The organism is Pantoea sp. JV6 (genome assembly GCF_025910055.1).
Classification (GTDB): Bacteria; Pseudomonadota; Gammaproteobacteria; order Enterobacterales; family Enterobacteriaceae; genus Pantoea; species Pantoea agglomerans.
This window is the reverse complement of record NZ_JAPCIM010000018.1, coordinates 115,113-172,783: the sequence shown is the minus strand read 5'-3', so window position 1 is coordinate 172,783 and position 57,671 is coordinate 115,113. Positions and strand designations below refer to the sequence as shown.

The 57,671-nt window shown below is 56.2% G+C and carries 42 protein-coding genes, 1 tRNA gene, 1 other RNA gene and 2 pseudogenes (2 of these 46 cut by a window edge); 28 read left to right on the top strand and 18 right to left on the bottom strand.

All coding sequences use genetic code 11. The features are described from left to right. The 3 genes from yidC to OK412_RS17575 all read left to right on the top strand — a co-directional run. Positions 1 to 1,426, top strand: the 3' portion of a protein-coding gene (gene yidC, locus OK412_RS17585) for a membrane protein insertase YidC (RefSeq protein ID WP_010258933.1). Its footprint begins 221 nt before the window's first position; 1,426 of the gene's 1,647 nt are visible here — the last part of the coding sequence; the start codon falls outside the window, past its left edge; it ends in the stop codon at positions 1,424 to 1,426. A gap of 92 nt (positions 1,427 to 1,518) precedes the next feature. After that, positions 1,519 to 2,883 carry a tRNA uridine-5-carboxymethylaminomethyl(34) synthesis GTPase MnmE gene (mnmE, locus tag OK412_RS17580; protein ID WP_010258935.1) on the top strand — a complete coding sequence of 455 codons (1,365 nt, stop codon included), beginning with the start codon at positions 1,519 to 1,521 and terminating at the stop codon, positions 2,881 to 2,883. A gap of 265 nt (positions 2,884 to 3,148) precedes the next feature. Beyond that, a complete protein-coding gene (locus OK412_RS17575; RefSeq protein WP_010258936.1) occupies positions 3,149 to 3,739 on the top strand; it encodes a malonic semialdehyde reductase in 591 nt (196 codons plus the stop codon). A gap of 68 nt (positions 3,740 to 3,807) precedes the next feature. On the opposite strand, the gene OK412_RS17570 is transcribed toward OK412_RS17575, so the two are convergent. Together OK412_RS17570 and OK412_RS17565 are read right to left on the bottom strand one after the other, a co-directional pair. After that, on the bottom strand, positions 3,808 to 4,275 hold the full coding sequence (locus OK412_RS17570) for a helix-turn-helix domain-containing protein (protein WP_033759357.1): 468 nt from the start codon (positions 4,273 to 4,275) through the stop codon (positions 3,808 to 3,810). A gap of 123 nt (positions 4,276 to 4,398) precedes the next feature. Next, entirely contained in the window at positions 4,399 to 4,773 is a 375-nt protein-coding gene (locus OK412_RS17565) for a DUF4440 domain-containing protein (protein ID WP_264353398.1), read from the bottom strand. Between the two features lie 220 nt (positions 4,774 to 4,993). Here OK412_RS17565 and OK412_RS17560 point away from each other — a divergent pair. Next, positions 4,994 to 5,743 (top strand): annotated as a pseudogene (locus tag OK412_RS17560) (4'-phosphopantetheinyl transferase family protein). 36 nt (positions 5,744 to 5,779) lie between these two features. Here the strand turns inward: OK412_RS17560 and OK412_RS17555 are convergent. After that, on the bottom strand, positions 5,780 to 7,093 hold the full coding sequence (locus tag OK412_RS17555; RefSeq protein WP_010258938.1) for an NCS2 family permease: 1,314 nt from the start codon (positions 7,091 to 7,093) through the stop codon (positions 5,780 to 5,782). 152 nt (positions 7,094 to 7,245) lie between these two features. On the opposite strand from OK412_RS17555, the gene yieH reads away from it, so the two are divergent. Beyond that, positions 7,246 to 7,905, top strand: coding sequence for a 6-phosphogluconate phosphatase (gene yieH / locus OK412_RS17550; RefSeq protein ID WP_010258939.1), 660 nt, complete (start codon positions 7,246 to 7,248; stop codon positions 7,903 to 7,905). 11 nt (positions 7,906 to 7,916) lie between these two features. Next, positions 7,917 to 8,849: a GlxA family transcriptional regulator gene (locus tag OK412_RS17545; protein WP_264353397.1), complete on the top strand. Its 933-nt coding sequence runs from the start codon at positions 7,917 to 7,919 to the stop codon at positions 8,847 to 8,849. Here the strand turns inward: OK412_RS17545 and OK412_RS17540 are convergent. Continuing rightward, positions 8,834 to 9,829, bottom strand: a complete 996-nt coding sequence (locus OK412_RS17540) for an acyltransferase (protein WP_264353396.1) — start codon at positions 9,827 to 9,829, stop codon at positions 8,834 to 8,836. The genes OK412_RS17545 and OK412_RS17540 overlap by 16 nt on opposite strands. Before the next feature lie 221 nt (positions 9,830 to 10,050). On the opposite strand from OK412_RS17540, the gene glyQ reads away from it, so the two are divergent. The 5 genes from glyQ (at position 10,051) to OK412_RS17515 (ending at position 25,847) form a co-directional block, all read left to right on the top strand. Next, the gene (gene glyQ / locus OK412_RS17535; protein ID WP_010258942.1) at positions 10,051 to 10,962 is read left to right on the top strand and encodes a glycine--tRNA ligase subunit alpha; all 912 of its coding nucleotides are present in this window, start codon (positions 10,051 to 10,053) and stop codon (positions 10,960 to 10,962) included. A 9-nt stretch (positions 10,963 to 10,971) separates the two neighbouring features. Then, the gene (gene glyS / locus OK412_RS17530; protein WP_010258943.1) at positions 10,972 to 13,041 is read left to right on the top strand and encodes a glycine--tRNA ligase subunit beta; all 2,070 of its coding nucleotides are present in this window, start codon (positions 10,972 to 10,974) and stop codon (positions 13,039 to 13,041) included. A gap of 377 nt (positions 13,042 to 13,418) precedes the next feature. Continuing rightward, entirely contained in the window at positions 13,419 to 15,149 is a 1,731-nt protein-coding gene (locus OK412_RS17525) for a ShlB/FhaC/HecB family hemolysin secretion/activation protein (protein ID WP_264353395.1), read from the top strand. A gap of 58 nt (positions 15,150 to 15,207) precedes the next feature. After that, a complete protein-coding gene (locus OK412_RS17520; protein ID WP_264353394.1) occupies positions 15,208 to 25,485 on the top strand; it encodes a hemagglutinin repeat-containing protein in 10,278 nt (3,425 codons plus the stop codon). Next, on the top strand, positions 25,482 to 25,847 hold the full coding sequence (locus OK412_RS17515) for a hypothetical protein (protein ID WP_182505102.1): 366 nt from the start codon (positions 25,482 to 25,484) through the stop codon (positions 25,845 to 25,847). Before OK412_RS17520 ends, OK412_RS17515 begins: the two co-directional genes overlap by 4 nt. A 49-nt stretch (positions 25,848 to 25,896) precedes the next feature. Here the strand turns inward: OK412_RS17515 and OK412_RS23480 are convergent. Next, positions 25,897 to 25,977 (bottom strand): annotated as a pseudogene (locus tag OK412_RS23480) (type I toxin-antitoxin system SymE family toxin); the annotation flags it as partial. Here OK412_RS23480 and OK412_RS17510 point away from each other — a divergent pair. The 6 genes from OK412_RS17510 to OK412_RS17485 all read left to right on the top strand — a co-directional run bounded on the left by OK412_RS17510 (position 25,940) and on the right by OK412_RS17485 (position 30,966). Further along, positions 25,940 to 26,191, top strand: a complete 252-nt coding sequence (locus tag OK412_RS17510) for a hypothetical protein (RefSeq protein WP_182505103.1) — start codon at positions 25,940 to 25,942, stop codon at positions 26,189 to 26,191. The pseudogene OK412_RS23480 and the gene OK412_RS17510 sit on opposite strands and share 38 nt — an antisense overlap. Before the next feature lie 301 nt (positions 26,192 to 26,492). Continuing rightward, entirely contained in the window at positions 26,493 to 27,536 is a 1,044-nt protein-coding gene (locus OK412_RS17505; RefSeq protein WP_413629124.1) for a VENN motif pre-toxin domain-containing protein, read from the top strand. Between the two features lie 9 nt (positions 27,537 to 27,545). Continuing rightward, the gene (locus OK412_RS17500; RefSeq protein WP_033759390.1) at positions 27,546 to 27,743 is read left to right on the top strand and encodes a hypothetical protein; all 198 of its coding nucleotides are present in this window, start codon (positions 27,546 to 27,548) and stop codon (positions 27,741 to 27,743) included. Positions 27,744 to 28,518: 775 nt separating this feature from the next. Continuing rightward, the gene (locus OK412_RS17495) at positions 28,519 to 29,781 is read left to right on the top strand and encodes a glycosyltransferase family 9 protein (RefSeq protein ID WP_071998008.1); all 1,263 of its coding nucleotides are present in this window, start codon (positions 28,519 to 28,521) and stop codon (positions 29,779 to 29,781) included. A 592-nt stretch (positions 29,782 to 30,373) separates the two neighbouring features. After that, on the top strand, positions 30,374 to 30,652 hold the full coding sequence (locus OK412_RS17490; RefSeq protein WP_033773230.1) for a type II toxin-antitoxin system ParD family antitoxin: 279 nt from the start codon (positions 30,374 to 30,376) through the stop codon (positions 30,650 to 30,652). Next, positions 30,652 to 30,966 carry a type II toxin-antitoxin system RelE/ParE family toxin gene (locus OK412_RS17485; RefSeq protein ID WP_033773231.1) on the top strand — a complete coding sequence of 105 codons (315 nt, stop codon included), beginning with the start codon at positions 30,652 to 30,654 and terminating at the stop codon, positions 30,964 to 30,966. Before OK412_RS17490 ends, OK412_RS17485 begins: the two co-directional genes overlap by 1 nt. Positions 30,967 to 31,068: 102 nt before the next feature. Here OK412_RS17485 and OK412_RS17480 read toward each other — a convergent pair whose 3' ends face one another. The 5 genes from OK412_RS17480 to fdnG are packed head-to-tail and all read right to left on the bottom strand — an operon-like array spanning position 31,069 to position 37,228. Then, on the bottom strand, positions 31,069 to 31,680 hold the full coding sequence (locus OK412_RS17480) for a glutathione S-transferase (protein WP_010257484.1): 612 nt from the start codon (positions 31,678 to 31,680) through the stop codon (positions 31,069 to 31,071). 21 nt (positions 31,681 to 31,701) lie between these two features. After that, the gene (gene fdhE, locus OK412_RS17475; RefSeq protein ID WP_052270951.1) at positions 31,702 to 32,625 is read right to left on the bottom strand and encodes a formate dehydrogenase accessory protein FdhE; all 924 of its coding nucleotides are present in this window, start codon (positions 32,623 to 32,625) and stop codon (positions 31,702 to 31,704) included. Further along, positions 32,625 to 33,266, bottom strand: a complete 642-nt coding sequence (gene fdoI / locus OK412_RS17470) for a formate dehydrogenase cytochrome b556 subunit (protein WP_010257478.1) — start codon at positions 33,264 to 33,266, stop codon at positions 32,625 to 32,627. Before fdoI ends, fdhE begins: the two co-directional genes overlap by 1 nt. Beyond that, positions 33,266 to 34,165, bottom strand: a complete 900-nt coding sequence (fdxH, locus tag OK412_RS17465; RefSeq protein WP_010257476.1) for a formate dehydrogenase subunit beta — start codon at positions 34,163 to 34,165, stop codon at positions 33,266 to 33,268. The genes fdoI and fdxH overlap by 1 nt, the downstream gene beginning before the upstream one ends. Positions 34,166 to 34,177: 12 nt before the next feature. Next, positions 34,178 to 37,228 carry a formate dehydrogenase-N subunit alpha gene (gene fdnG / locus OK412_RS17460; protein WP_245115755.1) on the bottom strand — a complete coding sequence of 1,017 codons (3,051 nt, stop codon included), beginning with the start codon at positions 37,226 to 37,228 and terminating at the stop codon, positions 34,178 to 34,180. A gap of 404 nt (positions 37,229 to 37,632) precedes the next feature. Between fdnG and fdhD the strand changes: the two genes are divergently transcribed. Beyond that, positions 37,633 to 38,457, top strand: a complete 825-nt coding sequence (gene fdhD / locus OK412_RS17455) for a formate dehydrogenase accessory sulfurtransferase FdhD (protein WP_033785824.1) — start codon at positions 37,633 to 37,635, stop codon at positions 38,455 to 38,457. On the opposite strand, the gene OK412_RS17450 is transcribed toward fdhD, so the two are convergent. Further along, on the bottom strand, positions 38,454 to 39,230 hold the full coding sequence (locus tag OK412_RS17450; protein ID WP_022624828.1) for a DeoR/GlpR family DNA-binding transcription regulator: 777 nt from the start codon (positions 39,228 to 39,230) through the stop codon (positions 38,454 to 38,456). The two genes, fdhD and OK412_RS17450, sit on opposite strands and share 4 nt — an antisense overlap. Positions 39,231 to 39,437: 207 nt before the next feature. Between OK412_RS17450 and OK412_RS17445 the strand changes: the two genes are divergently transcribed. The 3 genes from OK412_RS17445 to OK412_RS17435 all read left to right on the top strand — a co-directional run bounded on the left by OK412_RS17445 (position 39,438) and on the right by OK412_RS17435 (position 42,859). After that, positions 39,438 to 40,778, top strand: coding sequence for an aspartate aminotransferase family protein (locus tag OK412_RS17445; protein WP_089415130.1), 1,341 nt, complete (start codon positions 39,438 to 39,440; stop codon positions 40,776 to 40,778). Positions 40,779 to 41,060: 282 nt separating this feature from the next. Continuing rightward, on the top strand, positions 41,061 to 41,678 hold the full coding sequence (sodA, locus tag OK412_RS17440; RefSeq protein WP_008926407.1) for a superoxide dismutase [Mn]: 618 nt from the start codon (positions 41,061 to 41,063) through the stop codon (positions 41,676 to 41,678). A gap of 212 nt (positions 41,679 to 41,890) precedes the next feature. Continuing rightward, the gene (locus OK412_RS17435; protein WP_022624830.1) at positions 41,891 to 42,859 is read left to right on the top strand and encodes a VirK/YbjX family protein; all 969 of its coding nucleotides are present in this window, start codon (positions 41,891 to 41,893) and stop codon (positions 42,857 to 42,859) included. An 8-nt stretch (positions 42,860 to 42,867) separates the two neighbouring features. On the opposite strand, the gene OK412_RS17430 is transcribed toward OK412_RS17435, so the two are convergent. From OK412_RS17430 to OK412_RS17405, 6 genes are all read right to left on the bottom strand, one after another. Beyond that, the gene (locus tag OK412_RS17430) at positions 42,868 to 43,230 is read right to left on the bottom strand and encodes a YibL family ribosome-associated protein (RefSeq protein WP_003848030.1); all 363 of its coding nucleotides are present in this window, start codon (positions 43,228 to 43,230) and stop codon (positions 42,868 to 42,870) included. A 103-nt stretch (positions 43,231 to 43,333) separates the two neighbouring features. Continuing rightward, positions 43,334 to 43,879, bottom strand: coding sequence for a mannitol operon repressor MtlR (gene mtlR, locus OK412_RS17425; RefSeq protein WP_171820345.1), 546 nt, complete (start codon positions 43,877 to 43,879; stop codon positions 43,334 to 43,336). A gap of 64 nt (positions 43,880 to 43,943) precedes the next feature. Further along, the gene (gene mtlD, locus OK412_RS17420; protein WP_264353393.1) at positions 43,944 to 45,092 is read right to left on the bottom strand and encodes a mannitol-1-phosphate 5-dehydrogenase; all 1,149 of its coding nucleotides are present in this window, start codon (positions 45,090 to 45,092) and stop codon (positions 43,944 to 43,946) included. Between the two features lie 96 nt (positions 45,093 to 45,188). After that, positions 45,189 to 47,123 (bottom strand): PTS mannitol transporter subunit IICBA, encoded by a 1,935-nt coding sequence (locus OK412_RS17415; RefSeq protein WP_010671638.1) that lies wholly within the window; start codon positions 47,121 to 47,123, stop codon positions 45,189 to 45,191. Positions 47,124 to 47,555: 432 nt separating this feature from the next. Next, complete coding sequence (locus OK412_RS17410; protein WP_264353392.1) at positions 47,556 to 48,272, bottom strand: DUF3053 domain-containing protein; 717 nt, start codon at positions 48,270 to 48,272, stop codon at positions 47,556 to 47,558. Positions 48,273 to 48,509: 237 nt separating this feature from the next. Continuing rightward, positions 48,510 to 50,108: a gamma-glutamyltransferase family protein gene (locus OK412_RS17405; RefSeq protein ID WP_010671640.1), complete on the bottom strand. Its 1,599-nt coding sequence runs from the start codon at positions 50,106 to 50,108 to the stop codon at positions 48,510 to 48,512. A 734-nt stretch (positions 50,109 to 50,842) separates the two neighbouring features. On the opposite strand from OK412_RS17405, the gene OK412_RS17400 reads away from it, so the two are divergent. Next, positions 50,843 to 51,139, top strand: a complete 297-nt coding sequence (locus OK412_RS17400) for an HTH-type transcriptional regulator (protein WP_010257438.1) — start codon at positions 50,843 to 50,845, stop codon at positions 51,137 to 51,139. A 41-nt stretch (positions 51,140 to 51,180) separates the two neighbouring features. Here the strand turns inward: OK412_RS17400 and OK412_RS17395 are convergent, their stop codons facing one another. Continuing rightward, on the bottom strand, positions 51,181 to 51,774 hold the full coding sequence (locus OK412_RS17395; protein ID WP_010257434.1) for an HD domain-containing protein: 594 nt from the start codon (positions 51,772 to 51,774) through the stop codon (positions 51,181 to 51,183). A gap of 62 nt (positions 51,775 to 51,836) precedes the next feature. Here OK412_RS17395 and OK412_RS17390 point away from each other — a divergent pair, with 62 nt between their 5' ends. From OK412_RS17390 to dppA, 6 genes are all read left to right on the top strand, one after another. After that, entirely contained in the window at positions 51,837 to 52,301 is a 465-nt protein-coding gene (locus OK412_RS17390) for a MarR family winged helix-turn-helix transcriptional regulator (RefSeq protein ID WP_010671641.1), read from the top strand. A 95-nt stretch (positions 52,302 to 52,396) separates the two neighbouring features. Next, on the top strand, positions 52,397 to 52,825 hold the full coding sequence (locus OK412_RS17385) for an organic hydroperoxide resistance protein (RefSeq protein WP_010257431.1): 429 nt from the start codon (positions 52,397 to 52,399) through the stop codon (positions 52,823 to 52,825). A gap of 321 nt (positions 52,826 to 53,146) precedes the next feature. Continuing rightward, positions 53,147 to 54,838, top strand: coding sequence for a kdo(2)-lipid A phosphoethanolamine 7''-transferase (eptB, locus tag OK412_RS17380; protein ID WP_010257429.1), 1,692 nt, complete (start codon positions 53,147 to 53,149; stop codon positions 54,836 to 54,838). Positions 54,839 to 54,963: 125 nt separating this feature from the next. Beyond that, a tRNA-Pro gene (locus OK412_RS17375) sits at positions 54,964 to 55,040 on the top strand. A gap of 33 nt (positions 55,041 to 55,073) precedes the next feature. Continuing rightward, a non-coding RNA gene (locus tag OK412_RS17370) (RtT sRNA) lies at positions 55,074 to 55,203 on the top strand. A 987-nt stretch (positions 55,204 to 56,190) separates the two neighbouring features. Next, on the top strand, positions 56,191 to 57,671 hold the 5' portion of the coding sequence (gene dppA / locus OK412_RS17365; RefSeq protein WP_010671642.1) for a dipeptide ABC transporter periplasmic-binding protein DppA. 130 nt of this gene lie beyond the right edge of the window; the window shows 1,481 of its 1,611 coding nt (coding positions 1-1,481); it begins with the start codon at positions 56,191 to 56,193; its stop codon lies off the right edge, out of view.

Genomic DNA, 57,671 nt, shown 5'->3' with positions numbered 1-57,671 from the left:
CCGAGGCGGTGATGTTGAACAAGCACAGCTGCTGACTTTCCCGGACAAACTGGGTTCTAACCAGCCGTTCCAGCTGCTTGAAACAACGCCAGCGTTCCTTTATCAGGCTCAGAGTGGTTTGACCGGTCGTAATGGCCCGGATAACCCGAACAACGGCGCGCGTCCGCTGTTCAACGCTGCGCAGGATCACTTCGAGATGGCTGATGGCCAGTCCGAACTGCGTGTGCCGATGACCTACACCGCTGAAAATGGCGTGGTTTACACCAAAACCTTCATCTTCAAGCGTGGCGAATATGCCGTTAATGTCGATTATCATGTCAACAACACCACCCAGCAGCCGCTGGAAGTGTCGCTGTTTGGCCAGCTGAAGCAGACCATCGATCTGCCTAAGCATCGTGATACCGGCAGCAACAACTTTGCTCTGCACACCTTCCGTGGCGCGGCCTACTCCACCAGCGAGTCGAAATATGAGAAGTATAAATTCGACACCATCGCGGATAACGAGAACCTGAACGCCACCACCAGCAATGGCTGGGTTGCGATGCTGCAGCAGTACTTTGCAACAGCATGGGTTCCGCGTACTGAAGGCACCAACACCCTTTACACCAGCAACCTGGGTAATGGCGTGGCGGCGATTGGCTATAAATCTGCACCGGTCACCATTGCCGCGGGCGCACAGCAGAATCTGGGTGCAACGCTGTGGGTCGGCCCGGAAATTCAGGACAAGATGGCAGCGATTGCGCCGCACCTTGATTTGACCGTGGATTACGGCTGGTTGTGGTTTATCTCTCAGCCGCTGTTCAAACTGCTGAAATTTATCCACAGCTTCATCGGTAACTGGGGCTTCTCCATTATCGTGATCACCTTCATCGTGCGCGGCATTATGTACCCGCTGACCAAAGCGCAGTACACCTCGATGGCGAAGATGCGTATGCTGCAGCCGAAAATTCAGGCGATGCGTGAGCGTCTGGGTGATGACAAGCAGAAGCAGAGCCAGGAAATGATGGCGCTGTATAAAGCAGAGAAAGTGAATCCGCTGGGTGGCTGTCTGCCGCTGGTGATTCAGATGCCAATCTTCCTGGCGCTCTACTACATGCTGTCAGGCTCGGTTGAACTGCGTCATGCGCCATTTATTCTGTGGATCCATGACCTGTCAGCGCAGGACCCGTACTACATCCTGCCGATTCTGATGGGCATCACCATGTTCTTCATTCAGAAGATGTCACCGACCACCGTGACCGATCCGATGCAGCAGAAGATCATGACGTACATGCCGGTGATTTTCACCGTGTTCTTCCTGTGGTTCCCGTCAGGTCTGGTGCTGTACTACATCGTCAGCAACCTGGTCACCATTCTCCAGCAGCAGCTGATTTATCGCGGCCTGGAAAAACGTGGTCTGCATAGCCGCGACAAGAAGAAAGCGTAAGCGATCCAGAGCGGGAGCAATCCCGCCCTAAAATAGTCTATTCTCAGGCGGTCAAAGCGACCGCCTGTGTTTTTTGTAGCGAGAGAAAATTTATGAGCCACAGCGATACCATTGTTGCCCAGGCGACGCCGCCCGGACGCGGCGGCGTAGGCATTCTGCGCGTCTCTGGCGCCCAGGCGGCAGAGGTCGCCCGCCAGCTGCTGGGCAAACTGCCTAAGCCGCGTTACGCCGATTATCTGCCGTTCACCGATAGCGATGGCCGCGTGCTGGATCAGGGCATTGCGCTGTGGTTTCCCGGTCCTAACTCCTTTACCGGTGAAGATGTGCTGGAGCTGCAGGGCCACGGCGGCCCGGTGATCCTCGATCTGCTGCTGAAGCGCATCGTGGCGCTGCCGGGCGTGCGTATCGCTCAGCCGGGTGAGTTTTCAGAGCGTGCGTTTCTGAATGACAAGCTCGATCTGGCGCAGGCCGAAGCGATTGCCGACCTGATTGATGCCAGTTCGGAGCAGGCGGCGCGTTCGGCCGTGAACTCCCTGCAGGGCGTCTTCTCCACCCGTATCAATCATCTTGTGGAAGCACTCACTCACCTGCGGATCTATGTCGAAGCCGCTATCGACTTCCCGGATGAGGAGATCGATTTCCTCTCTGACGGCAGAATCGAAGCGCAGCTGAATACGGTGATCGGCGACCTGGATGCCGTCCGTGCCGAAGCGCGTCAGGGCAGCCTGCTGCGTGAAGGGATGAAAGTGGTGATTGCGGGCCGGCCTAATGCGGGCAAATCGAGCCTGCTGAATGCGCTGGCGGGCCGTGACGCCGCCATCGTCACGGATATCGCAGGCACCACCCGTGACGTACTGCGTGAGCATATTCATATTGATGGCATGCCGCTGCATATCATCGACACCGCCGGTCTGCGTGAAGCCAGCGACGAAGTGGAGCGCATCGGGATTGAGCGCGCCTGGCAGGAGATCGAACAGGCTGACCGCGTGCTGTTTATGGTGGACGGCACGACGACCGACGCCACCGAAGCGGCGGCTATCTGGCCCGATTTCGTCTCTCGTCTGCCGCCCGAACTGCCGATTACCGTGGTCCGCAACAAGGCGGATGTCACCGGGGAGTCTCTCGGTCTGACAGAAGTAAATGGTCACTCACTGATTCGCCTGTCGGCACGCACCAGCGCGGGCGTGGACGAGCTGCGCGATCACCTGAAGCAGAGCATGGGCTTCGCCGGCAATATGGAAGGCGGCTTCCTGGCGCGTCGCCGTCATCTGCAGGCGCTGGAGCTGGCGGCAACGCACTTACAGCAGGGTAAAGCGCAGCTGCTCGGTGCCTGGGCCGGTGAGTTACTGGCGGAAGAGTTGCGTCTTGCCCAGCAGGCGTTAAGCGAGATCACCGGCGAGTTCACTTCTGACGATTTGCTGGGTCGCATCTTCTCCAGCTTCTGTATCGGTAAATAACCTTGCTGGCCTGATAGCGACCTGCTGTCAGGCCAGATTTCCTGCCACGCTGCCTCCCTGTTATTCCCGCCTCTGCGTTGATTCTTGCTGATATGTTATTTTGCGGCGGCACGGCATTGCCGTATAACGGTTGAAGCGCCGATCTGACGTGCGGCGACGGATTGCGGTGAATAATCCCCGCCTTATCCCGCCGCGTCGGACCGGACGCAAACCCACTACGTGAACACCGTTGGGCGAACTTTTTCGCCTGAAACAGGAGAGTTGCATGAGTACACCGCTCGACACTGCCGCACTGGACACGCTGTTTAATGACGCCCGCACCCATAGTTACTGGCAGGCTAAGCCCGTCGATAACGCCCTGCTGGAGCAGCTCTATGCTTTAACGGCGCTGGGCCCGACCTCGGCGAACTGCTCGCCTGCGCGATTTGTTTTCGTGACCTCGGCGGAAGGCAAAGAGAAGCTGAAACCGGCACTCTCTTCCGGCAATCTGGAAAAAACCATGAGCGCGCCGGTCACGGTGATTGTGGCCTGGGACCGCGAGTTCTATGAGCAGCTGCCCGCCCTGTTCCCGCATGCTGATGCGCGCAGCTGGTTTACCGGCAGCCCGGAAGCGGCAAAAGAGACCGCTTTCCGTAACAGCAGCCTGCAGGCGGGCTACCTGATTCTGGCGGCGCGTTCGCTGGGTCTGGATGCCGGTCCGATGTCCGGGTTTGATCCGGCCAAAGTCAATGACGCCTTTTTCCCCGACGGTCAGTATCAGGTTAACCTGCTGATTAACCTCGGCTATGGTGACGCGTCAAAACTGCATCCGCGCCTGCCGCGACTGAGCTTTGAGCAGGCGAGTCGTTTCGCCTGATGCTGCCCGCGTCGCGAGTCGAATCGCGACGCGGATGACCTTAAACAGCGTGTCACCCTCCGAACCGTTCAGCGGCGCAGCATTTTTTGCAGGCGCTTTTGCTGCCAGCGCTGCGTCAGGCCATGAAAAACAAAGGTCCTCAATGCCCGGACAAACAGCACCGCTCCCCAGATCGCTGCGACCCAGAGCGACCAGTGATCATCCGGTGCCGTCACATGATTAAGCACAAACAGCAGTCCGCAAACCACTACTGCGGTAATCAGTGAACGGTAAAAGCGCGCCTCACCGAGGAGCCTGCTGCGTGCATCAACAATCCGCTGATCCAGCGCCTGATCCTCCCCGTTCTGTGGACCGGTCAGATCAGCAACGTTCACTTCAAAGACGGCAGCCAGTGCACTCAGTGTTTCCAGCCCCGGTCGCTCGCCATTTTCAATCCGCTGCACGGTGCGGGTGCTCAGTCCCGCCATTTCTGCCAGTTGTTCCTGTGACCACGCCCGGGCCAGTCGATGTTCTTTGAATCTGTTGATGCTGCTCATTCGTATTCTCCGTAGTAACAGACAGGAAGGAAAAGTGTGCGGCGAAACGTCCGGCAGTAACACGATCCTGACCCGACAGCAGCCTGACACTCGCATGACAGCAGTGTCACAGCCTGCTCGTTGTCAGTAATGAGGCTCGCGGATAAAACCCGGTTCCGCTGCAGGCGTCCCCTGATGAAACACCATTCGCCAGTTCTGCTCCTCGCGCAGCCAGTGTGAGGCGCGCAGTGCGGCCCGACTGCCATCGGCATCACAGCTCTGGTAGTGCAGTATCAGACTCCTCTCGCCCGTGCTCACCAGCTGAAAGTTACTACTAAGCATATCGGGCATCGCATCTTCTTTTATCAGCGCCGCGATGGTCTGCGCGCGAGTCACAAAGCGTCCTGAACGGGTTATCTCACAAAAGTCAGGATGGAGTATCTGCTCCAGCCACGCCAGTTCCCGTCGCCTGGCACTGTGCAGGCTGCGCTCTCGTTTCACCATTTCGTCCAGCAACATGGCTGACCCTCCTGTTATTCTGTGCTGACAGGCAGCGGCAATAATTCCTTTAAGCTGTTGAAGATGGGCATCGTGACGCTTCTGTCCGGTTAGCTCTCCCTCGCGACTCTGCTCATCCTAATCCGAATTTACCCCAATCTATGCGTTGCCAGGTGCATTAAGGTAAGAAAATTCCTACAATGCTTCTGATGATTATCTGACCATTTTCACGGAGCGACAGATGGCTGGTCATTTTGTACGCTGGACGGGCGATCCCGGCTTCCCGGCTAATGATTTACGCATTCCCCAGGCTATCACCGACACGGCACAGCAGTTTGCTGACAAACGCCGTGGGCGATTTCTTGCCGCCCGTACCCTGCTGGCACAACTGATGCTACGGGTTTATGGCATTGGTGAGCTGCCGCGCCTGCTTATCCAGAGCAACGGACGCCCCGTTTTTGCTGACAGCGATCTGCCCGATTTCAGCATCGCCTATGCGGGCAATACGGTGGGTGTGCTGCTGGCCGAAGAGGGCGGACGTGCCGGTCTGGATATGGAGATTGTGCATGCCAGAAGCCGTTAGACTCAGGAGCAGCTGATTCAGGGATTAACCTCGGGCGAGATCGCCTGGATCAATGCCCAGCAGGATGCCATGGAGGCGGTGACGCAGATCTGGACATTACGCCAGAGCATTCTCAAGCTGACGGGAGAGGGCGATCGGGGACTGGATTCGCTGCGCCTGTTGCCCGGTGCGGGTCGGCTGCGATCTTCACTCTATCCCGATATTCAGGTGGTGTGCGATGCGGAGCCCATGCTGGTCTGGTCGTGTGCGCTGTCGTCTGCGACTCAGCGTCTGCATCTGTGGGAGATGGATAACGCCTTTCAGTGGCACGCATTACGCGAAATAGAGATGGGTAAGCCCAACATCGGGCCTCATGCTCTGCGGCTGACCAGCCTGCCCAGCGAGCGCAGCCTGCATCCTGAAATGTAAAAAGCCGCAACCCGGAGGTTGCGGCCCTGAATGCGCTTAGTGCGCGTCTACAAAGACAATCTTCAGCACAAACAGCAGAGCAACAATCACTACGCAGGGGCTGATTTCACGCCAGCGGCCAGTACCCAGCTTCATGACGCAGTAAGCGATGAATCCCAGCGCAATGCCTTCGGTGATGGAAAAGCTGAAGGGCATCATGGCGGCGGTCACAAACGCCGGAACGGCTTCGGTCAGATCATCCCAGCGTACGCGCGACAGGCTGGCGGTCATTAACACCCCAACGTAAATCAGCGCGCCCGCAGCGGCGTAGGATGGCACCATCGCGGCCAGCGGTGACAGGAAGGTCACCAGCAGGAACAGCAGGCCGGTGACCACGGCCATCAGGCCGGTACGGCCACCAATCGCCACGCCCGAGGTGCTTTCGATATAGGCGGTCACGGATGAGGTGCCTGCCAGCGCGCCACTCACTGAACTGATGCTGTCGACATAGAGCGCCTGCTGCATGCGCGGGAAAGTGCCGGTTTCATCGGTCAGTCCCGCTTTGTCGGTGACGCCGATCAGCGTGCCGGAGGAGTCGAACAGATTGACCAGCATAAAGGAGAAGATTACGCCTGCCATGCCGATGTTGAAGGCGCCTTTGATATCCACCTGGCCAACCACAGAAGTAATGGAAGGCGGCGCAGAAAACAGGCCGACAAACTTCACGTCGCCCAGCATCCAGCCGATAGCGGTGGTAACCACCATCGAGATCAGCACTGCCGCGTGGATATTGCGTGATGCCAGAATAGCGATGATAAAGAAGCCCAGCGCGCCCAGCAGTACGCTGTGCGAGGTCAGGTTCCCCACGGCCACCAGGGTATCGGGATTCGGCACGATAATACCGGCATTCTTCAGCCCCATCATGGCGATAAACAGGCCGATACCGGCGGTAATGCCGACGCGCAGGCTCAGCGGGATATTGGCAATCATCCAGTAGCGAACCCGCAGCAGCGTCAGGATCAGCAGGCCGACCGCACCCCAGAAGATCGCGCCCATACCCACCTGCCACGAATAGCCCATCGCACCGACCACCACAAAGGCGAAAAAGGCGTTCAGCCCCATTGCGGGCGCCAGCGCCACCGGCAGATTGGCAAACAGTCCCATCAGAATGCTGCCGAAAGCGGCAATCAGACAGGTGGTCACAAACACCGCCTGGGTATCCATGCCGGCGACGCCGAGGATCTGCGGATTGACGAAGACGATGTAGACCATCGTCAGAAAGGTGGTGATACCCGCGATCACTTCGGTGCGCACCGTGGTGCCATGTTCCTGCAGCCTGAAGATGCGCTGCAAAACGCCTTGCTTGCTCATGCCATCCATCCAGAAGAAAAAATCATCGGCGCGTATCCTGGCGATTTTACCGGGGCAATACAATGATTTTTCGCAACCGATTGCCAGTCTCGCAATCTGCGCTGAGTGCGGTAGAGTGTGGAGCACACCCCTGAATCGAAGGATAGAGTCTGATGTCAGTAGAATGCGTCTTTTTTGATTGCGATGGCACGCTGGTGGACAGTGAGTTGCTCTGTACCCAGGCCTACGTCAACACCTTTGCCCGTTACGGCCTGGAACTGTCGCTGCAGCAGATGTTTGAAAAGTATAAGGGCGTCAAACTCTACGACATTATTCGTGACGTCGGCGACGCGCATCAGGTGACGCTGCCGATGGAAGAGGTGGAGACTGCTTATCGCGCAGAGGTCGCGCGGCTGTTTGATCAGCAACTGCAGCCCATCCCGGGCGCGAAAGCGCTGGTTGAGCAGATCAAGGTGCCGATGTGCGTGGTTTCAAACGGGACGGTAAAAAAGATGCAGCACTCGCTGGGCTTAACCGGCATGCTGCCGCTGTTTGCGGAGCACCTCTACAGCGGCTATGACATTCTGCACTGGAAGCCCGATCCGGAACTGATGTACCACGCTGCGGAACAGATGCAGGTGCCGATTGAGCGCTGCATTCTGGTGGATGACTCCGAAGCGGGCGCCCGCGCCGGTATCGCCGCCGGCATTCCGGTCTACTACTACTGCGCTGACCCGCACAACCCTGAACTGGATCATCCGCTGGTGACGCGCTTCGACGATATGGCGCAACTGCCTGCGCTGTGGCGCGCCCGTGGCTGGGATCTGGTATAGCCCGGGCCAGCATGACACACACCGTCTGGTTTTTAACCCTGCCCGGCGTGATGGCGCTGGATCTCACCGGCCCGGCCGAGACGCTGAAGCTGGCGGGCGAGCACTTTATGCTGCGCTACATCGGCCCGCAGCCGGAGGTGGTCTGCTCCACCGGCATGACCATTGGCGGCATCGAACCGTTACCGGAACAGTTGCCCGCCGGGAGTCTGCTGGTGGTGCCTGGCGTCTATGACTCGCAGGTCTGTTACGCCACGCCGCAGGCCGGAGAGGCTCGCGACTGGCTGATGCGCCAGCACGGCGCGCTGCGCGCGCAGACCTTTATGCTGGTCTGCGTCTGCTCGGGTGCGCTGCTGGCGGCGCAGGCAGGCATGCTGGATGACGTGCTCTGCACCACCCATCATGATGTGATTGCCCGCCTGAAAGCCGCAGCCCCGCGCGCACGGGTGCAGGAGAACCGGGTGTTTGTCGGGCATGAGAATATCTGGACCAGCGCAGGCATCACGGCGGGAATCGATCTGGCGCTGCATCTGATTAATCAGCTCTGTGATACGCAAACCGCGCTGGCGGTAGCGCGGGAGATGGTGGTCTGGTTCCGCCGTGCCGGTGACGATCCGCAACTTTCGCCGTGGCTGCGTTACCGCAACCACATGCATCCGGCCATTCACCGGGCGCAGGATCTGATGACTGCCCATCCGGAGCACGGCTGGACCCTGACCGAGCTGGCTGGACGCACGCATGTCAGCAGCCGCCATCTGGCGCGGCTGTTTCGCCAGCATCTGGGGATTAGCGTGCGTGAATACCATGAGCAGCTGCGGGTTGGCGTGGCACGCCAGCGTCAGCAGCAGGGTGAATCTGCCGAAAAAGCGGCGCTGGCGGCGGGGTTTTCATCGGCGCGCCAGCTACGGCGCGCCCGCCAGCGTGACGCCGATCAGCTGACAAAGTGACGGGTATCGACGCGTTTCAGTGCCATACCCAGCAGCAGGCTGCCGCCCAGCGTCAGCCCGAATACCCAGGGCAGGTCGAGCCACGGACGCGACATATCATCGTAATGATGCGTTCGCAGGTAGTGAATGAACAGCGCATGAAAGCCGTAGATCGGCAGTGAATAGCGCGCAATCACCGTTAAACCGGGCAGCGTGCGCTGGTTCAGGCTGTTTTTAAACACGATGAGCAGGCTGATCGCGGCAATAAACACCAGCGGTCCGCAGTAGAGATACCAGGTGTCATTAAACGCCCCGTTGACGATCAGCGCCTGTTTTGTCCCCAATGTAATGCCAATCACACAGGTGATAAACAGCCCGGCAGCCAGCGGCGTCAGACCACGCCGGGTCGTCTCCATGGTGCCGATAGCCCGTCCCAGCAGCGCATAGAGCAGGTAGTAGATACTGTCACCGCTGACATAGAGATTAACCGGCAGAAAGTGAAACGGCCCCAGCGACTGGCTGACCGTATTGGGATTGGCGAGCACCGCCAGCACCAGCACCAGCAGTACCACGTAGCGCGCCTGCACGGTTTTTACCTGGATCAGGGGCGACAGCAGATAGATGCCGATCAGCGCAAAGAAGAACCACAGGTGATAAAACACCGGCTTCTGCAGCATCTTCAGGATTGATCGCCCTTCGCTGATGGGGGTCAGCCAGGTAATATAGGCCAGCGATACTGCGCTGTAGAACAGCAGACAGAGCACCAGCCGGAGCATATGGCGCGGCTGGGCGCTGCGTTCGCCAAAAAACAGATAGCCGGAGATCATAAAGAACAGCGGAACACAGACGCGTGATGCTGAGTTCAGCAGATTAGCCGCATCCCAGGTGATGCCAGTCACCGCCATCGGCCCGGTGATATACCAGGTGGTGGTGTGAATCACGATCACCATCAGGCAGGCAACCGCGCGTAAATTATCGATCCAGTAAATCTTATGCGGCATGGCATCCTCTTGCGCATCGCGTCCGTGCGCAAAAGGGTAGCCAAATGCGACCGGAGCAACAACTGCTGCCAGCAGGATTCGGAGCCATCTGTATGCCAGCGCCCTGAATCACCGCGAAAACGCGCCGGTAGCGCCTGGGATTTACGGCTGCACATCGCGCGGTCAAAGGGTATACTGTCGGCCTCTTTTTTTAATCTAACCGAAGCGCGTGCACACTCAACATGCAAAAGTTTGATACCAAAACCTTTCAGGGGCTGATCCTGACCTTGCAGGATTACTGGGCGCGTCAGGGCTGCACCATTGTCCAACCGCTGGACATGGAAGTGGGCGCTGGCACTTCACACCCGATGACCTGCCTGCGCGCACTCGGCCCGGAGCCGATCGCCGCCGCTTACGTGCAGCCATCACGCCGTCCTACCGATGGCCGCTACGGTGAAAACCCGAACCGCCTGCAACACTATTACCAGTTCCAGGTGATCATCAAACCCTCACCGGACAACATTCAGGAGCTCTATCTTGGCTCGCTGAAAGAGCTGGGTATGGACCCGACGGTGCATGACATTCGCTTCGTGGAAGATAACTGGGAAAACCCGACGCTGGGTGCCTGGGGACTCGGCTGGGAAGTGTGGCTCAACGGCATGGAAGTGACGCAGTTCACCTACTTCCAGCAGGTTGGCGGCATGGAGTGTAAGCCGGTGACCGGCGAGATCACCTACGGTCTGGAGCGTCTGGCGATGTACATCCAGGGCGTCGACAGCGTTTACGATCTGGTGTGGAGCGACGGTCCGCTGGGCAAAACCACCTACGGCGACGTGTTCCATCAGAACGAAGTGGAGCAATCCACCTATAACTTCGAATACGCCGACGTTGATTTCCTCTTTACCTGCTTCGAGCAGTATGAGAAAGAGGCGCAGCATCTGCTGGCGCTGGAAAAACCGCTGCCACTGCCCGCCTACGAACGCATTCTTAAAGCGGCACACAGCTTCAACTTGCTGGATGCCCGCAAAGCGATCTCGGTAACAGAGCGTCAGCGCTATATTCTGCGCATTCGTACCCTGACCAAAGCCGTGGCTGAAGCTTACTACGCCTCTCGCGAGGCAATGGGCTTCCCGATGTGCAATAACAAAAAGTAAGAGGCAGCCATGACTGAACAAACCTTCCTGGTGGAGATCGGCACCGAAGAGCTGCCACCAAAAGCCCTGCGCAGCCTGGCAGAAGCCTTTGCCGCGCAGGTAACGGCTGAACTGGATGCCGCTAACCTGAGCCACGGCGAGGTCAGCTGGTTTGCTGCGCCGCGTCGTCTGGCGCTGAAAGTCGCCAACCTGAGCGCCTCACAACCCGATCGGGAAGTAGAGAAGCGCGGACCGGCGATCTCTGCTGCGTTTGACGCTGACGGCAACGCGACCAAAGCCGCTGAAGGCTGGGCGCGTGGCAACGGCATTACCGTCGATCAGGCTGAACGTCTCGCCACCGATAAAGGCGAATGGCTGGTTTATCGCGCTCAGGTCAAAGGCGAAGCGGCTCAGGCGCTGCTGCCCGCAATGATCGCTACCGCGCTCAGCAAGCTGCCGGTGCCAAAACTGATGCGCTGGGGCAACAGCGATGTGCAGTTCGTTCGTCCGGTTCACACCGTGACGATGCTGCTGGGCGATGAGCTGATCCCAGGCACCATTCTGGGCATTAAGTCAGATCGGGTTATTCGTGGTCACCGCTTTATGGGTGAAAGCGAAATCACGCTCGACAACGCCGATCAGTACCCTGATGTGCTGGAAAAACGCGGCCAGGTCATTGCCGACTATCAGGTCCGCAAAGCGATGATTAAAGCCGATGCTGAAGCAGCAGCACGCCGTTTAGGCGGCAACGCTGATATCAGCGACAGCCTGCTGGAAGAGGTAACATCGCTGGTGGAGTGGCCGGTGGTCCTGACCGCGACCTTTGAAGAGAAATTCCTCAAGGTGCCTGCGGAAGCGCTGGTCTACACCATGAAAGGCGATCAGAAGTATTTCCCGGTGTATGACAATGACGGCAACCTGATGCCGAACTTCATTTTCGTCACCAACATCGAATCCAGCGATCCGCGCCAGATTATCTCCGGCAACGAAAAAGTGGTACGTCCACGCCTGGCCGATGCGGAGTTCTTCTTTAATACCGACCGCAAAAAGCGTCTGGAAGATCACCTGCCGCGTCTGGAGACGGTGCTGTTCCAGAAAGAGCTGGGCACGCTGCGCGATAAAACCGATCGCATTCAGGCCCTGGCGGGCTGGATTGCCGGTGAAATTGGCGCAGATGTGAATCACGCCACCCGCGCGGGCCTGCTGTCGAAGTGTGACCTGATGACCAACATGGTCTTCGAGTTCACCGACACCCAGGGCGTGATGGGCATGCACTACGCGCGTCACGACGGCGAAGCCGAAGATGTGGCGGTGGCGCTGAATGAGCAGTATCAGCCGCGCTTTGCCGGTGACGATCTGCCGTCCAGCCCTGTCGCCTGTGCACTGGCGATTGCCGATAAAATGGATACGCTGGCCGGTATTTTCGGCATTGGTCAGCATCCAAAAGGTGACAAAGATCCGTTCGCACTGCGTCGTGCGGCGCTGGGCGTGCTGCGTATCATCGTTGAGAAGAACCTGCCGCTCGACCTGCAGACTCTGACCGAAGAAGCGGTGCGCTTGTATGGCAGCAAGCTGAGCAACGCCCGCGTGGTGGATGATGTGATCGACTTTATGCTGGGTCGCTTCCGCGCATGGTATCAGGAAGAGGGTCACAGCATCGACACGCTGCAGGCGGTTCTGGCGCGTCGTCCGACCCGTCCGGCTGACTTTGATGCACGCATGAAAGCGGTGTCGCACTTCCGTACGCTGGAAGCAGCCGCAGCACTGGCGGCGGCGAACAAGCGCGTCTCTAACATTCTGGCAAAATCGACTGAAACGCTGAATGAGAGCGTGCAGGCGTCGCTGCTGAAAGAGAATGAAGAGATCCAGCTGGCGACCTTTGTCACTGCGCTGAGCAGCAAGCTGCAGCCTTACTTCGCTGAAGGTCGTTATCAGGATGCGCTGGTCGAACTGGCACAGCTGCGTACTGCGGTAGACAACTTCTTCGATAAAGTGATGGTTAACGCCGACGATCAGGCGGTGCGGGTTAATCGCCTGACGCTGCTGTCAAAACTGCGTGAGCTGTTCCTGCAGGTCGCGGATATCTCGCTGCTACAGTAATGCTATTTGTTGTGCGAAAAAGGGACGAGCAATCGTCCCTTTTTTTATGGGATTTTTTTGGCCTGATGTCTTCGACTCATACCTGAGTGTGACCGCTATAGCGGCCATTTTTTAGGGTGCAAATGAATACGCTAAAGTGCTCAAACTGCCATTGCCGGTCATCAGGAATCGGCTGTTGTGATGCGCCAGATTATAAATGTTTCATATATATCAAATGGTTACTTGTTAATTTTTCTCCTGTCATACTCTAAATTTTTTCATCAATCCGGTGGTTAAGAAACCGCCCTAAAAATAGCCAGCCCTCTTGTTTTTCCCCTCTCCTGATGGATAATTCGCCAGAATTTACACCCGGTTACATTTAGTGAAATGGAATTTTCATGAAAAGGATTTGTTTATCGCTCTGTCATCCGCCAGTGCGTCTGCTCGCCATGGTGGCAGGCGCGCTGCTCTGCTCTGCTTTCCCGGTGATGGCAGCTCCGCCAGCCGATAACCTCCGTGAAGAAGGCCAGGCGATTGATGCCCGCGAGCAACTGCGTCAGCAGACGCGCGAGCGCGTGCTGCAACAGCAGAATGCGCCGCAGGCGAATGAACATCTTCCCCGTCCTGATAGTCGTCTGCCCGGTTATCCTGCCAGTGAGCAGCCCTGCTTTACCATCAATCAGATCGTCCTGACTGGCGATGAAGCCAGCCGTTTTCAGTGGGCGCTCGACGCCGCCGCGGATGCCACCGGCCGCTGCCTGGGCGGACAGGGCATCGTGCTGGTCATTAACAAAGTGCAGAATGCAATTCTCGCCAAAGGCTATGTCACCACCCGCGTCATGGCACAGGAGCAGGATCTGACTAAAGGCGTATTAACGCTGACGTTACAGCCGGGCCGTATCAGCAGGATCCGTTTTGATGAACCGGTTTCCTGGCGTGGACGGCTGTGGAATGCGATTCCGGCGTCATCGGGCGAGATATTAAATCTGCGGGATATTGAGCAGGGGCTGGAAAACTTCAAGCGGGTGCCCAGTGCCAGTGCCGACATTAAAATCGTGCCGGGCGAGCAGGAAGCCACCAGCGATCTGCAGGTCAACTGGCGCGAAGGCAGACCGGTGCGGCTCAGTCTGGGACTGGATGACAGCGGCTCCAGAAGTACCGGGCGCTACCTCGGTTCCGCCACCCTCGCAGTGGATGCGCCCTTTGCGCAGAACGATCTGTTTTACGCCAATATTGGCAAAAATCTGTTTGAGCATGGGCCGTTCGGTAACCGCTCGCACACCCTGAATTACTTTTTCCCGATAGGCTACTGGGCCGTTTCCGCCAACTACAACGACTACACCTATCACCAGAACATCCCCAATGCCAATGAGGTGCTGCGCTACAGCGGCAAGAGCGATAATTTCCAGCTCACGGTCTCCCGGTTGCTCTACCGCGATCAGTCGAACAAAACCACGCTTAATCTGCTTGGCTACCGCAAACATTCCACCAACGCCGTCAACGATATCGACATTGTGCAGCAAAAGCGGCGCACCGCGGGCTGGGAACTGGGCCTGAATCAGCATAGCTATCTGGGCAGCAGCACGCTGGACGCCAGTATCGCCTGGCGGCGCGGTACTGGTGCGTTTAATGCGCTTCCTGCACCAGAAGAGTCGCGTCATCAGGGCAGCGCGCGTACCGGCATATTGCTGGGCGACCTCGGCATCAACCATCCTTTCGCTGTGGGCGAGCAGCCCTGGCGGGTCTACAGCAGTGTGCGGGGCCAATGGAGTCCGAATGCCCTGACGCCACAGGAGCGCATGGCGATTGCCGGCCGTTATACGGTACGCGGCTTCGACGGTGAACAGATGTTGTCGGGGGAAAAAGGACTGCTGTGGCGCAACGAAATTGGCTGGAATCTTTTCTCGCACGGACATGAGCTCTATCTGGCTGCCGATTATGGCCGGGTAAGCGGACCTGCGACTCGCGACCTGGTCGGACATCAACTGGCAGGCAGTGCAATAGGCGTACGCGGCGCGCTCTGGGGGCGCTTCAGCTACGACCTGTTTGCGGGCATTCCGCTTTATAAACCTGCGGGATTTCATACCTCAGGCGCGACGGCGGGTTTCAGCGTTAACCTGGAAATCTGACCACCAAAGCGGGCGATCCCGCTATCTGAACTGAGTGACTTTCACATGGATGTGACCCATGAATAAACATTGCTATCGCATTATCTTCAGCCGCACCCATGGGGAACTCCGGGTGGTGTCAGAACTTGCCCGCAGTTGCAGCACGGAGCCCGGTCAGAGCCGTGGCAACGGCACGCCGCGTCTCTGGGTCACTTTACGCCGCGCGGCGTGGCTGCTGGGAATGGCCCTGTTTGCCGGGCCTGCAATGGCGAACGGCATTGTGGCGGATAGCAATGCTACGCCAGGACAGCGGCCGGACGTCATCGCCACCCAGAACGGGCTGCCGCAGGTTAATATCACCGCCCCCAATCAGGCGGGTATCTCGCATAACCAGTATCAGCAATTCGACGTCGCGCAGAACGGCGCCATCCTGAATAACTCCGCAGTGATGACCTCAACACAACTGGCCGGAATGATTCAGGGCAACCCGAATCTCAACCCAAAGACCCCAGCGGCGCGGGTGATCATCAACGAAGTAAACAGCAATAATCCCAGCCAGCTGCGCGGTTATATGGAAGTGGCGGGCAGACGGGCGCAGGTGATCGTTGCCAACCCGGCCGGGATTGTCTGTAACGGATGCGGCACCATCAACGCCGGCCGCATGACGCTGACCACCGGCAAACCACAGCTCAACGCTGACGGCAGTCTGGCGGGTTATCAGGTCGAACGCGGCGTGGTGCGCATTGAAGGCGGCGGACTCAACGGCGATCCCCGTCATGATACTGAGTATGTTGACGTACTGGCCCGCGCGGTGGAGATCAATGCGGGCGTCTGGGCCAAAAAAGAGCTGGCGGTGGTGGCCGGTCGCAATCGCGTAAGCGCAGACGCACAGACGGTCACACCGCTGGCTGATGACGGCAGCGCCAGACCTGAACTGGCGATCGACATGGGGCAGATGGGCGGCATGTACAGCGGCCAGATCCGCATGATAGGCACTGAAGCGGGCGTCGGCGTGCGAAATCAGAACGCTCAGGTGCAGGCGGGCAAAACGCTGGTGGTGAGCAGCGAAGGTAAGCTTGTCTGGCAGTCGGCGGCGCAGGATGGCGTGACGCAGGCCGGAGGCGACATCAGTCTTGCGGCCAGAGAGGATATCGATTATCAGGGCAAGCTCCACAGTGGCGGTCAGCTGACGGTCCGGAGCCGCGAAGGCGGAATCACTCAGTCCGGCACCCTGGCGGCGGCAGGTGATGTGCGGCTGACGGCGGCCCGCAGCATACAGAGCAGTGGACACCTGCTGGCAGGCAGCGATGCCAGCAGCCAGGTTGTGCAGGAAGCGAATCTGCAGTTGGAGAGCCAGGATACCATTCGTGCCAGCGGCAGCCTGCTGAGCAAAAAAGAGGTCAGCGCACGCGGACGCCGGGTCGATCTCAGTGGCGCTCAGGTCGCCGCCAGCCGCGCCACCCTGACGGCTCAGGATGAGGGTGTTGCCGTGCGTCAGTCGGTGATTAATGGCACGGAGCTGGTGATTAACACCTCAGGTGACATCGAGGCGCAGCAGGCGCAGATCAGCGCCGGGCGCTGGCAGATCGATGGACGCAGCCTGTTCAGCCAGCAGGCCGGATGGTCACAGACCGGAAGTGGTGAAAGCCGATTCACCCTGAGTGGTGGGCTGGATAACAGCGACGGCAATATTGAGAGCCGGCAGCTCAGCTTCCGGGCCGCATCCCTGAATAACCAGCGTGGACGCATGGTCGCACTCGACAATGCCGCCCAGAACTGGCGGATTGACGGTCTGCTCGACAACACCTCGGGTGAGCTGGGTAACAACGGCGATCTGACGCTTGAGACAGGCAGCCTGACTAACCAGGATGGCACCGTCAAAACTCAGGCCGCGCTGGCTATTAATGCCAGTGCGGCTGTTAACAACAGTCAGGGTAAGCTGCTGGCCGGTAATGCGCTGACGCTCAGTGCGGGCGGTGATCTCGATAATCACGCTGGCACCCTGAACGGCGGGCAGCTGTCGCTGACCGCACAGCATCTGAATAATGCGCAGGGTGAAATCGTCAGCCAGCGCGATCTCGACCTGACGACACTACAGGGCCTGGATAACAGCAATGGCTGGATCGAAGCGGGTCATCATCTCTCACTCAACAGCGGCGGACTCTGGCAGAACCGCGACGGAACGGCACAGGGCGGTGAGCGGGTCACGGCGGCGGCAGATCAGCTCAATAACGCCAGCGGCCGGTTGCAGTCTGGCGGTGATCTGGACCTGACCAGCCGTGGCGATATCCTCAACCAGAGCGGCAAACTCACGGCGAAAAATGCCCTCGCGGTCCATGGCACCGCAGCGACGCTATTTGATAACGATGGCGGATCTCTGCAAAGCGGCGGCGATCTGCTGCTGCAGGGCGGCGCACTGAACAATCGCCAGTCAGGACAGATTCTCAGCCAGCAGGCGCTGACGCTGAACCTGGCGGGCGACTGGGACAATCAGGGCGGCACCCTGACCGGTAATGGCCGCACGCAGGCCAGCGCCGCAAATCTGTTGAATGCTCAGGGCGCGATCAATGCGCTGGATACGCTGGATATGCAGGTTGCTGGTCGTCTGGATAACAGCAATGGCCGCATCTTCAGCCGGTTAAGCCAGACGCTTCAGGCGCAGGAGATGGGCAATGCGCAGGGCTGGATGGGCAGCCAGGGAAGCTGGACTGCCACGACTGCCGGTTTCGATAACACGGCGGGCAGCGTACAAAGTCAGCAGCAGGCTGAACTCTCGGCGAACTGGCTTAGTAACGCCAGCGGCGTGTTGCAATCGGCTGCTGGCATGGCGTTACGCATTGAGCAGGATATCAACAACCTGGCCGGTAAAGTCTCTGCTCAGCAGCAGCTTACCGTTCAGGGTCAGACCGAAGGCAGCCGCACCGGTAACATTAACAATGCGGATGGCCAGTGGCTGGCTGGTGAGGGGCTGACTATTACCGCTGCGCGTATCGATAACACCCAGGGCGGTCTGCTCTACAGTCAGCGGCAGTTGAAGCTGAATCTGGCCGGGGATCTGGATAACCAGGCCGGTAAGATGCAGAGCGGCGAAGCGTTCCAGCTGGATGCGCAGACGCTGAACAACGCAGGCGGCAACATCGACAGCCAGCAACAGCTGACACTTCAGCTGTCAGGGCAGTTTGATAACAATGGCGGCGCGGTACGCAGCAATGGCGGACAGCAGATCAATGCCGCAACGATCAATAACCGTCAGGGCGTGTTCAGCAGCCGTGAAGCGATTAATCTGACCACCGGGCAGCTGGAGAATGCCAGCGGCACACTGATCAGCCAGGGCGCGGGAAGTTATCACGTCGGCACGCTCAATAATCAGCAGGGCAAAGTCCACAGCGGCGCGGCGCTGACCCTTGAAGCCGCACAACTGAACAATCAGGGCGGCCAGCTTGTCGCCACCCAGGATCTTGTGCTGAACGCCACGGCGATCGATAACCGTACCCAGGGTGTGATCAGCAGTCAGGCGGGGCTCTCACTGCAGGCCGATCGCCTTATCAACCGCGACGGCGGTCTGTTACTCGGTACCACCTACAGCGACATTACTGCCCGTGATATCGATAACAGCGCCGGACGGCTGCAAAGCGCCGGAACGCTCAGGCTGCGCGGTGTTGCACAACTGGACAACCGGCAGGGAAGGGTGCTTGCGAATGGCGATCTCATTCTCAACGGTGATCTCTCACCGACTGATTCACCGCTGGTGCTGCTCAATCAGAGCGGACGGCTGGAGAGTGCTGGCGCATTAAACATCCATGCACACTCTTTCGATAATCAGGGCGGCACGCTGCTGGGCCTGCAAGCTCTGACGCTGAGCGCGCAACAGGACTACACCCGCCAGGCGAGCGAAACCATCAGCAGTCACGGCACGGTGACTGTCTCTCTGAGCGGGGCGTTTACTAACCTGGTGGACTGGCTGCTGCCGGGTAATCTGGTGCTGAATGCGGCAGGCATAACCAACCCGGCGATGCTGGTGGGCAAAACAGTTCAGCTTACTACCGTTGCGCTGCTGAACAGCGGGCGTCTTGAAGCCGACGACCTGACGCTGAATGTCGACTCGCTGGATAACCGTGCCACCGTGATAGGCGATGAGGTCACCGTGCGTGGCCGGGTGATCGACAACCACGGACAGCCTGCGGTCATTGCGGCAACTCAAAACCTGACCCTGCAGGCCCGCGAGCGGCTGAGCAACACAGATGGTGCGCTGCTCTATAGCGGCAATCGCCTGTCATTGCATAGCGATGACCTGATCGAGAACCGGGCGAGCTTTATTGAAGCGGACGGTGATATGACGCTGGAGGCGCGGCGGCTCAATAACCTGCGCGAAGGGCTGGTGATAGAGCGTGAGGCTGAGACCAGCGACTACAAGTGGCATCGTTATAACTACTACTGGCGCTCGTTTGGTACGACGATAATGCCCGATAAAAGCAGTATGGCACCGTCCACTCAGCAACTGACTTTCCAGGATGAGGCCGCGGCGCAGAGCAATCCTTACGGCACCCTTCTGGCGATTGACGCGGCGGGCAAACGCGCTCAGGTACGGGTCATGAACAATCAGGGCGTGCTGACCGATCTGTGGGTTAACTATCTGGCACTGAACCCCAGCGCCGATGGCACGTATGCCATGACGTTCTATGAAACGCGCGGATTTAAGCAGAAAAATGTGCCGACTCCTTACCAGAACACCGTATGGCGTGAACATGACCGTGGTCGTATCGAACAATGGGACCCTGAACAACATATCGATATCAATAACGCCCTCTTTATCAGCGACTACAGCGCCTTGCGTGAGCGTAGCGTAACCGGCACCCTGACGCGTGACAGACTGGTCAATGAAGGTATCGGTGCACGTATTCTGGCGGGTGGCGACATGCTCCTGCGCATCACCGGAGCGTTACTTAATGATGCCAGCGTGATCACGGCTAACGGCAATCTGACACTGGATGGCGGCGGAAGCATCGACAACCGGGGCTATTCGATCAATGAGCGGCGGCAGGAAGTTATTGTCGATCATTACGACAGAAGCACGCGCCACTGGTATCCGACCTTCAATTCCGATGAGACCACCGCCCTGGCAACCGTTGACGGCATCATTACCGGCAACGGCAACGTCAGCATTAACGGGGCCAGCATCAGCAATACCACCGTTAATCAGGCACAGATAAGCCAGCTTGAAGCGGCGCTGCAGGCAGTGGACGCTGAGCGCGCTGAGTATGAACGTAACCCACTGGCCTTTACCGTGGACGGGGTCGCCCGCCATGACGGCGACACAGAACTGACGACGGGTAATAACACAACGGGTCGCCCACTGTTACCGGCTGAACTGGCCCTGACGGCGCTACAACAGCTGGAGAAAGTCGCCACAACCATCCCCAATAATGGTCTGTTCAGCCAGCATACCGCGGCGGGCAGCCCGTATCTGATCGTGACTGACGAGCGTTTTACCAGCAAGAGCAAATTTATCAGCAGCGACTATCTGCTTGAACGGGTGGGTTACGATCCGTCACAGGTGCATAAACGCCTGGGCGACGGTTTTTATGAGCAGCGTCTGGTACGCGAGCAGGTCCTGAAACTGACCGGCAGGCCTTCCGTTAACGGCTGGGATGCGATGGCGCAGTATCAGGAGCTAATGAACAACGGCTCTAAAGTGGCGCAGGATTTCCATCTGGTGCCGGGCGTGGCGTTGACGCCGCAACAGATTGCGGCGCTGCAACAGGATATCGTCTGGCTGGTCAGCGAAACGGTTGATACGGCAGACGGCCCTCAGACGGTGTGGGTGCCGAAAGTTTATCTGGCACAGACCACGCTGCGCCTGACTGGCGCGGGCGCGGTGATTGGCGGCGGTAATCTGCAGCTCTCGGCAGAGAGCGTGACTAATGCCGGTAACCTCTTTGCGGACCAGGCGCTCTCCATCGACAGCGGGCAGTTTCAGCACCTGGGTGGCGACATCACGGCGGGCAGCATTGATGTGAAGGCGGAGACGCTGACGATCAGCACCGATCTGCAGAATGCCCTGCGTCAGGCGACGATGAGTGCTGAGGATATCAGCCTCAGCGGTACCGATATCCGGCTGCAGGGCGCGAAACTCAATGCCACCAATAACCTCAGTCTGAGCGCGCGCAACAACCTGGAGATCGGTGCCGCGAAAAGCAGTCACAGCGGCAGCCTGAGCGTTATCTCCGGGGCGATGGGTAACCGCACCAGCAGCGGCATAGAAGAAGCGGGCAGGCGCATGGCGCAGGTCAGCGGCGAGTGGCAGCAGGCGCAGGGCAGCGAGCTTAACGCCGGTGGCAATCTTCTGCTCTCGGCCGGGCGTGACCTGACGCTGACCGGTAGCCAGGCCAGCGCCTCCGGCTCTGCCCGGGTTCAGGCTGGCGGCGACATTCACATCGGCGCTGAAACCACCACCAATGCCACCCATCTTGAGGCTGGCAGCCGGACTTCATCGGTCAGCAACAGCCGCACGGAAGATCGCCTGGTGCTCAGCACCCTGAGCGGTGACCAGGGTGTGACGCTGGTGGCGGGTAATAACCTGCTGGCCGAGGGCGCGCAGGTTGACAGTGCCGAGGGCCGCATTGGCGTCAGCGCGCAGAACGTTACCATTAAGGACGCGCGTACCCGCACGCAGGACCTGGACAGCGAGAACAGGCGGCTGGGTAATACCCGCAGTCATCGTGACGAGGAGACGATTCGCGAGGGCAGCATGGGAAGCACCTTCGGCGGAGAACAGGGCGTAACGGTCATCGGGCGTGAGGGGGACGTGACGGTCACCGGCAGCACGCTGCACAGCGGACAGGGTGCTGTTGCGCTGCAGGCGAAAAAGGATGTCATCCTCAACCACACGACAGACAGCGAGCACCGCGTCTCAGAAGAAAAAAGTCGCGGTCGGAAAACTAAAGGTGAACGCTCAGAGGAAATGCTGAGTGAGAACGTGGTGGGGAGCACGCTCAGTGGACGTGATGGCGTCACGGTGGTAGCGCAGGACGGCAGCATCACCGCCACGGCCAGCACTCTGCACAGTGAGCTGGGGGCCGTTACACTGCAGGCGAAACAGGATGTGACCCTCAATACCGCCACCGAACGGGCATTGGACTTTAGTGAAGAACGTTCTGAGAGAAAAGGCTTCCTGAAAAAGAGCAGCAGCCACACTATTACGCAGGACGGCAGCACGCGCGAGAACGGCAGCCTGCTGAGCGGCGAAAGCGTCACGGTCATCGCCGGACGCGACCTGACGGTGACCGGCTCGGCGGTGGCCGCAGACCAGGACGTCAGTCTGCGGGCCGGACGCGACGTGGAGATCGGCGCGGCAACCGAGACCGACAGCCACTACCAGCTGAAAGAAAAGAAAAAGAGCGGGCTGCTGGGCAGCGGTGGCATCGGTTTCACCATCGGCAAGCAGTCCACGCGGCACGAAATTGATGAAAAAGGCACCACCCAGAGCCAGAGCGTCAGCACCATCGGCAGCAGCCAGGGCAGCGTGGACATCACGGCGGGCAACCGGCTGCACGTCGGCGGCGCAGACCTGGTGGCGGGTAAAGACATGAACCTGACGGGCGACAGCGTAACTATCGACCCGGGCTTTGATTCACGCAGCCGTAAGGAAACCTTCGAACAGAAACAGAGCGGTCTGAGCATCGCCCTGTCAGGCACGGCAGGCAGCGCGCTCAACACGGCGGTGAGCACCGCGCAGCAGGCGAGGAAGTCGGGCGACGGGCGGGTCAGCGCGCTGCAGAACACCCAGGCGGCGCTGAACGGGGTGCAGGCGGCGCAGGCGGCTCAGATGGACGGGCTGAACACTGCCGCCGCGGACGCGCACAATGCAGCCGGCGACCTGAAGCCCGGGCAGGACGGCTATCAGGCGGGATCGACCAACACCATCGGCGTCAGCGCCTCGTACGGCAGTCAGTCGTCGAAAAGCGAAACGCGAACTGAGAGCAGTCAGTCGCAGGGCAGCACGCTGACGGCGGGCCGGAATCTGACCGTCACGGCAACCGGCAAAAACGGTACGGCGCAGAGCGGCGACATCAGCATCGCCGGCAGCCAGCTGAAGGCGGGCGGCGATCTGAGCCTGGATGCGTCGCGGGACATCCTGCTGCAGTCGGCGCAGAACACGCAGAGTACCGACAGTAAGAACAGCAGCAAGGGCGGCAGCGTCGGGGTCGGTATCGGCGTCGGGTCAGGCGGCTACGGCATCAGCGTGTCGGCGAGCATCAACGCGGCGAAGGGCAGCGAAAAAGGCAACGGGCTGACGCACAGCGAAACCACGCTGGACGCGGGCAACCGGCTCAGCCTGACCAGCGGGCGCGACATCACGCTCACGGGCGCGCAGGCAAACGGTGAGAGCGTGAAGGTGGACGCGGGCCGCAACCTGACGCTGACCTCAGAGCAGGACAGCGACCGCTACGACAGCAAGCAGCAGAGCGCCAGCGCGGGCGGCAGCTTTACCTTCGGCTCAATGACCGGGTCGGCGAACGTGAACGTGAGCCGGGATAAGATGCACAGCAACTGGCAGAGCGTGGCGGAGCAGACCGGGATTTTTGCGGGCAAGGGCGGCTTTGACGTCACGGTGGGTGAGCACACGCAGCTGAACGGGGCGGTCATCAGCTCGACGGCCTCCGCCGATAAGAACCGGCTCGACACCGGCACGCTGGGCTTCGGCAATATTGAGAACCACGCGGAATATGAGGTGGAGCATCAGAGTGCGGGCATGAGCACGGGCGGCAGCGTGGGCGGTCAGTTCGCCGGGAACATGGCGAACGGCATGCTGGCGGGGCTGAACGACAGCGGCAGCGCGGACTCCACCACGAAGGCGGCGGTGAGTGAGGGCACCATCGTTATCCGCGATAAGGAACAGCAGACGCAGGACGTGGCGGACCTCAGCCGCGACGTGGCGAACGCGAATCCGGGGCTGGACGTCATCTTTGCCAAGGAGAAGGAGCAGAACCGGCTGAAGGCGGCGCAGCTTATCGGGGAAATCGGGGCTCAGGCGGGGGATATCGCACGGACGCAGGGTCAGATAGCGGGCCTGAAGGCGAAGGACGACCCGGCGGCGCTGGCGGCTGCGAGGGAAGAGCTGGCTAAAAAAGGGAAGCTGAACCCGACGGCAGATGAAATAGCGAAACAGGCTTACGACACGGCGATGAAGCCGTTCGGCACGGGTTCGTCGCTGCAGCAGGGCATCAGCGCAGTGACGGCGGCAGTGCAGGGCCTGTCGGGCGGGAACGTGGCGCAGGCGATAAGCGGCGCGTCGGCACCGTACCTGGCGGAAAAGATACACGAGCTGACCACGGACGCGAACGGTAAGGTTAATGTCCAGGCGAACCTGATGGCGCACGCGGTGCTGGGTGCGGTAACCTCGTACGCGGCGGGCAATGCTGCGCTGGCCGGAGCCTCGGGCGCGATGATGGGCGAATACATCGCGCAGCAGCTGTATCCGGGGGTTAAGCGCAGTGACCTGTCTGAGGAGCAGCGGCAGACGATAAGCGCGCTGGGTACGCTGGCGGCGGGTCTTGCGGGCGGCGTTGTGGGTGACAGCACGGCGGATGTTGTTGCGGGGGCTCAGGCGGGTAAAAATGCGCTGGAGTTCAACTCGCTGAGTGGTGACAAAGCCCGTGAAACGGCGAAGCAGGTAGCTGAATCGCTGAAGAGTCAGGTCAGGGAAAAGCTGGGTGAGGGCACAACCTCTTCCATCGCCAACGGCATTATTAATGCGCTTGCTGATACCGGCGATGCGGCATTAGGCGGAGCAGATTACGCTGCTGACGCAGCAATGGCGCTGGCGTCGTGCGCGACCGGGGACAGTTACTGCGGTACAGCGCTTAATGACCTGTCCGGTAAGAATCAGGCGGTGGCAGACAGCGTTAAAGCGCTGATGAGTAGTGATACCTGGTCTGCGGTTGCTGATACTATTAAGCAGGCATCCGAAGGGAACCAGGTAGCGCTGGAAGCAACCGGCGGGATGCTGGCCGGGATCATATTGCCGGGTAAAAAAGTCCCACATGTGCCTAATGCTGGAGCCGTAGGAAATATCGGCGAGTTTTTTAAACAGTCTGGCTTTGGCAGCGAAATTAAAGAATTATCTAAGAAAACTAGTAAGCAATATCAGGGGCAAGCTGTCTATAAAGCAAATAAATCGGTCGGTGATTATATTAAAAAGGGTGATCAATTTTACCTAGATGCTAAACATAAAGATCATATTGAGGTTTTTGATAGTACAGGGACAAAAGTAAAAGCAGTCCTTAATCTTGATGGTTCGTTTAATGATGCAAAAACTAAGGCAGCCAGAGCTGAAGGACGGAGGTTACCCAAATGATTGATATTAGTATGCTGGATAAATTCAAAGATGCTTATCTGGAGTTATTAAAACAGAGGTCATCAGAAGAGCTTGATGCAGACGATATTTACTTATCAGAAGATTATTCAATTGTTGAAAGTATTCAGAGAGATATAAATAATCTTAACTTGACAATTGAACTTTTTTTTAATGCGAAAGAAAATAATGACGAGTTAGCAATACAGGCAGCGTTGCTACGTATATCAACTTTCTTATCAGGAATATATGGCGTTTTTTATCAGGCAGGGGAGGATGTTGATAGATTTACCCTGCTTCCAAATACAGAAGATTTTCCTGAAAATTATAAGATCCCAGAGCATTACAACTATCCTGTTAAATAGTAAAAACCCCAGCCAACTGGTTGGGGTTTTTACTTTATAAGTCAGCCAGTTATCCCTCAGTCGCCAGCTGGACGATCAGCTGCCCCGGCCCGGTGATCACCTCGATCTTCTGCCCGGTCGTAAAGCCCATCGCCGGGCGTGAGCTGACGGTGGCCGCCGATCGGGACGTCAGTCTGCGGGCCGGGCGCAATGTGGAGATTGGCGCGGCGACCGAGACCGACAGCCACTACCAGCTGAAAGAAAAGAAAAAAAGCGGCCTGCTGGGCAGCGGCGGCATCGGCTTCACCATCGGCAGGCAATCGGGGCTCAGGCGGGAGATATCGCACGGACGCAGGGCCAGATAGCGGGCATGAAGGCGCAGCAGGACCCGGCGGCTCTTCAGGCGGCGCGTGAGCAACTGGCGGCAAGCGGTAAGCCTTATACGGAAGCCGATATATAGCAGCGGGCGTATGACAACGCGATGAAGCCGTTCGGCACGGGTTCGTCGCTGCAGCAGGGCATCAGCGCGGTGACGGCGGCGGTGCAGGGCCTGTCGGGCGGGAACGTGGCGCAGGCGATAAGCGGCGCGGCGGCACCTACCTGGCGGAAAAGATACACGAGCTGACCACGGACGCGAACGGTAAGGTTAATGTCCAGGTGAACCTGATGGCGCACGCGGTGCTGGGTGCGGTAACCTCGTACGCGGCGGGCAATGCTGCGCTGGCCGGAGCCTCGGGCGCGATGATGGGCGAGTACATCGCGCAGCAGCTGTATCCGGGCGTTAAACGTAAAGACCTGTCTGAGGAGCAGCGCCAGACGATCAGTGCGCTGGGGACGCTGGCGGCGGGTCTGGCGGGCGGCGTGGTTGGTGACAGCACGGCGGATGCGGTGGCGGGTGCGCAGGCGGGTAAGAACGTGGTTGAAAACAATAATCTTGCACTGGTTGCGCGTGGTTGTGCCGCACTTTCACCGTGCCGGAATGAGGTTGCAGAGCAGTTGCTGGAGATTGGTGCGAAAGCCGGAATCACAGGACTTGCCGGAGTGGCCATTAAAGATGTAGCTGATAAAATAACCTCCGACGAACTGGAGCATCTTGTTACCCTGCAAATGATGGGTAACGACGAGATCACAAGAAAGTATCTCAGTTCGCTTCATGATAAATACGCGCCTGTTCATACCGGTGGTGACCAGATAGCTGGGTCAGGTCCAGCCAACACAGGTGGAAATCAGCAGTTAGATCCAAATGATACGCCGACCAACACTGGTAATAATCAGGCTTCAGGACAGGGAGCTACTAATACCGGTAATACGGAAGGAAAACCTGATACTGTTGGGAATATCTTAGTCAATCCGGGAGCTGATCCTCTCACGAAGAAAGACATAGTTTATCTTTCAGAGAATTCAAACAGCAAGATAGATACTGTCATTAATGAGACCTTATCTGGTAAGAAAAACTTCACCAGTTCAACAGCTTTGAGTTCAGATGAAGCGTTAGCTGCTGGTTTAAAATTCTTAGGAACGGGATATAAAGAGATTGGAAAACCAGGATCTGGTGTTTACCATAGTGCTGATGGGACAAAAGAATTTAGGATTGACTCAGGTTCAATTGGTGGTGCCCATGCGCCGGGAGTTCCACACGTACATTTTGGTGTAAAAAATCCTACAACAGGCAAGTATATTTCGAACAACCATGTTCCTTATAAAGACTAAGGAAGCAAAATGCTCTTAAAGAAAGGCATCGTTAATGATGGCGAATATGCTGGATGGGAAATCCAAATTGTCGATGATACAGAGGGTGAAACAGGAGGGTTCTACCTAATTTTAAGTAGCGGAGAGGCTGAGGTTTTTGATTATTGGTTTGAGAAAAGACAGTTCCTAGATAATCAGTTAGCTGATTTTAATGTGGAATGGAATTAGTACAAAAATCCCGGCCAGTTGGCCGAGATTTGTGCTTTTACGCCCTAAAAACCCCATCCTCCCGCCGCCATGACCGACGTGCGCCGGGTGCAGCGGTGGCCTCCTGTTGTTCAGCGTCGGTAATATCGGACTCGATGATCCAGTCGCCATCCATCATCTATTCACCATACCGATATCGACCAACTGGTATCTTCAATCGTAGGTAAAGTGAGGGACAGGAAATTTTTTGTCATTACCGCCATGCCGTGGCGGTAATGACAAAATAACCTGGTCTGGGCTTCGCCCCGAGACCCCAAAGTGGATCAGGTTGAACGGCCCACTTAAAAAACAGGCTTTCCCGTCAATAATCAACTCGCCATTACCTCTGAAAGCGTTTACCCTGGCGCTATGTCCGTAATAAGTATTCGGGAAGTAATGTTAAAAATAGCTGATTCTATTCAATGATTACCTTTGAGTGGGTTATTTATCAGAGCTTGCCATTAGTGAAATTTCAGTGAGTAACTTATATTTAGCAACCTGAGTTGTCATATCACGGCGCATGATGCAGTAAGGTTAATGGGAACGATAATGGCTGGGTGTTTTTAGCAAAAATCCAATCAGTGATGTTAATTGAATGATGATCCTGCAGAACGATTAAATATTATTGTATAGCGTAAGCGTTTCAGGATGTTGTAGAATCACATGATTATTAAAAGGTTAATATAAATAAAAGACGATTGATTTAAGTGATTTTTGTATCAAATAAAAGATCTTATCAGGAAGCAGGAAGTGTGAAATGAATAAGGATGTGAGGATCACCGTATCAAAGGGACCATTCAAAAAAATACGCGAATGGAATCGAAGAAAAAACTACTATCTTAAAGAGGTGAAACTCGAGGCAAGAATCTCTATTGCAAAGCTTCTGTGGGATAAACGGAAAAAAGTCTCCTTTGAACCTGACTCCGTGAAAACTGTACTGCTTGTTCGCAATGAAGGAAAAGTGGGTGATATCATCGTTTCGATGCCACTCATCAGGTCACTTCATCAGGCTGGCTATGCAGTAGATTTGCTGGTAACTGAAGCCTGTTACGACATAATAAAATACAGCCCTTTTATCAGGCATATTTATAAGGCAGGAAATTGCAGTTATAACCATTACCTGAAGTCTTTTTATCATACCGTTTCACAAGCAACGATGAAAATGCTAAATAGAAATAAGTATGATCTGATTATCGATCCTTGCTTATCCGAAACGCCGGTGCATCGAATGAAGTTATTTCGGGATATCAATGCCAGATTCGTTATTGGCCTAAATAAGCAATCTGACATCAGCCATTACACAGTTTCGGTTCCCTATAAAAATGAAAAGCAGCATGTTACAGAGTTACTTTCTTTGATAAGTAAAAGCATTGGCGTTAAAGCGACAGGCAATTTCACTTACAGTCTTCATTTTCCTGATGTTGTGCTTGATGAGGTGAGGCACTTTCTTAGTCCCTGGAAAAGTAAGAAAAAAATTGTTATTAATGCTTTTGCTGGCACGCCGGAAAGGAACTTCTCACAACAGCAATTGCTGGAAATTATTAATATGATTAATAATAACAGCAGAGAGGTGAAAATCATCACCCTGGATCATCGTAATGAAATAGCGGTGCCGCTTCCTGGAAATGTTGTGAAAAATCCCTTTTATACTTTGCATCATGTGATGGCATTAATTAAAGAATCGGATATGGTGATAACGCCAGATACATCAATTGTACATATCTCTGCTGCGTGGAAAAAACCTCTTATCGCCGTTTACAAAAATGCGCCTAATAATAATATGTGGGCGCCAGGCTATGAAAACGCAAGCCACATCATTGTTCATGATGATAAAACATCCGATGCTGAGAATATCCCTGAGCGTATTTTTAAAGAGATAATCCGAAGGAATTTATTGGGCAAGCGTGAGATGAAATTTCAGGAATCCGTATCGGTGAACGAGTTGAAAGAACCTGTTCGTACGCACGGTTATCATGCTCCCGACTGCTGTATCGCCTCCTCTGATCAGCTCTGCTGCTGACCAGCAGATAAATCGTCCTGCCGTGCCATACACCATTGTCCTTCTTAAGTGGGCTGGCTTAGAAAGCTCTCACGCCGCAGCGGCACCATATCTTGCAGAGCAGATACATACGCTGACTATCACGAAAGGGGCTGACGGCAAAGATGTGGTGAATACTGAAGCGAACCTGATTGTGCATGCGATGGGGTATGCAGCTGGGTAAAAATTTGCCTGAAAACAATAATCTTTAATCCCCAAAAAGCCAGGTAATAAACTGCGAGGCGTCTCTGAACAAACGGATTGTTTTTTCGGCGGGTTTTGTGTGATTTTTCTATTCCTGAACCCCTCTTCAGTTCCTTTAAACAGCCAGCTATTCAATCTTTAAGTCCAGGTTATGCACATTATAATCTGTATGGTTTTTACCCTGTCCGATAATGACAGTGCCTGAACCGCTGATAAGATGTGCTATCGCGCTGTTGAAAACCGGATACCCTCGACGACATCTGTAAGTCCCCAATTCTCAGGAGAGAGCGACTCAACAGAGTATGAAACTGACAGCTGCCAGAAAGGTGAGTATGATTAAATCCTATCAGGCAGAAGAAAGAGGTTACCCATGAGAACAACACAGCAGATGAGTATCACGCTGCCCAATGAAATGGCAGCACAGGTTAAGGCACGTGTTGCCAGCGGCGAATATGCATCGGAAAGCGAAGTGATCCGTGAAGGATTACGTGCGCTGATGGCACGGGATCATGCCGTGGAGCAATGGCTGCATGAAAAGGTAGTGCCCGCATGGGAAGCGCTTCAAAGTGGCGAAACACAAAGCCTGAGCGCTAACGACCTCAGGAACAGACTAAAAGCGGAACACAGGAAGGCAACCGGGGAGGAGTAATGGTTTACAGGGTGGTGTTCGCACCAGAGGCGCAGGAACAACTGGCAGAACTTTACCGTTATATCGCGCAAGCAGCGACACCCTATACCGCTTTAAACTTTACGGAAAACGTCATCGATTATTGTGAGTCTCTTGCACAGTTCCCACATAGAGGGAACTGTCGTGATGATCTTCTGCCAGGACTGAGAATCACCAATTACCGCAGACGGACAATAATTGCTTTCATGCTGTCTGAGAAAACAGTGAGTGTTTTAGGCATATGGCATGGCGGGCAGGATTATGAAAATGACCTGTCTGGAGACGAAATTGACTGAGTTGTCAGACCAGCAGGCCGATTATATTTTTCCTGTGCAGCGTAACAAAATGTCGCTTCCATGCCTGCCCGGGGCGCTTTGATAGTTATTTCGCCTGACCCATCACGCCGCAGGCGGCGTCGTCCGCGCAAAGCTCTCGCGCTGAAACAGCGTTTCCGCCAGCTTCACCAGCGCCGGTCGTTCAACACACCAGTTCGGCACTACGCGGCGGAAATTGAGGTAGCCGATCATGCAACCGGTGGCGATATCCGCCAGATTGAGCTGGCCGTTGTTAAGCCATTTCCCCTCTGCCGCCTTCGCTTCCAGCATGTCGAGGCTGCGCTGAATCTTTTCACGATTGCGCAGCAGCACCTCTTCCGACTGCAAATCCCCCGGACGCATCTGCTCGCGCACGATCACCAGCGCGGCATCGCTGACGCCATCCGCCAGCTTCTCCAGCTGACGGATGTTAAGCGATTCAAGCGGATCGGCAGGCAGCAGAGCAGGCTCCACGCCACGCAGTTCCAGAAACTCCGCAATGATGCTGGAATCGAACCAGATTTGCTTATCGTCAGCGACCAGCGCCGGAACTTTGCCCAGCGGATTGTAGTGCGGCACGTGGCTGTCATCGCTGTAAGGCGATGCGTTAACGAATTCAAAAGTAATGCCTTTTTCCAGCATGATAATCGAAATCTTACGCACAAACGGGCTGGTATAGCTGCCAATCAGTTTCATCGGGTTCTCCAGAGTCAGTGACTATTCGCCAGGAAACATAAAGGGATTGAGACTGCTGCGTGCGAAGCCTTCCTGCTCCATTTTGGCATCCAGTATCAGCGATGCCAGGTCATCTGCCACCGGTTCAATGGCCGGATCTTTCTCCTGATAGAGCATCTTCAGGTAAGTGCCGCAGTCGCCACAGCTCTCTGCTTTCACCGCCGCCCGTTCGCTGTCGATCGACCAGTAATGCAGATCACGGGACTGTTCGCACTGGGTACATTTGCTGCGCACCACATGCCATTCACTTTCGCACAGATTACAGTGCAGATAGCGCGCGCCTTCATGACTGCCCATATGCACCACGCTGGCGACCGGCATACTGGCGCAGACCGGACAGAACTGACGCTGATCACCCATCTCAGCGCGTGCTTTGCCTGGGATCAGGGCCGCCATCTGCGCCCAGTAGAGCGAAAGCGCCGCCCAGATAAAGGGTGCTTTGTCGCTGCTGACCAGCGCATACTCGCCGGTAAAGAGCGCGCTGGCCAGCGTTTCCAGCTCGGTGGCGGACGCCTTCTCCAGATTCTCCAGCACCGCCAGTGCCTGACCGCTCATCTCTGGTTTCAGCTCGGCAATCAGTGAATGCAGCAGTCGCTGCCAGTGGGGATCGCGCGGCAGGGTATGAATATTCAGCGGCGGCTTGCCCTCGCTGGCGCTCTGCGTCAGGCGGGCATGCAGGTCGATGTGCAGCGGATGGTCATACAGCACAATCTCCTGCGCTTCAGCGATCACCGCCGCAAAGCGCAGGTAGTCGCCGAGTGGGTTTTTCGCCGCCAGGTCACGCAGTCGCGCAGCACGACGGCTGTATAAATTTTTCAGCCGTGGAAAAAGTAACGGCGGAATCATCTCCGCCGTTGTCTTTTCGCCTTTCTCCAGCTGATCTTGCGGGATTATGCGAATACTCATCAGGGGCGTTTTTCCTGTTTTATTGGCGGATTACGCTGCTCGCGATACCAGCGAGGATGGTGCTGCCTGGCCCATTCGGCGCTGACCCAGCCTTCCACCATCGCGGTCAGTGTGCCTTTGACCCACAACGCAGCATAAATGTGCACCATAATGACGATGATTAGCGCCACCGCTGACACCGAATGTACCACCAACGCCAGACGAATCAGCGGAATGGCGAAGGCATCGGCAAAGTAAGGTCGCCAGATCACGATGCCACTGGCAAGCAGCAACACTAAGCTGATAATAGCAGCCCAGAACACACACTTCTGACCAAAGTTATATTTACCGGTATCACCCACCTCTTCATTCAGCGCAATCCGGTGAATGTTTCTGGCCCAGTAAAGGTCATCGCGATTAATCAGGTTGTGTTTCCAGTAACGCAAAAACATCAGCATAAAAGCAACGAACATCACCACGCCGACAAAAGGATGCAGAATACGCGCCAGCTGTGGTGTGCCAAATATCTGCATCAGCCAGTTGAACGACGGAAAGAAAAACCCTAATCCGCTTAACGCGGCCATGACAAAGCAAATCGCGACAATCCAGTGATTGATGCGTTCGGGTGCGCGGTAACGCACCAGATGATCGGGCTTTTTCATTATTTGCGCTCCTCAGGGTGATCGTCGTTGTCGTCGTGCTCTTCAGTGACGCGATTCGGGCCAACGCCAACATAGTGAAAAATAGAGGCGGCGAACGTAGCGGCAAAACCCACCGCCGCCAGCGGTTTCCAGATCCCCTTCCAGAAGGTCACCGTCGGGCTGATGCCCGGGTTAGCAGGCAGCCCGTGATAGAGCTGAGGCTTGTCGGCATGATGCAGCACATACATCACGTGGGTGCCGCCCACGCCTTCCGGGTTGTAGAGGCCAGCCTGCGCAAACCCGCGCGACTTCAGCTCCGCTACACGTTCCTCCGCCAGCGTCAGCATGTCACTTTTGCTGCCGAAATGAATGGCGCCGGTCGGACAGGTCTTCACACAGGCAGGCTCCTGGCCGACGCTGACGCGATCCACGCACAGGGTGCATTTGTAGGCGCGGTTATCCTCTTTGTTGAGCCGCGGCACGTTGAACGGGCAACCCGCAATGCAGTAGCCGCAGCCGATACACTGCTCAGACTGGAAATCGACGATGCCGTTGGCGTACTGAATAATGGCACCTGCCGACGGACAGGCTTTCAGGCAGCCGGGATCGGCGCAGTGCATGCAGCCATCTTTGCGAATCAGCCAGGCCAGCTTGCCGTTCTCTTCAACTTCCGAGAAGCGCATCACCGTCCAGGATTTGGCGGTCAAATCGGTAGGGTTGTCATAGACCCCGATGTTATGACCGACTTCATCGCGGATGTCGTTCCATTCGGAGCAGGCGACCTGACAGCCTTTGCAGCCAATACAGGTGGTGACGTCAATGAGCTTCGCGACTTCACGCTGGTGATCGCGCGCCTGTGGCGGTGGGGTGAAGCCGTTGGTCGCTGAGCGACGGATAATATCTTGTGATTGATAAGCCATTGTCATCTACCGTTACGCTTTTTCCACTTTTACTAAAAATCCCTTGTATTCCGGGGTCTGCGAGTTGGCATCGCCAACCGACGGCGTCAGCGTATTGGCGAGGAAGCCTTTGCGCGTGGTGCCTTCAAAGCCCCAGTGACAGGGAATACCCACGGTATCAACCGGCTTGCCGTCAATCATCAGACGCTGCAGACGACGTGTTACCACCGCTTTGGCTTTGATATAGCCTCGGCGCGACGAGACTTTGACGCTGTCTCCGGCCTTGATGCCTTTCTCCTCTGCCAGTTCGGTGCCGATTTCAACAAACTGCTCCGGCTGCGCAATCGCGTTCAGCAGGGCATGTTTGGTCCAGTGCCGGAACAGTTCGGTGATGGAATAGGTGGTGGCGACGCAGGGATAGTCAGCGGCCTCGCCCAGTTGCGCGGCGTCGCTGCTGAACAGTCGAACGACCGGACTATGACGCTGCTGCGGATTCATAGGATTGTTGGCGAGCGGGCTTTCCATCGGTTCGTAATGTTCCGGGAAGGGGCCGTCGGCCATCTTATCGAGCGCAAACAGATGGCCAAGACCATCGGGCTGCATGATAAACGGACCGGCCTGCTGCTGCGGCGACAGCGTTACCGGATAATCCGGCACGTCGATGCCGTGCCAGCGAGTGCCATCCCACTCAATCAGGCGGCGATTCGGATCCCAGGCTTTACCCTGCGCATCCGCGGAGGCGCGGTTGTAGAGAATGCGGCGGTTAGCCGGCCACGCCCAGGCCCAACCGGAGACCGCGCCCAGCCCCGATGGGTCGGCGTTGTCGCGTCGTGCCATCTGGTTGCCTTCCGGCGTCCAGCTGCCGCTGTAGATCCAGCAGGCGCTGGCGGTGGTGCCGTCGTTACGCAGCTCTGAGAAGCCGTTGAGCTGCTGGCCTTTTTTCAGCAACAGCTTGCCGCTGGCGTCGTAAATGTCGGCAAGCGCCTGACCGTTGTTCTCCTGCGCCACCTCTTCCGGCTCAGGATTAGACGGATCGCGGTAGTCCCAGCGCATTGCCATCAGCGGTTCAGGGTTTGCTCCGCCTTCCAGGCGATAGAGCGCGCGCAGACGCATGAACAGATTGCCGAGGATTTTACCGTCGTGCAGCGCTTCAGCGGGCGGCTCCGCGGCCGCCCAGTGCCACTGCAGCCAGCGCGACGAGTTCGCCACCGATCCCGACTCTTCAGCGAAGCAGGAAGAGGGCAGACGGAATACTTCGGTCTGGATTTTCGACGGATCGACATCGTTGAACTCGTCGTGATGCTGCCAGAAGCTGGCGGTTTCGGTGCGAAGCGGATCGATCACCACCATATATTTGAGGCGGGACAGTGCCCGGACCGCTTTATTTTTGTCCGGGAAGGCGGCCAGCAGGTTGAAGCCCTGAATCAGGCAACCATTGAGCGCGCCCTGTTCCATCATCTCCGCCTGCGCCATGCAGTCGTAGCTCTTATCCCACTTCGGCAGCCAGTCGTAGCCCCACTGGTTTTCTGCGGTGGCTTTATCGCCATAGAAACTCTTCATCAGGCTGACGAAAAATTTGTCGGTGTTCTGCCAGTAGTTGACCTGATCCGGCAGTGTCGCAACCGGCGTGGCCTGCTGCAGGTAGGTTGCCAGGGTGGTCATTTTCTCTGAGGGCAATGGCAGATAGCCCGGCAGACTCTGCGCCAGCAGGCCGAGATCGGTGTAGCCCTGCACGTTGGAGTGGCCGCGCAGCGCGTTAATACCGCCGCCTGGCATCCCGATATTACCCAGCAGCAGCTGAATCATCGCCGCCGTGCGGATAATCTGCGAACCGTTGGTGTGGTGAGTCCAGCCCAGCGCATAGAGAATAGTCGCGGTGCGATTCGGCACACAGGTGGAGGCCAGCTGCCTGCACACCGCAATAAAGGATTCCTGCGAGGTCCCGCACAGGCGCGTCACCATTTCCGGGGTGTAACGGCTGGCATGGGTTTTCAGCAGATTCAGCACGCAGCGTGGGTGAGTGAAGCTCTCATCGCGTTTCGCATGGCCGTTTTCATCCAGCTCATAGTGCCAGCTCTGACGATCGTACTGACGGGTTTCAGCATTGTAACCGCTGAACAACCCGTCGCTGAAGCTGAAGCCTTCGCTGACAATCAGTGCGGCATTGGTGAAGGCGCGAACATACTCCTGCTGAATCTGATTGTGTTGCAGCAGATAGTTGATCACCCCCATCAGGAAAACCACATCGCTGCCGGCACGCAGTGGCGCGTAGAGATCGGCGACCGCCGCAGAGCGGTTAAAGCGTGGATCGACCACGATGACCTGCGCATTGTTATGAGTTTTGGCTTCAATCACCCATTTAAAGCCAACCGGATGCGCCTCGGCGGGGTTGCCGCCCATGATCATCACCACATTGGCGTTTTTGATGTCGTTCCAGTTATTGGTCATTGCACCACGACCAAAGCTGGGGGCCAGCGCGGCCACGGTCGGGCCGTGACACAGGCGCGCCTGATTTTCCAGCGCCAGAATACCCAGCGAGCGGGCAAATTTCTGATCGAGCAGGCCGGTTTCATTACTGGCGGCGGAAGAGCAGAGCATGGCGGTAGTCGGCCAGCGGTTTACCGTGACGCCAGCGGCATTGGTGGCCTGGAAATTGGCATCGCGATCCTGCTTCATCAGGCGGGCTATGCGGTCAAATGCCTCATCCCAGCTGATGCGCTGCCATTTATCCGAGCCTGGCGCGCGGTATTCCGGGTATTTCAGGCGCTGTTCACTGTGAATAAAGTCGAGCACGCCCGCGCCTTTGGGACAGAGCGATCCACGACTGACAGGATGGTCAGGATCGCCTTCAATATGGTAAATCGAGGCGCGGGCATTTTTAGCGCCATCACCCAGGCTGTAAATCAGCATGCCGCAGCCGACTGAGCAGTAGGTGCAGTTATTACGCGTCTCTCTGGCGCGAATGAGTTTGAACTCTCTGACGCTGGCTAAGGCTGTGGTGGGGGCAAAACCGAGTAACGCCGCGCTGGTGCCCGCCAACCCGCCAGCACAGATTTTGAAAAAACTCCGTCTGTTAATTTGCATTTTATCGTTCTTCTTTATTGGCTCCATTGCGAAGCCTTGCAAAATAGCAGCCCTATCTGCCTGTAAGTTGACCAGGGTCAACAGGTTAGTCATTAGTAATTCTTTTTCTAAATTTTGTTAAAAATCCTCGGCAACCAATCCCCGGCGCAAGCAGATTTCCCGTAGCGGCAGATAATTACTGTTGTTTTATGCTTACCGATGTTAAAGCCTGAAAGATACCCATTCTCATTCTGCCCGCCAGCAGGCGTGGCTGCGCCTTTCCCGGTGAGAAAACCGCATGAATTGCCCCGCTGTTTATTTGCGCCGCACCGGGCCAGAAGGCAAAATTAGTCTGCGTCTGATCACCGCTGTGCAGCCGCACTGACTGTCGCATTTCATTATTTATTAACAACAGGTCGTACTTTTTGAAAGCTATCCAGCCTGACTCAGGCGAAGATTTAACAATTGAGGCCGGCGTCAGCAGAACGCAGGTATGGCAGCGTGCCGATTTGACCGCAGCAGAGTCTGACTGGCTGGCGGACGAGGTGCCGGTGGCGCTGGTTTACAACGGCATCTCTCACGTGGTGATGATGACCACGCCCAAAGATCTGGAGGCGTTTGCGCTGGGTTTTTCGCTGTCAGAGGGCATTATCGACGCGCCAGGCGACATTTTCGGCATGGACATCGTGCCGGGCTGTCACGGCATTGAGGTTCAGATTGAGCTTTCCAGCCGCCGTTTTATGGCGCTGAAAGAGCAGCGTCGTGCGCTGGCAGGCCGTACCGGCTGCGGCGTGTGTGGCGTTGAACAGCTGGACCAGATTGGCAAGCCGCTCTCTCCGCTGCCGTTTACCCAGACCTTTGCGCTGGATCAGCTGGATCGGGCGCTGGGCCAGCTGAAAGCGTATCAGCCGGTCGGACAGAAAACCGGCTGCACCCATGCTGCCGCGTGGATCCAGCCTGATGGTCAGCTGGCCGGTGGCTGTGAAGATGTGGGTCGCCATGTGGCACTGGATAAGCTGCTGGGCTATCGCAGCCAGGCTGAGTGGGGGCCAGGCGCGGTGCTGGTCTCCAGCCGCGCCAGCTATGAAATGGTGCAGAAGTCCGCCATGTGCGGGGTTGAGATCCTGTTCGCAGTCTCGGCAGCGACCCGCCTGGCGGTTGAGGTGGCTGAGCGCTGCAATCTGACGCTGGTCGGGTTCAGTAAACCTGGACGCGCTACGGTTTACAGCCATCCTCAGCGGCTGCGTTAAACCACCATCACCTCTGGCAGCGTCTGCTGCAACGCCTCAAGGGCGGCACTGTTGTCGCCGCCACTATCCGTAATCAGCAGGTTGATCGCCGGTGACGGCGCGTAAACCGTGCGGCTGACTACCCCCAGTTTGGTGTGATCGGCCAGCAGATAGCAGGAAGTGGATTGCTGCACCATCGCCCTGGCGATGGCCGCTTCGTGCGGATGAAAACTGCTGGCACCGCAACCCGCCTCAATGCCGACCGGTGACAGCAGCGCCACATCGGCGCGATAGCGGATAATCTCACCTACAGTGATTTCGCCACGCGTCTGTTGCGCACCCGCCGACATTATCCCGCCCAGCAAAATAATCTGATTATTCAGCGGCTGATCTTCTTCTCCGGCGCTCAGCGCCAGCGCGGCCTGCAGGCTGTTGGTCACAATCGTCAGGCCGGAAAGGGCGTGCAACTCCTCTGCCAGCAGCGTGGTGGTGCTGCCCGCATCCAGAAACAGCGTCTGTCCGGGCTGCAGCAACTGCGCAGCGGCGCGGGCGATGGCGCGCTTCTCCCGGGTCTGGGTACTGCGGCGTTCCGTCAGCGGCGGTTCAGCCCGCGTTTCAATCGCCACCAGCCCGCCGTGAACGCGGCGCGCCAGACCCAGCGCTTCCAGCTCAATGATATCGCGGCGCGCGGTTTCGCGTGAGACCCCCAGCTCCCTGATAATGCGCTCGGTACTCACCTGGTTAAGCCGGGTCAGTAAGGCACGGATGCGATGAAGGCGCGTTTCCTGCAGCATAGAGGTTTCCTTTTAAAGCGCGAAGATCACGGATGATACGCCAGTGAAGCGAAAGATTCCGTCTGAATCAGGGAGCAAGCTTAGCGTGGCGATCTGCCTGCGTCATGTGTATTTTATTGCATTTGTGTATTTTGTTGCATTTTAGATTCAGGCAGGCATGATAAAGGCGTCAGCTCTTCCTCCTTCATCCTTGTAACGGGAGTCATTATGGCCACGCGTTCCACCATTATGGATACCAACAGTTTCCGTGCCGAACATGCCGATGCGCTCGACAGCGATACGCGCAAACTGACCGATAAACGCAGCAAAGTGCTTGGCGAATCTTATCGCCTGTTCTATCGCAAACCGGTGCATCTGGTGCGGGGTGAAGGGCAATATCTGTGGGATGCGGCGGGCGATAAATATCTCGACGTCTACAACAACGTGGCGAGCATCGGGCACTGCCATCCGGCCGTGACTGAGGCGGTGACGCAGCAGATGAAAATGCTGAATACCCACACCCGTTACCTGCATGAAAATATTCTGGACTACAGCGAAGCGCTGCTGGCGACCACGCCTGAGGCGATCGATCGCGCGATGTATATGTGCACCGGATCGGAAGCTAACGACCTGGCGATTCGCGTGGCGCGCGCCTTTAGCGGCGGCAGCGGGATTATTGTCAGTAAAGAGGCCTATCACGGCACCAGTGAGCTGACATCCGGCGCTTCTCCGGCGCTGGGCAGTGGACAGCCGCTGGCGCCCACCACGCGGCTGGTGATGCCACCGGATGCGTATCGTGTGGACGCGCCTGACCTGGGCGACTGGTTCGCTGGCCAGATTCAGCAGCAGATTGATGATATGGCGGCGCACGGCATTAAATTTGCTGGCTTCCTGGCGGACTCAATCTTCTCCTCGGACGGCGTGTTGCCCGATCCGCGCGGCTTCCTGAAAAAAGCGGTCGAGGTGGTGCATGCCAACGGCGGCATCTTTATTGCCGATGAAGTGCAGCCTGGTTTTGGCCGTACCGGCGACGCGTTCTGGGGCTTTGGCCGCCACGATGTGGTGCCTGACATCATTACCACCGGCAAGCCAATGGGCAACGGCATTCCGGTTTCCGGCCTGCTGGCAAAAAGTGAAGTGCTGGCCGCCTTCAGCGACTCAATTCCCTACTTCAATACCTTTGGTGGTAATCCGGTCGCGATGGCGGCGGCGCAGGCGGTACTGAAAGTGATCACCGAAGAGGGGTTACAGGAACACAGCCGCGTGGTCGGCGCGAAGCTGCTGGCGGAGCTACGAACCCTGATGGATCGCTATGAGTGCGTGGGGGATGTGCGCGGTGCCGGACTGTTTATCGGTTTTGAGCTGGTCACCGATCGTCACAGCAAAACGCCGGACAAAACGCTGGCGCTGGATTTAATCGAGAAGCTGCGTGAACATCGCGTGCTGACCTCGGTCGCCGGCCCGTATGGGAATGTGCTGAAACTGCGTCCGCCACTGGCGTTCCAGGAAGGGGATATCGACTGGCTGGTCGGCGCGCTCGACAGCGGGCTGCGCGAACTGGGCAGGTAACGCGCAGGGCAGGGCAGATGCGGCGTTCGGGCGGGATGAGTGCCTGCTGGTGGTGCTGGCAGAGTGCTTCGCTCTCCCTGTCTGATAAAGCTGAAAAGGCGGAGTCAGCAGCAGCATGCTGTAAAAACAACGGGTTGCTTTTGCCAGATTTCTCAAATCCTTATGGTTAATAGGGCATTGATTACCCTTTTACGCTACATGAATTTAACTATAATGATTCGACTGCTTACGCGGCACGTCCCGAATTCGTCGTGCTGCTCAAACTAAATGGAGAGGAAGAACATGAGTTATTCACTGCCATCCCTGCCTTACGCATACGACGCACTGGAACCGCATTTCGACAAGCAGACGATGGAAATCCATCACACCAAACATCACCAGACCTACGTGAACAACGCTAACGCGGCGCTGGAAGGCACTGAATTTGCCAATCTGCCGGTAGAAGAGCTGATCACCAAACTGGATCAGCTGCCAGCAGACAAAAAAGGCCCACTGCGTAATAACGCAGGCGGCCACGCTAACCACAGCCTGTTCTGGAAAGGCCTGAAAACCGGCACCACGCTGCAGGGCGACCTGAAAGCGGCTATCGAGAAAGATTTCGGTAGCGTGGAAAAATTCCAGGAAGAGTTCGAGAAAGCGGCTGCGACCCGTTTCGGCTCAGGCTGGGCGTGGCTGGTTAAAAAAGGCGACAAACTGGCTGTGGTATCTACCGCAAACCAGGACAACCCGCTGATGGGTGAAGCGGTTGCTGGCGTTTCTGGCTTCCCAATCATCGGTCTGGACGTGTGGGAACACGCCTACTACCTGAAGTATCAGAACAAACGTCCTGATTACATCAAAGCATTCTGGAACGTGGTCAACTGGGACGAAGCAGCAGCCCGCTTCGCAGCTGCCCAGTAAGTTAACCCAGTGTTAACGTGATAACGATAAACCGGTGGAATTTATTTCGCCGGTTTTTTTTATCTTTAAATTCTGTCGTCCCAGATTAAACCAAAAATAAACGGATCTCGCTTTTTAACCGCCGCGCTTTTAACCTTCTGCCACATTAACACGCCGTTGATACTCGTTGTCTTATGCTCAGTGACATTCCTGCTCACTGTGTGTCGATGACTATGTCAATTATAACTACTCATGAAACTACGACCGATTCTTCTGCATCGCTTTTTTTTCAGTTAATTAGCGGAAAATACGTTCCGAATAAACTCTGGATAAGTAAACGTTTCCGGCTGAAATTTGTGTTAAGAACCTTAATATCACCGCTGACTACGCTGCGTTATCTGGATGAGCTGTCGCATTTACCGCAACTCCCTCTGTTGATGAGTACTCAGGGATTGCTGCCAGCCAAGCTGCACCGGCCCTATCTGCGCTCAGGGTTGAGCATTGCTGCGCGCGCGCAGGCGATACTTGATCATTACAGTCTGATGAATAATCTGGAAAACCCTGCGCTGCGTCAGCTGCTGCAAAGCGCTACGGATAATCCGCTGGCTACGCTGACCGGTAAAAATGGCGAATCCTTTTTACTTTCCTGCAGTTCCGGTTATTTCGATCGGGAAGGGGAAGTGACGCTGGTATTACGTTATAACGACGAAATTATTGCTTCACTTTCATTTTCAATTCTCAATGAAAATAACCAGCGCACATTATTAATTGGCGGGTTACAGGGCCCGCGAAAACATATCAATAATGAGGTGATCCGCGAGGCGACCAAAGCGGCGCAGGGTCTCTTTCCGAAACGCCTGTTAATGGAAGCGGTATTTATTGTGGCGAAGCAGTGCGGTGTGGAGAATATTCTGGCGGTAGGCGATGAGACTCATGTCTTCCGCAGCCTGCGTTATCGCCACAGCAAAGGGGATAAGTTCTTTGCCAGCTACAGTGAGTTCTGGTTGTCGCTGAGTGGCGAGGCGCGCAGGGATGGGATGTTTATCCTGCCGCTGAGCCTGCCGCGCAAAACGCTGGAGGAGATTGCCAGTAAGAAGCGGGCTGAATATCGTCGCCGCTATGAACTGCTGGATGCGCTGGCGGAGCAGGTCTATGCTGCCGCCGGCGAACGCAAAGCCGATGTCGATCAGGCTGCTGCCTGATCGACCCGTCAGAATGCGGTTTTGGCGAAGCCGGTCATTGCTGTCAGCCCCATCTCACGTCCCAGCGCGGTCATTGGATGCACCACGACCAGGCCGCGCACGCTTTTCTTCAGCGCGCCCAGATTTGCCTGCTCTTTCTTGGTAATTTCGCGGCTGAAGCCCATTTTTTGCAGCTTCTGCGCCTCGGCACTGAGTTTTTCAACCCGCTGACCGCGCAGACGCTCAATCTCAATGACCAGCGCTTCTTTCTCTTTCAGCAACGCGCCCAGTTTCTCGACATCACCCGATTCCAGTAACTGCGGCTCTTTGCGGTTCAATGCGTCCAGCTTATCGCTGAGAAGTTTGATTTCGTTCTTTTCTTGCTCTTTCATGACAACAACTCGTTGAGGAAAACAGGCCAAGGATACACCAAATCTGGCGCATATTCCCGCTCAGGTTAAGACGAAAAAGGCGCCGTGATGGCGCCTGACAGGATTAGCTGCCGGACTTTTTAAACGCCTGCTTCATACTGATGCGGGCGATCAGCTCGGTTAGCGACAGGACCATGGTGGATCGCACCATCTGCAGATAGCGCTGCTGCTGCATGCTGCGCAGCTCTGCATCTTCGGTGTGAAACACCGGCGCGGGCGGCCAGGCGGTGACGCAGTGCAGTTCACCAAACGGGCCAAGGATCTCATCGTCGGTAAAACGATAATCACCGCTGTCGTGATTCAGCTCTTCGCGCAGCGCCAGCAGCAGTTCACCATCTTCATATTCGTGGCGGCTGATAACGCCAAGACCGTAAATCAGCTTCAGACGAACCGAGAGTTCACCCAAAGGACCATCGCCCAGCAGCAGCGGTTCTACGGCATATTTCACCGCGTAGTCATCTTTACGGAACACCTGCAGCACCAGCAGATTGACGGCTTCAGCCAATAGCTCAACGGCGGCGATCAGAAAGCTTCTCACCGAACGACCGGCGTTCAGGCGCTCAAGCACCCGGTTTTCAAAAGCCTGCTTCTCTTCCATTATTGCCTGCATGGGTTCAATACCGCCGTTGGGCGCAGGCGAACTGCGCCCGGCTTGCGTCACTAACACGCGCGCATTATGCCATAGCGTGCCAGGCGCTCACCACCGAAGCCACCACTTCGCTGTCAGCATCCAGCCCTGAAACCTCAGCCAGCGTCGCCTGTGGGCCTTTTTCTGCCAGCAGCGTGGCCAGCTCCTGCGCCTGTGGGTCCTGGTCGCTGCGATAGTGCATCGCGGCGGCAATGCCCTGTACCAGGCTGGCGTGCGGTAAACCATACTCCAGCGTGCCCAGCGTCGGCTTGATCAGGCGATCGCCCGCGCTGAGTTTACGCAGCGGCTGACGACCCACACGCTCAACATCATCTTTCAGATAAGGGTTCTCAAAACGGCCCAGTATTTTCTGGATGTAGGCCGCATGTTTATCCGCCTCAAAACCGTAGCGCTTAATCAGCACCGCGCCGCTCTCTTCCATCGCCCCTTTTACCACGGCCCGGATTTTTTCATCGAGGATGGCGTCACGAATGGTCTGGTGACCGGCCAGCTGGCCAAGATAGGCGGTAATCGCGTGACCGGTGTTCAGGGTAAAGAGTTTACGCTCAACAAATGCCATCAGGTTATCGGTCAGTTCCATACCCGGAATCGCAGGCAGGTCGCCTTTAAACTGAGTTTTATCGACGATCCATTCGCTGAAGGTTTCAACGGTCACTTCCAGCGGATCGGTGCTGCCCGCTTCAGACGGTGGCACGATGCGATCGACAGCGGAATCCACAAAGCCGACATGCTGCTCCAGCCAGGCGTGATACTGCTCCGGCAGCGCCTTCAGCACATGCTGTTTCAGCTGGCTGGTGCCGCGCACCATATTCTCACAGGCGATAATATTTAGCGGGCGGGTATTGCCGTTGTCGCTGCGTTTTGCCAGCCCTTTAGCCACACTGCCGGCAATACGCTCCAGAATCTGCGGGCCCACGGCGGTGCTAACGAGATCGACTTCAGAAACCAGGGTGATGATCTCATCGCTGGTGCTGTTTACCGCACTGACGCCTTTAACGGTTTCTGTTTTGGCCTGCTCGCCAACTACATGAACGGGATACTCATGACGCGCGTTCAGTGCATCCAGCACCGTCTGATTCACATCAGCAAAAACCAGTTCGATACCTGCATCAGCCAGTAACTTGCCGATAAAGCCGCGACCAATGTTTCCTGCTCCGAAATGTAACGCTTTCATAATTTTTGACCCATATCAAATGACGATGGGGCGGGCAAACCCGCCCCAGGAAATCGGGACGGGCATGACCGCCCCAGGGAAAATAATTGCTATAAATTACGCGATTGCAGGCTTACCTGACAGCAGATCCAGCACTTCCTGCACGCTGGTGGTGTTCGCCAGCTTCTCAATCACGCTGTCATCATCCAGCGCATTGGTCAGGCTGGTGATCACCTGGATGTGCTCGTTGTTACGGGCAGCAATACCAATCACCAGGCGCGCCACATCCTCCGGCTCTTCACCGAACAGGACGCCTGCCGGATACTGACAGAACACCACGCCGGTTTTCAGCACGCGATCTTTTGCTTCGACCGTACCGTGCGGCACGGCAATCGACTCACCGAGATAGGTCGGCGTCAGTTTTTCACGCGCCAGCATCGCCTCAACGTATTCAGGCTCAACGTAACCGCCTTTCACCAGCTGTTCACCCGCAAAGCGAATCGCCTGCTCTTTGTTACTGGCGGTCAGGCCGAGGAAAACGTTATCCGCTCCCAGTTTAAACAGGTGTGCGTTGCCTTCATCGTAGCTGTCAGAGAGCGCGGTATTCACCGTTTGACGATGCACGTCGCTGCGGTTAGCCGCCACCAGACGTTCGGTCAGGGTGCTGTAGAGCGCGCTGTCGAGGAAGTTGTTCAGCGAGATATGCTGCGCATGCGGAGCCTGGCGGATGGCGCGTTCAGTCAGGTCACGGTGGGTAATCACCAGATCGACATCACCCGGCAGGGCGTTGATCGCGGTATTGGTCACCGACACATTGCTCAGCCCGGCGTCCTGCACTTTCTTACGCAGTACGCCTGCACCCATCGCGCTGGAACCCATACCGGCATCACAGGCGACGATGATTTTACGCACGTGATGCAGTTCAACGCTCATGGCATCGCTGGCGACTGGGGCACCCGCGCCGCTCTGGCCTTTAGACTGCGCTTTCATCTCATGCATGCGCTGGGTCGCGGCTTCGATATCGTCATCTTCTTTGACTTTGCTGGTTTTCAGCAGGATAGCGGACACCACGAAGGAGACGGCGAAGGCGGCAGCGATAGCAGCGATGTTCGCGAAGTAGGCCCCTTTTGGCGTCATTGCCAGTACCGCCAGGATTGAACCCGGTGAGGCAGGAGAGACCAGGCCACCATTCAGCACAGTCAGCGTGAAGACGCCGGTCATACCGCCAAGGATAACTGCCAGCAGCAGACGAGGAGCCATCAGCACATACGGGAAGTAGATCTCATGGATGCCGCCAAGGAAGTGGATGATTGCCGCACCGCCCGCAGACTGTTTAGCACTGCCACGACCAAAGAACATATAGGCCATCAGCACGCCCATACCCGGACCCGGGTTGGCTTCGATCAGGAAGAAAATGGATTTGCCGGCTTCACTAGCCTGCTGGATACCGAGCGGCGAGAAGATACCGTGGTTAATGGCGTTGTTCAGGAACAGGATTTTCGCGGGTTCGACGAAGATCGAGGTCAGTGGCAGCAGGTTGTTCTGCACCATCAGATTCACGCCCGCGGCGAGAATGTGTGACAGACCTTCTACCAGCGGACCGATCGCCAGGAACGCCAGCAGTGCCAGTATCATCCCGATAATACCGGCCGAGAAGTTGTTGACCAGCATCTCGAAGCCGCTTTTGATTTTGCCGTCAATCGCCCGGTCAAACGACTTGATTGCCCAGCCGCCCAGCGGACCGGCAATCATCGCACCGAGGAACATCGGCATATCAGCACCGACAATCACACCCATGGTGGTAATGGCACCGACCACGCCGCCGCGATCGCCGCCCACCAGACGCCCACCGGTGAAACCGATCAGCAGTGGTAGCAGGTAGGTGATCATCGGGCCAACCAGTTTGGCCAGCGTTTCGTTAGGGATCCAGCCAGTTGGAATAAACAGTGCGGTGATGATACCCCAGGCGATAAACGCCCCGATGTTTGGCATCACCATATTACTCAGAAAGCGACCAAAGCTTTGTACTTTGACCTTCACTGATGAGGACATAAACCCACCCCTTATTGAGACGCGCTGCAATAGGAGAGCGCGCTTGTTTTTGTTTAGCCACCCCGACCCAAAGCCGGTGGTATTACTGTATGCACGCGGACTCTATCACGCGAATTTGACGCTGCGTAGCGTGCGGGGTAAGTGTGATCTACATCACTGATTAAGGGTGGTGGCAGGGGTGGTTAGCGTGATTTTGATCACACTTTAAGGCGTAGCTCAGGCTCAGTTGGCTGATTTTTAGACGGGGTGGCCGGTTATCTGTGAGGTGAATCACACTTGTTTGACGTTGATTTGTTATATATCTGTGACTTAGATCACAAACTATTTTTGGTCGAAAATGCGCCAGATCACACTTCATTCAGCGGGTGATTGGGTGGGAGGAGAAAAGAGAGTGGGACGGGCAGACGATTAGCGCCTGCCCGTAAAGCGGGTTTACTGCAGACCACCCTGGACGGCAGCCTGTGCCTGAGGAAGCGCCTGCGAATTGGCGGATAAAGTGCTCATCAGCGCGTTATATTGCGAAGCCTGATCCTGAGTCGGGAACTGCACGCCGCCATCATTGAAGCTGACACGGGTTCCCTGCGTTTGCAGGAAATCGCCGGTCTGCACTGCACCCTGGCTCAGCGCCTGGAGTTTTGGCAGCAGAGGAATCAGCTGATTGGCGGGCACCGCCACCACTTTGTTATAGGCGGTGTCGTAGACTTTTTTCAGGTCATCCGGCTGCTTCAGGGTCGCTTTGCTGCTGTCCGCCTGCATTTTGGCGCTTTCAATCTGCTGGGTGACGATCACCAGTGCGCTGGTCGCCTGACGCAGGGAATCACGACGGCTGAGATAATCCTGCGGAACGCGAATAGCAGAAAGCTCATCCACCACCGGACGCATACCCTGTTCAACCGCTTTGTTCGCCTGCTGCGAGAAGCCATACATAATGGCGTAATCGCTGGCGAAGTTGCCAAAGCTCTGCTTCTGGTTTTCGCTGAGGCTGGGCAGATGCTCGCCGCTGCGCATCACAGTGTTCTGGAGAAAATCGATAAATGCTTTGCGCTGCTCGCCTTCTTTATCACCGCATGCGGTGAGTTGCAGCACGATCAGCGCGCCAGCGAGCATAATGCCGCCACGTGCCATAAGGCGTGTAAGTCCTGAAGCCATAGGGTCAACTCCTGTCGGTGATACTGTCAGATGTCCAGGTAGGAATGGCCTAAAGAATAGAACAAACCCGAGCCACGGCACAACGTGAAACCACCTGTGAAACAGATGCTTTCTGAAACGCCGGTTACAGAATGGGACCGCCTGCGCCTCAGGGCGTGCTGCATTCCCTGCCATCGCAGGCTTCAGCGCGCAGAGATGAAGGAGGGGCTGAGCAGTCTGACGCTCACTGCCGCGACCTTAAAACACCACCGCCTGACCATCTTTGCGACTCTCACTGGCCGCAATGTAGAAGCCCTGCGGATCGCGCACTATCGCCTGCGCGCCACCAAAATTGTAATTACTCAGGGGATCTTCCAGTACCACGTTGTGGCCCATACGGCGCAGTGTGCTCAGGGTATTGCGATCGAGGGTTGATTCAAATACCACCTCGCGTCCCTGCACCACGCGCCAGCGCGGCGCATCAATCGCGGCCTGCGGATTCTGCTGGTGCAGCATAATGCGCAGCGCCAGCTGGAGGTGCCCCTGCGCCTGCATCGGGCCGCCCATCACGCCAAATGCCATCAGCGGCTGGCCCTGCTGATCCCGCGCAAAGGCTGGAATGATGGTATGAAACGGCCGCTTACCGCCTGCCACGACGTTGGGATGGTCTGGATCGAGTGAAAAGCCCGCGCCCCGGTTCTGCAGGCTGATGCCGGTATCGGGTACCACCACGCCGGAGCCAAATCCCATGTAGTTAGACTGAATGAATGAGACCATCATGCCGCTGGCATCACCGGCGGCGACATACACTGTGCCGCTCTGCTGCGGTGATCCAAAGCGGAAATCTCCCGCCTTGTCAGGATCAATTAACGCTGCCCGCTGGCGAATATAGTCGTTGCTGAGCAGGTGTTCCGCCGGAAATTCGAGATGATCTTCATCGGTGACATAACGGTCCAGATCAACCAGCGCCAGTTTCATCGCCTCGATGGAGAGATGCAGCCACTGCGGCGAATCCGGTGCATAGCGGTTGATTTCCCACTCTTCCAGAATGCCAAGTGCAATTAAGGTCGCAATGCCCTGACCATTCGGCGGCAGCTCCTGCACCGATCCTCCGGCAAACGGACGCGACAGCAGGGTAACCCAGTCGGCACGATGGTTTTTCAAATCCTCCAGCGTCAGGGCCGCGCCATGCTCACGGGCGAAGGCTGTCATCTTTTGCGCCAGTGCGCCGCGGTAAAAGCTTTCGCCCTGAGTCTCAGCGATTTCCTGCAAGGTGCGGGCCTGAGCCGGGTTGCGGAATAGCTCGCCAGCACGCGGCGGACGACCCTGCGGCGCAAAGCAGTCGCTAAAGCCAGGTTGATCCCGCAGCTTGTCATAGCCGCGCTGCCACAGCTGACCAATCAGCGGTGAAACCGGAAAACCGTCGCGCGCATAGTCAATTGCCGGTTGTGCCAGGGTGGTCAGCGGTAAGGTGCCAAAGCGCTGTGCCAGTGTGACCCATGCCGAGACGGCCCCTGGCACAGTGACGGATTCCCAGCCGGTTTCAGGCATCGCACTAAAATCGGCAAAGCGTTCGGGATGCCACGCGGCTGGCGATCGGCCTGAGGCGTTTAACCCATGCAGCTCGCTGCCATCCCAGACAATGGCAAACGCATCGCTGCCGATGCCGTTTCCGGTTGGCTCCAGCACGGTTAAGGCGATGGCGGTGGCGATAGCCGCATCCACGGCGTTTCCACCCTGTTGCAGCATCCGTAAACCCGCCTGCGCCGCCAGCGGTTGAGAGGTTGCGACGGCATTACGACCCATCATCGGTACACGATGAGAAGGGTATCCGACGTTAAAATCTGTTTCACGCATCGCTTTTCCTTACAGAGGTCAGGTATAGGTCTGGCCTGTCGTCAGTGCGTTATCACGGGGCTGCACTTTTACCGCGCATCAGGTCGATAGTTGCCGGGTAACTGCACCGGCATGAGGCGTCAGCCGTTTCGTTAAGATGACTGTTGATTAATCTGGCGACAGAGCGCCGTTAAGAATAAAAGATTTACCCGCTCTGCACTGTGAGCCGCCGCGCGCCAGGCCTCAGGCCCTAACCAGGACTATTCTTAATTTAATAAGAACAGTGAATATATGTGTTCAGGAAGTAAACCATTGGCGTATATTTTGCACTCACTACCTGAAGAGGTGTATTACCTCACAGAAATGAGAATATGCCAGCAAAAAGCTTGATGGCATCCACATAAATAGCAAACACCATTTGATTTTTTTGCCCACACCTAAGGCACAAAACTCAACTGCCTCAGCAGGTTAGAGGTGCTGGAACTTTTCCGGCAAACCATAGTTAAAAAAATAATTATAAATTGCGCGGCAAATAGTCAGGTCTCTATCCATACTTAGTCTCCCGGCATTTGTTGCATTGACCTGACATCTTTAAAGCAGTGCACCGCAGGCTGTGTCCCGTAATGGTTTCTCTCATAACAAAAATAAACCCTTGCGGGATCCAGCCTGAAACAGGCCCGGTTTCAGAGTCCTGACTTCAGGCTCGTACCTCTCTACTTTCACGTGCTTCATAGCGAGTTTTTAAGGAGTTCTCTATGGAATTAAAAGACCCGATGTTTGAATTGCTCAGCAGCCTTGAGCAGATTGTTTTGACACGTGATGATCGCGCCGCCGAGTTACTTATTCAGCGTCAGCAACCCGCCCAGCCAGAGCCGCAGCGTCTGCGTGAAATGACCGGCATGCAGGTTGATGAGTTTGCAAAAGTAATGGGCGTGAGCGTTTCTTCCGTGAAAAGCTGGGAAGCCCGGCGTACCCGTCCTTCCGCGACGGCGCAGAAATTGATGAAGTTATTACATGCCAATCCCTATCTGGGACGGCAGTTGCTTGAATAAACTGATATCACGAAAAGAACCCGCCGCTGGCGGGTTTTTTATTAGCGTAATTCGCTGTATTTAGCCGCCTGTCTGGCAAACCAGCTCTCCGGCACGCTATAGGGCGGCTCCCGCAACTGTGCGAGTCCGCTTTCAATAATCATTGAAGCCTGCTGCCATAACTGCGCATCTCCCTGCTTCAGCAACTCAATCTGTATCTGCTTTTCAACCAGGTAGACCCGCGCAAAGTCGGGATCAAAACGCACAATCGCGCGGGTGTTATCGATGATGTCAGCCAGTTTGATGGTTTGTGCCTCAGGACTGGCGCTGGCTGTATGGCGGAAGTGCGCCAGTTTACGGGCCGTCCGATTTTTTGCCCCAGCGGGTGCGCTGTTGGTCAGCATCTCTACCAGGCTTGCCACGCGCGTACCAAAGTGGGTTTCGATATCGCTCTGTGTGGTTGCGGTATCTTCTACGGTATCGTGCAGCCAGGCCGCCGCTAACAACGCGTCGTCATGGCTGACGCTGCGCACCAGTTCCACCACCGCTGCCGGATGAACAATATAAGGCTCATCGGTATATTTGCGGCGCTGACCGGCACTGGCATGTGCCTCGGTGGCGAAGCGACGCGCCTGTTCTTCCAGTGAATCCTGCATGCCTTTCCCCCTGACAAAAAGTTTGCTTGCAATTATCTAGCGCGCTATCTATATTATTAACCATGAATTGTGATCAAGATGACAAAAAAGTGAAAACGATGCCACTGTTGGTCGATCAGCACCTCTGCTTTGCGCTTTATTCTGCCAACCTGGCGATGAATAAAGTCTATCGTCAGTTGCTGAGCCAGCTCGACATCACCTATCCTCAATATCTGGTCATGCTGGTGTTGTGGCAGAAAGATGATGTCACGGTGTCAGAGATTGGCGAGCAGCTTTTTTTAGACTCGGCAACATTAACGCCACTTCTGAAGAGACTGGAAAGTGCAGGCCTGATTAACCGGCAGCGAACCCGTCAGGATGAACGCCAGGTAGCGGTGACGCTGACCGAAGCCGGGCAGGCGTTACGGGCCAGGGCTGAAGCCATTCCTGAAGCGGTCAAGTGTGCCACAGCCTGTGATGATGACGCTTTGCTGGCGCTGAAATTACAGCTGGATGGGTTGCGAGATAACCTGAATAAGTCACGATAAATATTGCTGACGGGTGCGCGGCACCCGTTAAACCTCACCGCCTGATTACAGCTGTATAAGTAGTGGGCGATTAAATAGCGTAACGGAGAAATGTCATGTCTTTAGAACAAGTGGTTTACCGCGCCAAAGCCAAAGCAACCGGTGGTCGTGATGGTCGTGCAACCTCTTCTGACGGTGTACTGGACGTGAAACTGGGCGTGCCAAAAGAGATGGGCGGTGCAGGCGGCGAAGTAACTAACCCGGAGCAGCTGTTTGCTGCGGGCTATTCTGCCTGCTTCCTGGGCGCGATGAAGTTTGTGGCGGGCCGTGACAAGATCACCATGCCAAAAGACGCCTGGATCGAAGGTGAAGTGGGTATCGGCCCTATCCCTGATGGCTTTGGTATTGAAGCGACCCTGAACATTCATCTGCCAGAGATGGATGAAGCAGAAGCGCAGAAGCTGGTTGATGCGGCACACATCGTTTGTCCTTACTCAAACGCCACCCGCAACAACATCGATGTCACGCTGAACATTATTCGCTAAGCGTGCTGCGGGCCTGAAACTATCAGGCCCGCACTTTTTTCCCTCTCTCATTTTCGCTCTCCTGCTGCTGTCTGCAACAGCCCACCCGGCCGTTCCTGTTCGATGTGTACAAAAAATGTGCTAATCAGGTCGACAACGATTATTTTCTGGTCTATCAAACGCGACCATGTTTTACTGAGCCACCTCGCGTTATAGCCTGTAAATCCGTTCAGAATTTTCCTTCATCTTGTCCGGTCCGCTTATTCAGCGAACTCTGCCGCGTTTCGGCAGTCACATAAAAGATTTGGTCAAGCGCTTCACACCGGAGAAACACCTTTTTTCATGAATTACATTAAAACCCTGACTCAGCAGAAGTTATCGCTCTTGCTGGCGCTCTATCTCGGTATCTTATTGAATTTGCCGATTTTCTATCGTCGTTTTGACGGTTTTCTCAGGCACTCTACGGTTACGAACTGGCTGACTGCCGTCACCGAGGTAGTGGCCATTGTGGTGCTGACTTTCTTCCTGATGCGTCTGCTGTCGCTGGGAGGAAAGTGGTTTTATCGCGTGCTGGCCACGCTGATTGTTCTGATTTCGGTTGCCGCCGCCTATTACATGGCGTTTTTTAACGTGGTGATTGGCTACGGCATTGTGGCTTCGGTGATGACGACTGACACCGATCTCTCTAAAGAGGTGATTGGTTACCATTTCATCCTGTGGATGGTGCTGGTCAGCGCGCTGCCACTGCTGATGATCTGGCGCAATAAGCTGAGCATGACGCTGAACGAACAGCTGCGTACGCCGGGACAGCGCCTGAAACCCACCCTGATCATGCTGCTCTGCGTGGCGCTGGTCTGGCTGCCGATTCGGTTTTTCGACAAGCTGCAGAAGCATAACGAAGAGATCACTAACATCGATCTGCCGAGTTACGGCGGTGTGGTGGCGCACTCTTATCTTCCTTCGAACTGGCTGGCGGCTGTGGGCCTGTTTGCCTGGACCCGTGTGGATGAGTCGCTGAACAGCCAGGAACTGCTGGATCCGGCGAAGAAGTTTACCTACGTCGCGCCTGCCGGGCTTGATGATACCTATGTGGTGTTTGTGATTGGCGAAACCACGCGCTGGGATCACATGGGGATGCTGGGCTATGAGCGTGACACAACGCCGAAGCTGTCGAAAGAGAAGAACCTGGTGGCATTCCGGGGCGAGTCCTGTGATACCGCGACTAAGTTGTCACTGCGCTGCATGTTCGTGCGCGAAGGCGGCACCATGGATAATCCGGGCCGTACGCTGAAAGAGCAGAATGTGTTTGCGGTGATGAAAGAGCTGGGCTTCACCTCTGAGCTGTTTGCGATGCAGAGCGAAGTCTGGTTCTACGACAACATCAATGCCAACAATTTTGCCTTCCGTGAGCAGATTGGTTCAGAGAAGCGTAATCAGGGCAAAGCGGTGGATGACATGCTGCTGGTGCCGGAGATGAAAGCGTCACTGGATCGTTTCCCGAAAGGTAAGCATCTGATTGTGTTGCACACCAAAGGTTCGCACTACCTCTATTCACAGCGTTATCCGCGCAGCTTCGCGAAATATCAGCCGGAGTGTATGGGCGTGGATGAGACCTGCAGCAAAGCGCAGTTGATCAACGCTTATGACAACTCGGTGCTGTATGTCGATAGCATGCTGGATAGCGTGCTGGATCAGCTGCGTGATAAGAAGGCGATCGTCTTCTATGCCGCCGACCATGGTGAGTCGATTAGCGAGAATATGCACCTGCACGGCACGCCGCGTGAGATGGCTCCGCCTGAGCAGTTCCGTGTGCCGATGATGGTCTGGGCGTCAGATAAGTATCTGGAAGACAGTCAGAACCGCAGCAACTTTGAGCGTCTGCAGGCGCAGCAGCGCGTGGGCCGGACCCATCGCCACGTTGAGTTGTTTGATACCATCCTGGGCTGTCTGGGTTACACCTCGCCAGATGGCGGCATTAACCCGGCCAACAACTGGTGTCAGGCACCGGGTAATGGTCAGGCTAAACCGCTGTAATAGTGGTCGAAAAGGGTAAAGCAGGCGGCTGATTCCCGGTAACCGCGTGCTTTCCAGGCGATTGGCGGCAAAAGCATAAAAAGCGGTTGACGCTGATCGGGGGTAGCAGTAACATGCGCCCCCATCGGCGAGTAGCGCAGCTTGGTAGCGCAACTGGTTTGGGACCAGTGGGTCGGAGGTTCGAATCCTCTCTCGCCGACCATATTTAAGAAACCTGTCTGAAAAGACAGGTTTTTTTTCGTCTTTATAAAAGAGGATGAGAACCTCCGAAGGAGGTTTGAGCCGAGCGTAGCGAGACAACGTTGCTTCAGCAACGGCCCGAAGGGCGCTGCTCGCAGAGCAGAGTAATCCTCTCTCGCCGACCATATTTAAGAAACCTGTCTGAAAAGACAGGTTTTTTTTCGTCTGAAGAAAAGTGGATGAAAGGTACGGATTTACCGTTGAGCGGGCTTCAGGGAGCATACGCCAGGCAGATGCATCAGGTACTTACAGAAGCATCTCAGACAGCTGACAGATCCAAACCAAAGTGACGCTGACAGCAATCAACAATCTTAAGGCGAAGGGAACACGGGCAGAGGAGGAAAGCGTCCCACGCCATGGACGGCGTGGGCCGAGCGTCCATGGATGTTTTAAGCGCCTTTCCGATCTGACCGTGTTCCTGAAGCAGTCTCGATCTGACAGCCATTCATGCCACATCCTCTTCCCTGAACCTTCCCTCGCTTTCAGCCTCTGGCTATGATTTTCCAGAAAGTTCCAGTAAACCCCATCCACCGCGCATTCTGTTTACCAGCCGTTGTTATCATCACTTACCCGCTGGCAGGCCTTGCCATATAAGAGATGCGATCATAATTCGCGACACATTCTTCTTATGACCGAAAGCGGCAACATGCTGATTTCTTATGCTTCTTTACCAGCATATTCCGCTGGATGAACGTCATAACGCACGGTGAATCGTTCAGTTATTCAACATTTGCCGGTAAAAGTTTTAAGTTTTTTAGCGGTGAGAATCACTAGCGATAGAACAACCATCCAGCACAATGCACGGAAATCAGACCAGCAGCGCTGTGCATTGTATGGCTTTTAGGCCGAAAGGGTTTTTATTACCGTTGCATGCTATCCCTCACACTCTGTGTAAATAAGTAACCGTTGTATTGACGTTCTTTGCAACTGTTGACAAATTGATGCGTCAATAAACGCACAGTTACGGAATTTTCTGAATGCACCATCTGCATAAGAAAAAACAAAAAAAACGTAGCGTGCTTTAACCACCTGTTCGGTGGTACGCCTGAACCGCATAAAAAAATCAGAGGTCGGGCAATACACACAACATCACATCACAATGGAGCAAAAGCATGATCAACTCCCTGGCTAAATCCGGGATGCTGAAGGTCGGTCTGAGCCTGATTGCTATGACTGTCGCCGCCGGTGTTCAGGCAAAAACCCTGGTCTACTGTTCTGAAGGTTCTCCGGAAGGCTTTAACCCGCAGTTGTTCACCTCGGGCACCACCTACGATGCCAGCTCACGTCAGATCTACAACCGACTGGTTGAGTTCACTATCGGCACTACCGAACTGCACGCTGCGCTGGCAGAGAAGTGGGATGTCAGTGAAGACGGTAAAACTTACACCTTCCACCTGCGCAAAGGCGTGAAGTGGCAGACCACCAAAGATTTCAAACCGACGCGCGACTTCAATGCGGATGATGTGGTGTTCACCTTTGAGCGCCAGCTGGATAAAAACAACGCCTATCACGGCGTCTCCGGCGGCAGCTACGAATATTTCGAAGGCATGGACATGCCGAAGCTGATCAGCAAAATTGAAAAAGTGGACGAGAACACCGTGCGCTTTGTGCTGACGCGTCCTGAATCGCCTTTCCTTGCAGACCTCGGCATGGACTTCGCCTCGATTCTGTCGAAAGAGTACGCTGACAACATGCTGAAAGCGGGCACCCCGCAAAACGTCGACCTGAATCCGGTCGGTACCGGTCCGTTCCAGCTGCTGCAGTACCAGAAAGATTCGCGCATCCTTTACAAAGCTAACCCGGATTACTGGGGCACCAAGCCGAAAATCGATCGCTTAGTCTTCTCCATTACCCCGGATGCTTCAGTGCGTTACGCCAAGCTGCAGAAGGGCGAGTGTCAGGTCATGCCCTATCCAAACCCGGCTGACATCGCGCGTATGAAGCAGGACAAAAACATCAACCTGTATGAGCAGGCTGGCCTGAACGTCGGCTATCTGTCGTACAACGTTGAGAAAAAACCGCTGGATAACCTGAAAGTGCGTCAGGCACTGACCATGGCGGTCAACAAAAAGGCGATTATCGAAGCCGTTTATCAGGGTGCAGGTCAGCCTGCTAAAAACCTGATCCCACCAACGATGTGGGGCTATAACGACGACGTGAAAGACTACGCCTACGATCCTGAGAAAGCCAAAGCGCTGCTGAAAGAAGCGGGCATGGCAGACGGCTTCTCAATCGACCTGTGGGCAATGCCGGTTCAGCGTCCTTACAACCCGAATGCGCGCCGCATGGCTGAGATGATCCAGAGCGACTGGGCGAAGATTGGCGTCAAAGCCAAAATCGTCACCTACGAGTGGGGCGAATATCTGAAGCGCGCCAAAGCGGGCGAGCACCAGACCGTCATGATGGGCTGGACCGGTGACAATGGGGATCCGGATAACTTCCTGGCCACCCTGTTCAGCTGTTCAGCGGCAAAAGATGGTTCTAACTACTCGCGTTGGTGTGATAAATCCTTTGAGGATCAGATTCAGCCAGCTCGCGCCACCGCCGATCAGGCGAAGCGCATCGAGTACTACAAGCAGGCACAGGTTGTGAT

Coding starts and splice junctions, on each gene's coding strand:
- OK412_RS17485 (WP_033773231.1), top strand. CDS start 30,652: ATGGTTTACAGGGTGGTGTTCGCACCAGAGGCGCAGGAACAACTGGCA.
- OK412_RS17570 (WP_033759357.1), bottom strand. CDS start 4,275: ATGAGCAGCATCAACAGATTCAAAGAACATCGACTGGCCCGGGCGTGG.
- glyQ (WP_010258942.1), top strand. CDS start 10,051: ATGCAAAAGTTTGATACCAAAACCTTTCAGGGGCTGATCCTGACCTTG.
- yieH (WP_010258939.1), top strand. CDS start 7,246: ATGTCAGTAGAATGCGTCTTTTTTGATTGCGATGGCACGCTGGTGGAC.
- OK412_RS17430 (WP_003848030.1), bottom strand. CDS start 43,230: ATGAAAGAGCAAGAAAAGAACGAAATCAAACTTCTCAGCGATAAGCTG.
- OK412_RS17490 (WP_033773230.1), top strand. CDS start 30,374: ATGAGAACAACACAGCAGATGAGTATCACGCTGCCCAATGAAATGGCA.
- OK412_RS17435 (WP_022624830.1), top strand. CDS start 41,891: ATGTCAATTATAACTACTCATGAAACTACGACCGATTCTTCTGCATCG.
- glyS (WP_010258943.1), top strand. CDS start 10,972: ATGACTGAACAAACCTTCCTGGTGGAGATCGGCACCGAAGAGCTGCCA.
- OK412_RS17575 (WP_010258936.1), top strand. CDS start 3,149: ATGAGTACACCGCTCGACACTGCCGCACTGGACACGCTGTTTAATGAC.
- OK412_RS17395 (WP_010257434.1), bottom strand. CDS start 51,774: ATGCAGGATTCACTGGAAGAACAGGCGCGTCGCTTCGCCACCGAGGCA.
- OK412_RS17385 (WP_010257431.1), top strand. CDS start 52,397: ATGTCTTTAGAACAAGTGGTTTACCGCGCCAAAGCCAAAGCAACCGGT.
- OK412_RS17505 (WP_413629124.1), top strand. CDS start 26,493: ATGGCGCACGCGGTGCTGGGTGCGGTAACCTCGTACGCGGCGGGCAAT.
- OK412_RS17520 (WP_264353394.1), top strand. CDS start 15,208: ATGAATAAACATTGCTATCGCATTATCTTCAGCCGCACCCATGGGGAA.
- sodA (WP_008926407.1), top strand. CDS start 41,061: ATGAGTTATTCACTGCCATCCCTGCCTTACGCATACGACGCACTGGAA.
- OK412_RS17400 (WP_010257438.1), top strand. CDS start 50,843: ATGGAATTAAAAGACCCGATGTTTGAATTGCTCAGCAGCCTTGAGCAG.
- OK412_RS17415 (WP_010671638.1), bottom strand. CDS start 47,123: ATGTCCTCATCAGTGAAGGTCAAAGTACAAAGCTTTGGTCGCTTTCTG.
- OK412_RS17545 (WP_264353397.1), top strand. CDS start 7,917: ATGACACACACCGTCTGGTTTTTAACCCTGCCCGGCGTGATGGCGCTG.
- OK412_RS17565 (WP_264353398.1), bottom strand. CDS start 4,773: ATGTTGCTGGACGAAATGGTGAAACGAGAGCGCAGCCTGCACAGTGCC.
- OK412_RS17480 (WP_010257484.1), bottom strand. CDS start 31,680: ATGAAACTGATTGGCAGCTATACCAGCCCGTTTGTGCGTAAGATTTCG.
- OK412_RS17495 (WP_071998008.1), top strand. CDS start 28,519: ATGAATAAGGATGTGAGGATCACCGTATCAAAGGGACCATTCAAAAAA.
- mnmE (WP_010258935.1), top strand. CDS start 1,519: ATGAGCCACAGCGATACCATTGTTGCCCAGGCGACGCCGCCCGGACGC.
- OK412_RS17445 (WP_089415130.1), top strand. CDS start 39,438: ATGGCCACGCGTTCCACCATTATGGATACCAACAGTTTCCGTGCCGAA.
- mtlR (WP_171820345.1), bottom strand. CDS start 43,879: ATGCAGGCAATAATGGAAGAGAAGCAGGCTTTTGAAAACCGGGTGCTT.
- fdhE (WP_052270951.1), bottom strand. CDS start 32,625: ATGAGTATTCGCATAATCCCGCAAGATCAGCTGGAGAAAGGCGAAAAG.
- OK412_RS17540 (WP_264353396.1), bottom strand. CDS start 9,829: ATGCCGCATAAGATTTACTGGATCGATAATTTACGCGCGGTTGCCTGC.
- OK412_RS17555 (WP_010258938.1), bottom strand. CDS start 7,093: ATGAGCAAGCAAGGCGTTTTGCAGCGCATCTTCAGGCTGCAGGAACAT.
- eptB (WP_010257429.1), top strand. CDS start 53,147: ATGAATTACATTAAAACCCTGACTCAGCAGAAGTTATCGCTCTTGCTG.
- fdnG (WP_245115755.1), bottom strand. CDS start 37,228: ATGCAAATTAACAGACGGAGTTTTTTCAAAATCTGTGCTGGCGGGTTG.
- fdxH (WP_010257476.1), bottom strand. CDS start 34,165: ATGGCTTATCAATCACAAGATATTATCCGTCGCTCAGCGACCAACGGC.
- mtlD (WP_264353393.1), bottom strand. CDS start 45,092: ATGAAAGCGTTACATTTCGGAGCAGGAAACATTGGTCGCGGCTTTATC.
- OK412_RS17405 (WP_010671640.1), bottom strand. CDS start 50,108: ATGCGTGAAACAGATTTTAACGTCGGATACCCTTCTCATCGTGTACCG.
- OK412_RS17525 (WP_264353395.1), top strand. CDS start 13,419: ATGAAAAGGATTTGTTTATCGCTCTGTCATCCGCCAGTGCGTCTGCTC.
- OK412_RS17390 (WP_010671641.1), top strand. CDS start 51,837: ATGAATTGTGATCAAGATGACAAAAAAGTGAAAACGATGCCACTGTTG.
- OK412_RS17410 (WP_264353392.1), bottom strand. CDS start 48,272: ATGGCTTCAGGACTTACACGCCTTATGGCACGTGGCGGCATTATGCTC.
- OK412_RS17515 (WP_182505102.1), top strand. CDS start 25,482: ATGATTGATATTAGTATGCTGGATAAATTCAAAGATGCTTATCTGGAG.
- OK412_RS17500 (WP_033759390.1), top strand. CDS start 27,546: ATGCTCTTAAAGAAAGGCATCGTTAATGATGGCGAATATGCTGGATGG.
- fdoI (WP_010257478.1), bottom strand. CDS start 33,266: ATGAAAAAGCCCGATCATCTGGTGCGTTACCGCGCACCCGAACGCATC.
- OK412_RS17450 (WP_022624828.1), bottom strand. CDS start 39,230: ATGCTGCAGGAAACGCGCCTTCATCGCATCCGTGCCTTACTGACCCGG.